Origin of the sequence: Methanoculleus sp. UBA374 (genome assembly GCA_002508705.1) — an archaeon.
Classification (GTDB): domain Archaea; phylum Halobacteriota; class Methanomicrobia; order Methanomicrobiales; family Methanoculleaceae; genus Methanoculleus; species Methanoculleus palmolei.
This window is the reverse complement of the sequence record DAYL01000029.1, coordinates 23916-78682: the sequence shown is the minus strand read 5'-3', so window position 1 is coordinate 78682 and position 54767 is coordinate 23916. Positions and strand designations below refer to the sequence as shown.

Genomic DNA, 54767 nt, shown 5'->3' with positions numbered 1-54767 from the left:
ATATGCGATAGAACTGACCGGCCCTTCGCTCCATTCCTCCGGGATAAGCCCCACCTTCGTCATCTTGTAGCCGTTTTGAATGCCGGATATGCGCGTAGTCTCTCTCCGAATCATGGATCGGGTCCCCGTATTGTTCTTACCATAACCCGATACGCACCAACATCAGGAGCCTCGATTCCGAACCCTTTTGCATATTTTCGGTTTGCTTCTTCGAATGTCCCGAACAGGCCCCCAAAAAATCTGGATTCCTGGGTCCTTTTCCGGAAGTCTGCGAGATAGTTGACGACATGGGCGGGGAGGGAGAGGAACGGTTGAGTGGAGTCGAGGCCCGCATAACGGCGGCAGAGGTACACGTTCCGGGACCGTAAGGGCCCTGGTACACTTGAATGAAGGAGTGTCCCCTCATCCAGGTCTCCTTTGATCCCTGCAAGATACGCAAGTCCGAAGATATACTCGAAGATGTCGAGTGCTTCAAAGAAGGCGTATTGGTTCGGGATCAGGATCTTCACGAACTCGTGTATGGCCAGGTACGGATAATCTCGATACCTCGTTTCTTCCCCGAACCGCTTGTGCGCGAGATCGACGGTCCACTCGTGACACAACCCGATGACATCCCAGACATTTACGTACTCATAGTAAGGTACCTTCTCCCGTAGTAGAACATTGTACCGAGATATCATCGGCTTCCGGACAATTGCCTCTAGGGTGTTGAAATGCCTCGTGTGGACGGCAGCGATACCCGAAGCGTAGATCACGAGGAGGGCCGGATAGTACCGTAACCGGAGCAACCGCTCAATATAATCGCTCACCGTCTTTTGCCCCTTGTTTTGAATCTCTGAGATCTCTGGGGTGACGGGTGACACGTTGATCAGCCGCTCGATCGTATTGGAGACAAGGTCTGCAAAACTCCCATCGTCGTATTGCGCCACCGTGGCGACCATCGCAGCCAGAGGGGCCGCGGCGCCTTCGATGCCAGTGAGCGTCGCTGTATAGAACCCTTTGCTGTCAATGACGTCGGCCTGGTATCGGCTTTCGTCGGCAAGGAATGCAAGCACTCGATCCGTCTCCTCATTGATGAGATCGGGAAGCACAAGTTCTGGTTTGGTCTGTCTGAGAGCATCTTTGACTTTCCTCACCGCCGCAGCGGCGGTGAGGGTCGTTCTCGGTTCAAACCGCGAAAACCTCTCAACCACCGTTTCAAGGACGGTGAAGAAATCATCGGCGTCGTCGATAACGATCCCGTTCGGCATGAGCGCCCTGCACACCTCACGGGGAACGGACCCCCCGTTTCTCCGACACCAGAAGACCGGGTACCGGCGGAGGATCTCTTCGGCGCAGAGGATCTGGATAAGGTGCGTGTCGAACTCCCCGGACCAGCCGCAGACAACAAGGCCGTACTCCCCGAAGATCCGCTTCAGGTAGTCCTCCATTGCCGGGGGGTAATGCTTGAGGTCCTCGGGCGTGATCCTGAGCGTCCCCCGCTCGAAATCCCCGTTGACCTTAAGAACCCGGCACCTGTCCGGGAATACCGACATCTGCCGGACGTCCGACTCCTCGGTGATGACCTCGTAAGGAACAAACTCCGCCTTCAGCGCTTCTTCCATGAGCGTGTCGAAATTCGTGGTGATGACGAGCGAGACCGTCCCGGACTTCACCAGCCTGACAACGGCGCGGTGGGCTGCGGTGGGGGCTCCGGGGATGGGATCGCCGTTCTCGTCGGTCCGAGAGATGAACTTCTTCAACCCGTCCTTTCGGTTCCCTTCTGAGATCCCAAGCTCCTTCATAAGGCGCTGGAATGTTGCAGGCTCCCCAAACGTCTCCTCAAACCACGCAAGGCAGACCTCGTTCTTCTCTCCCCTCTCCACCTTCTCGCCCCGTCCTCTGGCGACGGCAAGGATCATATTCCCGGAGACGTCGCTTGCCGTCGGGAGGCCTGCGGCGACCGAGATCCCCGCCCCGATAAGCAGGGCGTAGCGCTTCGGGGAGGCGTGCATCGCGTATGCAACCGGGACAACCCTATCAGCGTTCACCGTCGCCCGCCTCCGAGTTCGCCAGCCGCCCGGCAGCGCCGGCGATCCTCTTCTCCTGCGACCTCACCCGTCGTTCGAGTTTCTTCAGATCCTCCTCCGGAGGGAGAGACTCGGGCTTGATCCCGCGCCGCACGAGGAGGTCCCTGACGTCGGTGTTGTTCTGAACGTGTTCGTCCGTGATCGCACGCTCACCCTGGAGATCCTCTTTAGTCACGTTAAAGTTCGTGATCTCGGTGGCGAGGTTCTTCGCCGTGATCGTCACCGTCGGGAGGAAATCGGCAAGAGGGCGGTTTTGCGGCGCCCCTAAGCGCTCCTTCATCGCCTGGGTGGTATACCCGCCGAAAAGCGCCATGTCGCCTCTGCTGCGGATCCGCCCGAACCCGGGCTCATCCACGCCTCGCTCGTAAATATTCCGCGACAGTTCGGACTCGGACTCCCGCAGCCGCTCCCGTGCCCTCAGGCGTTCGGTGAGGAGGATGTGCTCCTCGATGATCTCCTGCTTGCGCGTCTGCACGGCGAAGTAACTCTGGGCAAACGCGATCTCCTCTTTCCTGGGATCCCCGTTCTGAGCGATGAGGTAACAGGCATACCTGGTCAACATGATATCAGGGATCTCCCGTTCCGACCCAGACCCAAGGGAGACCATTTTGTTGACGTCAACAAAATGGTCTGAAACCTCATGTTTTGTCGTTTGACAGGATTCTTTGGCTTTATCAATGACTTTCATGAAATTACGCCACTCCTTGTAGCCAAGCAACGTCTGAAGGTCCCGGGCATACCAGAACTCGACCCCGCCCGCATCACGGACATAGTCCTCGAAATGCCGGTGAAGCCGGTGCACGATCTCGGGCTTCATAGAATGCCTCCGCACCGAACCATCCGGAACTCCCGGATAATTGTCCGACGGTCGAGTTCCCCGGCAACGGTGCGGCCAACCGGCCCCGGCACCCCCACGCTCACTTCGACCCCCCCGTGTAGCCCAGTTCCTCCAGGTACCAGTCCATCTCTGCCTCGATAACCGCCCGGCGTTCCCGCAGGTCGTGCAGTTCCCGCGCCACCGCCGCCACATCCACGACCTCCTCCTCGGGCGTCGTGTCCACGTAGCGGGTAATATTTAAGTTGTAATCGTTCTCCTCGATCTCCTCCATCGGAACGACCCGGCAGAACTTCTCCACGTCCCGATACTCCCGGTAGGCCGTCACGATCTTCTCGATATCCATCTTTCGCAAGCAGTTCTGGTTCTTCCCCTCCTGGAACTCCGCCGAGGCCTCGATGAAGAGGACTTTCCCCTTCCGTTCGGTGGGTTTGTCCTTGTTGACGACCAGGACCGCGGCCGGGATCGATGTACCGAAGAAGAGGTTCGGTGCAAGCCCGATCACCGCCTCCACCAGATCGTCCTTGAGGACGTTCGTCCGGATCTTCCCCTCGGCACCGCCCCGGAAGAGCACGCCGTGCGGCACGATGACCGCGAGTTTCCCGGTCTCATTGAGGACGTTGATCATGTGGAGCACGAAGGCCCAGTCCCCTTTCGTCGCCGGCGGCAGTCCGTAGCCGAACCGGCCATACGGATCAGCCTTTGCCGTCTCCTGGCCCCACTTGTCGAGCGAGAAGGGTGGATTACTGATTATCCGGTCGAACTGCATGAGGTGGCTGTCAAGCAGGAACTGCGGTTCCCGGATCGTATCCCCTGCCCTGATATCGGCGTCGATGTAGCCGTGGAGGAGCATGTTCATCTTGCAGAGGCCCCAGGTCCCGATGTTCTTCTCCTGCCCGGTCAGGGTGAGATTTGCCGGATCGCCCCCTTCCTCCTTCACGAGCCTCGCACACTGAATTACCGCGCCGCCCGAGCCGCAACAGGGGTCGTGAATGCGCATCCCTTCCTTCGGATCGAGGAGCCTGGCCAGCAGAGCGGCGACCTGATGGGGTGTGAAGAATTCTCCCCCCTTCTTTCCGGCATCGTCGGCAAACCGCTCTATGAGGTACATATACACGTCCCCGAGCATATCCGGACTTTCCAGGTCGGCATTCCTCATCGGGATTGTAGAGAAGTTCCGGATAAGCGCGGAAAGGTTCGTGTCTCGTTGCTTGGTCTCCCCAAGTTTATACGAGTTAAAATCAATGTTCCCGAGGACTTTTCCCATCACCGGATTCTGGTCTTCGATCTTTTGCGTGATCGTGTTCAACCTGTCGCCGATCTCTACAGTGAGCTTCTGGATATCCTTCCACAGGCACCCCCGAGGAAGGTAATACTGATGTTCATCGGGATCGTTCCAGGCAAGATCGTGATCCCCTGTCTCCTGCTCGATCCGCTCCGCCTCCTCTTCAAACACATCCGAGAGGCGCTTCAGAAAGAGCATCCCCAGGATATAATCCTTGTAATCGGTCGAACTGATGGACCCACGGAGGATATCAGCCGCTTCCCAGGTCATCTTCTTCATTTCTTCGAATGTGATCGTCGCCACCTTCATCACCTCAGAGGGAGTTCATCATTGCATTAACAGTAGAATCCTGGAGTCTCTGCTCTTTTTTGAGAATCCTCGAATATTCAGCTGCCAGCGCGAGATACCTGCTCAGAAGTTCTTGCTGTGCCATAGGGGGGACCGGGACCTCGACCTGCAACAACTCCCGAAGAGAGAGCCCCATCAGAGTAGACCCACCGGCCCGTGCAGTAAGGGCGCGTTGACCTGCGGAGCAGTTTAACCAGGCTGCGAGGAGATCCGGTCTTAGCCGATCCGAACACCGCAGCCCTACAAGGTTTGCACTGACTGCCGCGCCGGCAATACTGCCGTCTGCGACCGCGGCACGAAAAGGCGGGCCCCGGAGGGTGAGAACGACATCGCCCTCTTGAACGATATCGGTTTCCAGCTTTCTGGTATTCTTAACCCGCATGATCCTGACCGCCTCGGTGTTGATTGTGCCGTCGGCGATATCGCCGAGGTTGATCACCCGAATCTCGACGGTAGAGTCGCCGTCCTTCGGTTTCAGATAGTAGGAGGACATACCCGTGACCTTTGCGCTCAAGAGGTCTTTGAGGGGTTTCCCGTGTCCAGAATTCGTATAGATAGAGTACATCAGGTCACCGTTTCCACTGCGAATGGAGCATTACGAGCTGCCGGACTTCGTGTTCAAAGGCCGTGCGCCTAACAAAAACCTGATGCTGGCAGGAGACCACAGACCTTTGTCGGAGATTGCATGCCGTCATTACCGGCCGGAGCCAGGACTCAACGTAGTTATACTGTCGAGAATGATTACACACTTTTGTCATTTTGATATCGACAACAAACTATTGATGCCCGTTTATTTCTATTTATTGATTTGTGTGCGCCCGGATCAGGTACTTTCAGAATACAACTTTCTTCTTCCCGTACCTGCAAGAACTCTATGACCCGCTGGTTCGCCGTCTCAAACCGTGCAAACCCGGAGGGGATCACAATACTAGAGGCACCACTCCGATGCAGCCCGCACAGTGGAGCGGATCAGCGGTTCTTCGACCAAATCTCCGACTCGATAACGCCCCGTCGGCGACATACCAGACAGCACGGGATACCGGAGACAACGATTGCCGGGTGCTCCCGCGATACCGCCCATCACATCAAGCGCCTTTTCCACCGCCAGAATCGGGTTAAGGCCGATGTAACTAGTGCGGCCGGCAGGTCGAGCGGGACCGGGGGGCACCGGATCAGGAGAAGACAGACGCATCTTCGGGACCATGCCGATACTGGCCGCTGCAACCGGCACCCTCGGCATCGCCAGGCCGGAGAGGAAGGCAGTCAGGAAGAGAAGGGGAAAGAACCCGGCCGCAATAAATCTCCCGCCGGGTAGGAGGGCAAATACCAGGAGAGCGTCGAGAAAGCAAGCCCTCTTCACATACGGGAACGCCGCCGGATGACGGAAAAGGGGTGATACCCGGATCCGAACCGGACGCTGCAGCAGGTTTTCCGGAATTGACGGGTCGCTACGGTATATGGTATCACATTACGGCGATTTCATCGCCCCGCTCACCTGACAGATTCCGCACAGTGCCTTTAAATATTCAGTGGGACAGATACAAACCATCGGAGAGTAGCAGTGCATGTTCGAACGCATTCTGTTTCCAACAGACTTTTCCAAACCTTCCCTGAAGGTGCTGGACTATATCCCCGCGCTTCAGGAGGCGGGAACCCGCGAGGTGGTCCTCGTCCACGTCCTCGACCCAAGAGAGATCACCCTGATCGCCGCGGGCGGGCAGGGGTTCCTCGGGACCGTGCCCGACCGAGAGACCGAGGTCCAGCGGCAGCAGCGGGAAGAGATCCAGCACCGGATCATCGACATTCGCCGGGTGCTCGAGAAGCAGGGGCTGGAGGTGACCGTCCGGACGCCCATCGGCACGCCGGGGGCGGAGATCGTGACCGCGGCCGATGCGGATGGGGTCTCGCTCATCGTCATCGGTTCTCACGGCCGGTCGAACCTCCGCGACCGCCTGCTCGGGACGGTCTCGGAGTACGTGATCAAGAACGCCCATCAACCGGTCCTGGTCGTCAAGCGGGAAGCGGCCGCCGGGAGGTAGTCTCTTTTTCCGGGGGAATGAGGTTATTTTTCGAGCAGCCGTTCCAGCAACGCCCGGATCGCCCGCAGTTCCTCCACCGTCGCATCCGCGGCCGGCAACTCTTCCGGCCCGGCCCCAGTCGCGACAGGGCCGGTCCCCCGCACGAAACTCATGATCTTCTCCTGGAGGTCTTTTGGGTCCTCGATCCCGTTGAGGACGATCTCCGCCCGGGCCTGGGCAGAGTAGCCGGCGGTCTGCACCCGGAGCGCTGAGAAGGAGAAGAGCCGCATCAGGGGGCCCTGGACGATATCGACGTTTGTGATCCGGTTGTAGGGCACGATCCCTGTCTGCCGGAACCAGACCCCACGCTGCCAGGTCACCTCGGTGACGGTGAGGCGGTAGGCGATGCTCTCGCAGTAGAGGGGTATCCAGTAAGCGACGAAGGCAACGAAGGCAAGGACAGGTATCGTGACGGCGAGCGTGACCGGCCACGGGCTGAAGAGGGCAACGGGGACCAGCCAGGGCAGGACGAACAGGGCGACGGCCAGGACCAGGGATGCGTAGAGGTACGACCGGAACGGCGGCACCGGTCTGAACGCCTCTCCGATGCGAAGCGGGACAAGGGGCATGATATCCACATAATCTCGGTCGGGACGGATTAAATCTTCCGGGCGGCAGGTCCGCTCCCTTCAAAAACGGTCTATTAAAAAAAGGCTGCAGCCCCGGACCTCACGCACCGGAGCATACGATAGAGAGGGGCAGGCTTACCTCTTCCCGCCCTTCTCAAGCATATCGCGAATAATCTTATACGTCTCGATCTTGTACTCCATCATCTCGATCCACTGTCTTTTCATCTTGATGCGAGACTCGATCATCCGGATCGTCAGTTGCCGCACCTGGTCCTCGTCAAGAAGATCGAACATCTTCTCAAGGAGCATCCCGTGGGGGGGTCCCCCGCCGTGTGATGTCATGCCGTTACCTCCCTCATACTCACCTGTCCAGAGGAACAGGCCGGCACCCCGGTATGCACCGGGTCATAAATACCTTATGGCCGGGTGCAGTTGCCCCGCGCTCAACGGGAGGACGCGAATGCTTCGCCGTGCTCGACCCAGTTCTCGACGGGCGGTTCGTAGAGGACGATATAGACGTCTTCGGGGCGGACACCGACATCACGGGCGAGGCGACTTACAATCGCCCGGTAGAGCGCCTCTTTCTTCTCTTTGCTGCGCCCCGGCATGAGCGAGACCTCGACGAGGACCGCGTCGTCGGACCGTCCGGGAGGCAGCGGGAAGTTCTCAGGTTTACGTTCGCAGAGCCGGATCCAGAGGGCGGCCTCCGGGGTCTGCAGTGCGTCCACAAAAGCGTCATGAAGGCTCTTGATGAGCAATTGCCGATATTCAGCGGGCTTCCCGTACCTGATCTCGATCTTCACAAGCGGCATCGAATCTCTGTTCCTCCACATGAATGCTCTCGCACCGGGAGTATTAACGCTTTTCTCAGGCGAGGTCCGTGCGTTCGCTCCCCGGACGCCGATTTCGGTTGATACAGGCGTTGAGCACCTCATCCATCAGGTGAAGCGCTCCTTCGATCCCGGCAACCGCACGGGAAGAGAGGAGGACCCTGCCCCGGAGCGGCGGCGTCAGCCCGACAAAGGCGGCGCGGGGAGCGATTGCCTGCTCGTAGGAGGAGCCGAGGATCAGGTCCGGTTCGGCATCCCGGATCATCTCCTGGATGGTTGAGAAGTCCATCGTATACGTGACGGCACCGCTCTCCGCGTCCGGATCGTTTCGGGCGGCGATGCAGGCGATATCTGCCCCGAGATACCGGTCGAGGAGGTCTCGCGCAAAGGCGGCATACGCGTGCCCGGCGGCGATCACCACCCGGGGAGGATCGAACCTCCTGAGGTACTTCTCGCAGGCTTTTCGGATCAGGGCGTCGGCCCACGCGATCTCCTCGTCGACCGGCCGGGAATCGACGCCGTCGACCGAGGCCTGCAGCCGCCCGAAGGTCTCACCGACGGCATCGAGGCCAAGAAGCGAGCCGCAAGCGGTCCCGACGCCGCTTGAAAGGTCCGGGTTCGTGCCGACCGTGAAGGGTGCCGCACGATGAGCCGCGGCGTAGCGGTCCAGGCAAAAAGTGGTAGAGACGGTGGCGCCGGCGAGATTGAGCAGACGCCGCGCCTCGATGGCGTTCCCCCGGCAGAAGGGGTCGGTGCGGCAGATGCCGTCGATGTTGACGCCGCGCCCGTCGGGGTCCACCTCCGGCGCGATCTCGGCGAGCGCCCGACGGTAGCCGGCCTCGAAGTCCCCGAGGAACCCCGGGCTGTCGACGATGAGGACCTGGCCGTCACGAGCGAGCGCACTGAGGTCCTCGCCCATGACGGCGGGCACGCAGGTGTTGACCACGGCTATCCGGGAGTACCGGCCTTCGAGTTCCCGGATCACCTCCGCGAGGCGCGATTCGGCGCCGAAGATGACCTCGTTCTCGACGAGGAACGTCCCGTGGATGGGAACCCCGACAAGCGATGCGGGGTAGAAGTAGCACCCGCTCGAACCGTGAACGATGACGGCCAGATCTTCGAACCCGGCGAGGCAGGCGACCGCCCCGGTCATCGCGCAGGGCCAGAGCGGGTTTTCACATGGCGTATGCTGGTTATTTTGCATCGGTCTAGAAGATCATGGCGGTGCGGGGATATAAAAAGACGGGAAATGGGGGCGGCCGCCTTACACCGTCCGGACAAGCGATGCAAGGTAACGCCCGACCTCGCTCGTCTTCTTCGCACCGCCCATATCCCGGGTCACGAACCCGTCGAGGATGCTTCTCTCGATAGCCCGAAGGACCGCTGCCGCCGCCTCGTGCTCGCTGATGTGGTCGAGAAGCAGTGAACCGGCCCAGACGGTGGCGAGCGGGTTTGCAACGTCCTGGCCGCGGTACTTCGGCGCGGAGCCGTGGATCGGCTCGAACATCGAGGTGCCGTCCGGGTTGATGTTCCCGCCGGGAGCGAGCCCGAGCCCGCCCTGGATCATGGCCCCGAGGTCGGTGATGATGTCGCCGAACATATTCGGCGTGACGACGACGTCGAACCACTCGGGATTCTTGACGAACCACATCGTGACGGCGTCGACGAAGTTGAACTCCGTCGCGACGTCGGGGTATCCGGCGGCGACTTCGTTGAAGACATCCCGCCAGAGGCCGTAGACGTCGGAGAGGACGTTTGCCTTGTCGACCGAGGTGACCTTCCTAGCTCTCCTTTCGGCGAGGTCGAAGGCGTAGCGGATCGCCCGCTCCGCACCCGGCCGGGTGACGACGCCGATCTGGTAGGCGAGTTCGTCGGCGTCGGTCTCTACGTCCAGCCCGAACCTGACGTTATAGAGGTCGCGGACGACCTCGAGGGTCTTCTCCTCGTGCGTACCGGCGAACCGCGAGCCGATACCGACGTAGAAGTCCTCGGTATTCTCCCGGACCACCACAAAGTCGATGTCCTCCGGCTTTTTGTTCGCGAGCGGCGTCCAGACGCCGTCGAGGAGTTTGACCGGCCGGAGGTTGATGAACTGGTCGAAGTGAAACCGGATCGCAAGCAGGATGCCCTTCTCGAGGACCCCGGGCTTCACCCGGGGATCACCGATGGCCCCGAAATAGATCGCCTTGAACTTCGAGAGGTCCCGGATGTCCTCTTCCGTGAGGAGTTCCCCGGTCGCGAGGTAGCGGTCCGCGCCGATGTCGAAGTCAGTCCACGCTATGTCGAACCCGAACCGCTCTCCCGCGGCGTCGAGGACCTCTTTACCCGCCGCCACGATCTCGGGACCGATCCCGTCTCCGCCGATTGCCGCTACTCGATGTTGCATATCTCCACCTTATCCAGATTTTTTGCGTAAGCCACGAGGCCCCCGGCCTCGACGATCTCTTTCAGGAACCCGGGCACCGGCTCGACGGGGAGCCGCCGCCCGTTCGCCTCAATGAGATTCCCGGCAAGATCCACCGATACGGTATCACCGTCCCGGATAGCGTCGGTCTCGGGGCAGACCAGGGGCAGGAGCCCCGTGTTGACGGCGTTCCGATAGAAGATCCGGGCAAAGGACTTTGCGACCACGACCCGAACCCCGGCCCCGAGGAGCGCAAGCGGCGCATGTTCCCGCGAGGAGCCGCACCCGAAGTTGGTGCCGCCGACAATGACGTCGCCCTCCCGCACATCTCTCGCAAACTCGTCTCTCGTTCCCTCAAACGCGTGCTTCGCAAGCTCCGCCGGGTCGTAGATCGTCAGGAATCTGCCAGGGATGATCGCGTCCGTATCGATATCGTCGCCGAACTTCCACACCCGCATGATTCACGCCTCCCTCGGGTCGGTGATCTCGCCGTAGAGGGCGCTTGCCGCCGCCGTCGCCGGGGAGGCAAGGTAGACCGACGCCTGCGCGCTCCCCTGCCTGCCCCGGAAGTTCCGGTTCGACGTGGAGAGCGAGACCTCGCCGGGAGCGAGGAGCCCGAACGCCCCGCCCATGCAGGGGCCGCAGCAGGGAGCCTCGACGAGGGCTCCCGCCTCAACGAACCGTTCAACGAGGCCGGCCCGGAGGGCCTTGAGGTACTCGGTGCGTGAGGCCGGGATGACGATCACCCGGACGCCGGCTGCAAAGCGGTCGGCGATCCCGAGCACCCCGGCGGCCTCCGCGAGGTCCTCGTAGCGCCCGTTGGTGCAGGAGCCGATGAAGACCTGGTCGACCTTCGTCCCCGCGACGTCGGCGACGTCCACGACGTTGTCCACGTTATGGGGGACGGCGACCTGCGGAGAAAGGTCGGTGACGTCGTAGTGCCTGCGCTCCCGGTAGTCTGCGTCTGCGTCGCCGGCAAGATCGAGCGGTTCGACCCCGCGGCGGGCGGCGACGTAGTCCCGGGTAGTCTCGTCGGGCCGGACGATTCCCGCCTTTGCCCCCATCTCGATCGCCATGTTCGCACAGGTCATCCGGCCCGCCATGTCCATATCGTGCATGGCCCCGCCGGTGAACTCAAGCGCCGTATAGGTCGCACCGTCGGCGCCGATGTCGCCGACGAGCGAGAGGATCAGGTCTTTTGGACCGACTCTCCGGCCGAAGGCCCCGTCGATCTCAAGAAGGATGCTCTCGGGCACCCGGAAGTAAAGCGCCCCGAACTTCAGCACGAACCCCATATCGGTCGAACCGATGCCGGTCGCAAATGCACCCGCCGCACCGTAGGTGCAGGTGTGGGAGTCGGTCCCGACGATGATCTCGCCGGGCGCCGCCCGCCCTTTCTCCATAACAACCTGGTGGCAGACGCCCTCGAGAAGGTCGTAGTTGCGGATCCCCTGCTCCTCTGCAAACCGCCTCATGAAGACGTGGTTCTCGGCGGCCGGTATCGAATCGGCGGGCACCTGGTGATCGAAGAGCATGATAATCCGATCCGGATCATAAACGCGCTTTCCACCCATCTCGCCAAAGACGCGGACTGCCAGCGGACCGGTGATGTCGTGGATCATCGCCGCATCCACCGGCGCCATCACGACGTCACCTGCGCGGACGGTCCGGCCGCATTTCATTGAGAATATCTTCTCTGCGATCGTCGCCGCCATAATACTTTCGCGTTATTTGTGTGCGCTCCAGACGTATGTAGTTTGGCAGGGCCCGCCCTGTCCGGGCATCGAACCGCGGCCGTATCCGACGAAATTCCGGGGGAGTTACTCTTATGTTGCTCCGTGCGGATTGTATAAAGAGAAGTGATGACCGACGGACCGACCCCGGCAATGCGGCAGTATTACTCAGTGAAGGCCCGGTACCCCGACGCCATCCTCTTCTTCCGGATGGGGGACTTTTACGAGACGTTCGGCGAGGACGCCGGCGTGGTGGCCCGGGAACTCGATATCACCCTGACCGCCCGGGGAAGGGATAAGAACGGCGACCGGATGCCGCTTGCGGGCGTACCCCACCACGCCGCCGACGGCTACATCGCCCGCCTGGTAGGCAAGGGCTACAAGGTGGTGATCTGCGATCAGATCGAGGACCCGAAGACCGCAAAAGGCGTGGTGAAGCGGGATGTCACGAGGGTGATCACCCCGGGGACCCTGATCGACTCTTCGATGCTCGGCTCTGCGGGAGCCCATTACCTGATGGCGATAGCCCCCGACCGGAAGGATACCTTCGGCCTCGCGTTTCTGGACGTCTCCACCGGCGAGTTCTTCGTCTCCTCCGGGAGCGGCGCGCATGACTGCGCCGATATCGTCTCGGAGGTGGTGAGATACCGCCCGTCGGAGGCAATCGTCCCCGAGAGTCTTGCGGGCGCGCTTCCCGCCCGGCTCGAAAACCTCGGGGTGACGGTGAGCCGCTACCGCGACGACGTTTTCGACCGGGATGCAGCATATGAGCGCCTCTGCGGGCAGTTCGGAACCGCGACGCTCGACGGCTACGGGTGCGCCGACATGGCGGGAGCAATCGCCGCGGCCGGGGCGGCTCTCCGCTACGCCCAGGAAACCCAGCAATCGCCCCTCGCCCACATCACGGGGCTCGCGACCAGGGTCCCGTCGGATAACATGGTGCTCGATGCGATCACGCTTCGAAACCTTGAGATCACGACAGGCATCCGGGGAGAAGGCGACGGGAACACGCTTCTTGCCGCGCTCGACGTCACGGAGACCTCGATGGGGAGCCGGACGATGCGGTCGTTCCTTATCGGCCCTCTGGTCAGGAAGGCCGCCATCGAAGAGCGTCTCGACGCCGTGGAGTGGTTTGTCGACCATGCCCTCGACCGGCAGGCGCTTCGCGCAGCCCTCGGCGACTTTGCCGATATCGAACGAATTGCAGGGAGGATCGCCTACGGGAATGCCGGCCCCCGGGACCTTTCGACGCTCCGCGATTCGCTTCGCGCGATTCCGGACGTTAAAGCGCTCTTTTCCGGCGACGCCCCGGCCCTCATCCGCGAAGCCCTTGACGCTATGAGCGACCATACCCGCGTGACGGACCTCGTCGACCGGGCTATCGTGGACGACCCCCCGGCGCTTGCGAAGTCCGGCGGGATGATCCGGGAGGGGTTCAATGCGAAACTCGACGAACTCCGGCACCTCGCGACGACCGGGAAAGACTGGATAGCGGAGTTCCAGCAGCAGGAGCGGGAGAGGACCGGAATTAAGTCACTCAAGGTCGGCTACAACCGGGTCTTCGGCTACTACATCGAGGTGACGAAACCGAACCTGCACCTGGTGCCGCCGGAGTACGAGCGCCGGCAGACGACCGCGAACGGCGAGCGCTACACGATACCCGACCTCCGGGAGAAGGAAGCGCTGATCGCGACCGCGGAGGAGCGCCTTACCGCCCTCGAAGCGGAGATCTACGCCGAACTCATCCGGACGCTCGCGGAGGACGTCCCGGGTCTCCAGGCGACCGCACGGGCGGTGGGACTGCTCGACGTCTACGCCGCACTCGCCGAGAACGCCGCCCGGTACGGCTACTCCCGGCCGGTGATCGAAGAGAGCGGCCGGATAATCATCCGGGACGGCCGCCACCCGGTGGTGGAGCGGCACCTCCCGGTGCCGTTCGTCCCGAACGACACGGACCTTGACGCCTCCGACGACCAGATCATGATCATCACCGGGGCGAACATGGCGGGCAAGTCCACCTACATGCGGGCGGTGGCGCTCTGCTGCATCATGGCTCAGATGGGGAGTTTCGTCCCGGCACGCCACGCCACCGTCGGGCTTGTGGACCGGGTCTTTACCCGGGTGGGGGCGTTCGACGACCTTGCTTCGGGGCAGTCCACGTTCATGGTCGAGATGCTGGAACTCGCAAACATCCTAAACAACGCGACGCCGCAGAGCCTCGTCATCCTCGACGAGATCGGGCGGGGGACGAGTACGCTCGACGGGTGCGCAATCGCCCGTGCGGTGGTGGAGTTCCTGCACGGAAAAGCGGTTGTCGGGCCGCGGACGCTCTTTGCAACCCATTTCCACGACCTGATCGACCTTGAGGACTCGCTCAAACGGGTGAAGAACTTCCATTTTGCCGTGAAGGATACGGGAAACGAGGTTGTTTTCCTCCGTAAGATCATCCCCGGCGCAACCGACAAGAGTTACGGCGTTCACGTGGCGCACCTTGCCGGCATCCCGAAGAAGGTAACCGACCGGGCGATGGCGATCCTGAAGGAAGAGGCGGCGCGGGAACCCTCGGGCGGACCGCGGGCCCCCCGCTACACCCAGATGCTCCTCGTCGACACCGGCGAAGGAGTCGTCGAAGAGAACCCCGCGGTCAGGGAACTCAAAAACATGAACCCGAACGAGATGACGCCGGTTGATGCGCTGAATACCCTCTGCAGGCTCCAGAGACTTGCAAACGGAGAGGACGGTGAGCGATGACGAAGATCCGGGTCCTCGACCCCGATACCGTGAACCAGATCGCCGCCGGGGAGGTCGTGGAGCGGCCCGCATCGGTGGTGAAGGAACTCCTGGAGAACGCGATAGATGCAGGGTCGACGAGCATCCTCGTCGATGTCTCTTCGGATATGGCCGGGATCACGAAGATCCGGGTGACCGACGACGGGGAGGGGATGACGCAGGAGGAGGCGGTACTTGCCTTCCACCCCCACGCGACGAGCAAGATCCGGGACATCGCCGACTTCTCCGCCATCCGCACCCTGGGGTTCCGGGGCGAGGCGCTTGCAAGCATTGCCGCCGTCGCGGAGGTGACCCTGGTCACCCGTCCCCGGGGAGCCGGGGCCCTCGCCGGCACCCGGGTGCGGGTCAGGGGCGGCGAGGTCGTGGAGAAGAGCGAGGTCGGGGCCCCGGAGGGGACGACGGTCGTCGTTGAGCGCCTCTTCTACAATACCCCCGCCCGCCGGAAGTTCTTAAAGAGCAAGAACACCGAACTCGCCCACCTTTACGGCGTCGTGGAGAACCTCGCCCTTGCGCACGGAGAGGTCGCCTTCAGGGTGGTGCACAACGGAAAGGAACGGATGGCGACCCAGCGCTCCGGCGGGCTCCTCGCCACCGTCACCGGCCTTTACGGTGCGGATCTCGCCCGGACGCTCATCCCGGTCGAAGGCAGGCTCCCCTTCCTCGCTGTCCGCGGCTACGTCTCCCGCCCGGTGGAGAGCCGGGGGAGCCTCGCGCAGGTTGTTGTCAGCATCAATGGAAGGAGCATCGTCTCACGGCAGATCGCAGCCGCTGTGCGGGCGGGCTACGGCAATCTCCTCCCGAAGGACCGCTACCCGGTGGCGTTCATCGAACTCGCGATCGACACCGGTCTCGTCGACGTCAACGTCCACCCGACGAAAAGGGAGGTCCGTCTCTCCCGGGAGCGGGAGATCACGGGAGCGATTGCGGCCGCCGTGGAGACGGCGCTCGCCGGACACGATCTCGCCCGCGAGACGCCGGCCGAGCCGGTGCAGCAGCATTTCGGACCGTCGGAGCCGGCTTCGGCCCCCGTGATCGACGAGCCCGCGGTCTCCTACACGGCAGGGCACCGGGGACTCACCCTCTCCGACAGGCAACTCCGCAGGACGGAAGGAGAGGGCACGGAGAACCTCCTCCCCGCGATGGAACCGGTCGGGCAGGTGGCCGCGACCTACATCGTGGCGGAGGGGAGCGACGGCACCCTTTATCTCATCGACCAGCATGCAGCCCACGAGAGGGTCCTCTACGACCAGGTCGTGGAGCAGCGCGATGCGGCGGCCGGATCGCAGGAACTGATCACGCCCGTCGTCCTCTCCCTCCCTCCGAAGGAAGCGGCCGCACTCCGGGATGCGATGCCGATCCTTTCCGGCGAGAGGTTCGCGGTGGAGGAGTTCGGTCGGGACACCTTCGCTGTCCGGGCGGTGCCCGCCGCCCTCGGCGCACTCGAAGACCCGGGGGAGATCAGGGAGACGGTCGCCGAGATCCTCGCCGGCGAGTCCCGCACCGCCCCCGACCGGCGAGAGGCGGTCACCCGCATCGTCGCCTGCAGGGGTGCGGTGAAGGCGGGAGCCCGGCTCACGCACGACCAGCAGAAGCGCCTCCTCGCACAGCTCGCCCGGACGAAGACCCCCTGGACGTGCCCGCACGGGAGGCCGACGGTGGTGGCGTTCGATAAACGGAAACTCGACGGGCTCTTCCGGCGGACGTAAGGAGACCGGGCTGACCCGGCATAAAAGAGAGAACGTAATCACCCCATTTTCTTAATAAACCGGATTTTTTCGGGATTTTTGGCAAAAGGCCGTATCAAAATGGTTTTATCTCAGGGAAATCAGAACGGCTATAGGTCACAGCGGGGATACACCCGCTGCGGACGAAAGGAGTCAAATCACGTGACATTACTCCAGCAGATCCGCCTCTGGATGAGGACCCGGAGTAGAGGGAAACAGTATCACGACCGTGAAAACGATCCGCTTCTCGAACCCTACTACGACATCTCTCCCGAAGCAACTCTCCCTCAAGACACTTCCGGAGCCCTGCAGGAAGAGAACAGGTGACGGGGACCTCCCCGACAACCGCTCAACCCGGGTTTATGCCTCTCCTCACTCATTTTTAAAGGAAACGGAACGATTCGGCCGTCGGAGCCGCGTCGATGTTGTAAATATCGTACTTTGGGGGGAATACGGTATGCATAACCGAGTAGATGACGTCGTCTTTGACGGCGTAGCGGATGATGAAGTCATACCGGTCCCCCTCGGGGACGGGGAGGGGGACGGAGTAGACCGACTTATACCCCGGGACGCCGTCAAGGGTGAGCTTCTCCGTGGAAACCCATTCGGCATCAATCCCGGAGCGAAGGTCCTCTGCATACGTCGCGTTCAGGGATTCGAGGACCTGTTCCGGATCGGCGTCCTTCTGGAGCGGGTTCGTGTTCACGCGGACCTCTTCGTGCTTGTCCGGCGAGGAGAACCATACGCTCTCTCCGGACTCGGTGTAGAACCACCCCTCCGGGCAGGTGACGGCATAACCGTAGGTGGCGTTGACGTAGGTGCCGTTCCCGGGGACGGGCGCCGGTGTCGGGGTCGGGGCGGACGTCGGCGTTTGAGTCGCGACGGGCCAGGTCGGATCGGGCCCGGGCGGCTGCGGCGGCGAGGAGAGGCCCGGCAGCACTACGACTGCGAGGACAGCGATCAGGGCGACGGCGATAATAACCCCGATGATCAGAAGTCTCTGTGATTTCATACGTACGGGTACGTCGCCCGGGAATGATAAATACTCTTCACCGCCGCGGGACAACCTGGAAGGGTATCAGAGGGCCGCGGCGGTTTCGGCCGGAGCAGGTACACGGACGTCGGCGAGCAGGTCGTCGAGGCTGGCCGCGTATGCCACCCGGATACCGTAATTCTCCTCGATGTACTCCTTTGCATCGACGAGAACCGGACGCTGCCTCATAATTCTCAGCCCGCCGAACGACCGGGCATCATCACGGCGGTCGACAACCTGGTCGTTCTCTTCAGAGAGGACAAGGAGGGTCTTCCCGCTTGCCGCAGCGGCCGCTGCTTTCTCGAGGACGCCGCCGACCGGGCCGATATGCCCGTCTGCATCGATGGTCCCCGTCACGGTCACGCTCTCGTTGAGCGAAAAGCCCTCCAGCACCGAGAGGAGGAGCATGGTCATCAGCGCCCCCGCGCTGGGGCCGTCAACCTCGGAGACCTCCTCCGGACCCTGGATGCTGAAGATGATGTCGCTCCCGGCAAGGTCCACACGGGAGCGGTTGGCGGCGACATCGACCGCAAGGTTCGCGGCATCCTGGAAAACAATCCCCATCCGGGGCGTTGTCTGAACGAGGACCCTCCCTTTCCCGGGCACGACCTCGACCGAGACGTTCACCATCGCTCCTTCTTCGGTCACCTCCTCGTAGAGGAAGGGACCCCCCCGGTCCACCTCGACTTTCTGGAGGATGACCGGCACCTGCATCGAGGCCGTGTTCATGCCGCCCGCCTCCCCTTCCCACGGGGCCGGGATCGTCGTCGGGAGAGGCGGAGCAGTCTCCCCGGGACTGGAGAGAGCGGGGGAGTGGCCGTCTCCCGGAACGAGGGCAACGGCAAGGAGGAAGACGTTCATGACAAGCGACAGGACGAGCAGAATTGCCAGGGTCTTCTCCCGTATGTACATATACTTCCCGCATATCCTTCGTCGGGATATATACCTTTCCCGGGAGATGGGGGAGACGGAACAGGTCCGGGGAACGAAGTCACACAAGGATCACGATCCGGAACCGCAGTTTGCGGTAAGAGCACGAACAATGTCGACGAACCTGAGATTCAGGTACCGTTCGGGAACGGACGCGTCCGGGCGAAGGAGAGATCGGGGCCGCCACCGAGCCGAAGAGCAGGTGGACCGAAATCTCCGCGATCACCGCCTTCCACCGCAACCGACCGAGATCGAGCTCCCGTTCGCCGCCCAAACGGCGGATCTTCCCGATCAACTCCCGCGCCCACGGCCTGCTGCACGGAAGAATGCGGCCGATAGTCCTCCGGATTCTACACGTGTACGATAGTATTCACCTCCGTGCGAGTTGTCTGACCGGAACATCGGCTCAGTTCTTCGCAGGTGAGAGGTGTCACTCCATCCATCTTCTGCAACCCGTACATGCGCGGTATGACGGGAAAACCCACCGCCGATATTCATCCAAGGTATAGGGCAAATTCAACTAAAGGAAATGGAGGACAATATCGAGGTTTTAGCGATTTTCCAAGATGTTATTTTTATTCTGGTCGCTTTAAAGCGTCCATATCTAAAAAAAATCGAAATGATTATGCATATATGGATTTAAACCAGATATGGTGTAAGATATGCGGCAATGCTTATTCCTAGTAGTCTGTATTGCGATTTGTTGCATTTGCATGGCTGGCTGCACAACGGCACAAACGAATCATCAAGCATCACCTAATCAGATAACAGGTACTTCCCAAGGATCTACAACTACGACAAACGACTTTTCCTAAGTGACTCATGCAAGCGTGAGCACAATTAGAGACAACTGGGATGCCGATGCTGAAGATGATGGGATTACTGTTCATCCGGACCTACTCGACCAATACGATGAGACAGTCAAGTACTCAGATGTCAATATTCCTGTAGATATTCAGATCTGGACAACAAAGTTTGATAGCAACTACAAAGAACAAAAAGACAAACTGATTTACCAAGGATCTGGAACCATAACAACATGGAAAGATGGAAACATGTTCATGAAAGGCGGAATAAAAGTTCCGTTTAGTAGCATGAACGTTCCATCAGGTGAGATGTTTGGGTGGACATACGTCACAATCCACACCAGATGGGAAAAGTTACGAAGCAGTAGACGAGTATACTGCTCTAACTCCCTAACCCCTATCAGTTATTTTTTTTCAAATGACATTAATAGAGTTAGATTATCCAGTACACAACTGTTAGTCTTCATTATAGATAGGATTGCGGAGATGCTATCCGAAAATAAGCCATACAGAACGTTTTACCGACTTTCACGCACTTCCACATGATAATCGAGGTATCCTAAAAATATACAGGAACGTAGATGAGGACATCCCAAAATGCCTTTGCCGGAAGGGGGGCACCCCCTCCCGGACCCTCCCCCACATGGCGATAGCCAATAGGAAGCCGTTTCACTCTCTCTGTCCTGGATATCGTTCAGAGGAGAGAAACTTCGGAGGTGCGTGCTCCGATAAGGGTATACAGAACATTCATAGATCTTTTTGGGATGAGTTCGATATTAGAACAATCTTGAGGAAGGGAAGAAATGAAAGATAGCTTTTGGTGGGTGCTCCGGCAGGGACAGGGCATGAGTTCCACATGCACCTTATGCCCCCATCCGGCAGAGGTCCCGCATCGCCCGTAGTACATAAAGAACCTCACCCTCAAGCGCCTCCTCGTCGACAATGAACGGGACGAACCCTGCCCGGACGAAGAGTTCCCGGACTTCATCGAGCCCGGTCAGCGAGGAGACGAGCAGCAGGACCCTCCCGAACGGCGAGAGCACCCTCCCGACATCGGCGACGAACCGTTCAATCGTTACCCTTCCTGTGGGCCCTCCGTCGAGTGCGTACTCCAGCCAGTCGTCAATCCGCTCCCCGGGAGCGGTCGGGAGGTACGGCGGATTGAAGAGGACAAGGTCGAACGGGCCCGAGAGCCCTGCAAAAAGATCGGTCCGGACCGTCGTGAGGCCGCGGGTGCGGGCCGAAGCCACCGCGTGAGGGTTGATATCGGTCGCGACCACCGCCGACGCCCGGCCGGAGAACCCGGCCGCAACATAGCCGCTCCCGGTCCCGACCTCCAGCACCCGGTCGGTCGGCCGGACCTCCCGGAGCGCCGCCCGAAGAAGGAGTGCGGAGTCCTCAGCGGGAGGGTAGACCTGGTCGGAGCCTCCCCGGTCACTCATTGCCCGGGCACCCGCTCATCAGGTTTGCGATCAGCGCGAACTCTTCGAGCGTAAGGTCCTCGGGCCGCCGCTGCAGAAGGTCGTCGGGAAGACCTGCGACCGTCCGCTCGATAGTTTCGGGCGGAAAAGAGTCCTTGCCGCTCCGGAGCCCCTTCCTGACGGTCTTTCGCCGGTGGGAGAAGAGCACCCGGACAACGTCGGCGTAGGTCTTCCGGTCCATGATCGGATACGGCGGTTCGTGCGGCGTTACCCGGACCACCCAGGAACGGACCTGGGGTTTCGGGCGAAAGGAGGAGGGCGAGAGGTCGAGCAGGGGTTTTACGGAAGCATAGGTCTGCACCATCACCGAGAGCCGGCCGACGTTCGGCGTCCCCGGCGGCGCGATCATCCGCTGGGCGAACTCCTTCTGGTACATCAGGACCGCGACCTCAAACCCGATCTCGAGCAGCCGAAACGTAATCTTCGAAGAGGCGGAGTAAGGGAGGTTCGCGACGACGATATCGAACGGCGGGAGGTCCGCCTTCCTTGCATCGCCCGGGACGATCACAAGATGCCCTTCGGCGATCTCATCGGCAAACGCGACCTCAAGTTCTTCCACAAGGGCCGGATCGATCTCCACCGCAACGACCGTTGCACCCCGGTCGAGGAGGGCGCGGGTGAGGACACCTTCACCGGGCCCGATCTCGAGCACCCTCCGACCGGAGACGTCAACAAAACTGGCAATCTTCTCGACGGCCCTCCGGTCGACGAGGAAGTGCTGATCCCGCGGAGCACTCATCTCAATGTAAAGATATGGTACTTCTCGTCCGGGTCTTCGATCTCGCGCAGGATCCGGCTGACAACCATCCGATCCGGGTGCGGGATCGATTTAATTCGCCCGGAGATGTCGGCGAAACTTTCGAACGGCTTCTTCCCGCGTTGTTCGATGATCTCCCAGAGCAGTTTCTTCCCGATGCCGGGGAGCAGGTGCAGCATGTGGAACTTCGGCGTGATGGAGACGGACTTATTGAAGAAGTCGACGAACCGCGGTTCGTTCTCGTGAACGATCTGCTCGACGACAAACGGCAGTTCCACTTTTGCGGTCGCCGTCAGGTCTTCGTAGCTGATCCGTCGCTTGACACGCTCGATCTTCTCCCGCTCCGCATCGCCGATATAGACGCGGTCGTAGATCTGGATATCCGCACCCGCCTTCGGGACGAGCTCGAGCAGTTTGAACTGGTCCACGCCGACCGCCTGGATCATCGGCTCACGTTTGTAGACGGGACGCTGGTCGCTCACATATCCCATCGGGAGAACATCGATAACTATAGCGTTCTCCTCTTTCCTTTCGGTCTTCATTGACGCCACCCCTTCGCTTAGAAGTGAGTCATTACCAGGTCGAGGATCTCGTCCAGTTCGTCCGTTGTGAGATTGAACCGTTCTTTGGCGTAAATTGCACGGAGTTCGTCCCGGGTCCGCGGCATCAGGTTCGCGATGCGATAGGCGATATCTTCCTTCATCTTCTCGAGCTTCATGAGCTCGTCGACGAGGTCGCGGGCCTTCTCGGCAGATGTCTTTGAGAGATGATTGGCATGCTCGATACTCTTACGAAGTTCGTAGGACATCTCGTCTCCAGACTCAAGCCGCGCAGCCTCCACGGAAAGGAGGGTATCACGCAGTTCGGGAAGCAGCATCCGCTCTTCGCTGACGATTCGTTTTACCTTCATGCCAATCACTCCTGCTGAGGGTTATGCCTTCTGCGCTCTTAGATGTTGCGGTCTCGCAATCACCTGTTTTATCGTCTCTCCATCCCTGATTTCGAGCACCCATGCGCGGCCGCGTTGTCCGACAACCGTGCCGGTCTTCCCGTGGAATCTCCGGTGGGGCATGCCCTTCTGGACACTCGGCTCGACCACAACGTGCACCCTCTGCCCGATCTCGAAATTCTGAATCACCGAGGTAACCGGCGGGATACCGCGCTTTCGGAGATCCTTCTTGAACTTATACCGTGTCTTCTTGCGTGGTCCATTGTGATGTGCCATAATTACTCACCATACTCATTCGCTGTTTTGACCAGCATCACATCGAGGCTGACAACACTTGCGGTGCGCCCCAGGATCTGGGCAAGGCTGGGCTGGGTTCTGCCGCTGTCGCCCGATACCAGTTCTTTGATGTAGAGGCCCGCTTCGCCGACGACTTCCACCCAGTACCTGCCGTCAACGCTCCCCGTACATTCGATATCGAGGACCCGCCGTTCCCGAACTTTATCTGCCCGTCGGTGTGACACCCGGATAGGGGTGCGCTGTCGTATCGTTACACCTTTTAACTGATCGAGGGCGGCCCCGAACTCATCTGGCGCTACAGGACCGTCGGTCTCGACCAGGATCCTGTATTTTTTATGCGCTTTGTCGGATTTAAGGCTTTGCACCGTCTTCCGATCCGACCATCCGACGAGATGGACCGCCACCCGGCCCCCGGCGCTCCGGTTGATCTCCTCTTCAAGCGCCGCAAGGTCCAGCGACCGCTTCCTCGGCGCCTCGACCTCCATCACAAAGGGGCGGCCCGAGCCGAGCATCCGGGCATCGATATCTTCCCGACCGGCGCCGTGCAGGACGGCGTTCTCCGCGTCGAAAGCCTCAATCACCGGCCGGCCGATCAGCTCCTCCACGGAGTCCGCGTACTGCTTGCCGGTGAAGTTGCACCGCTCACACCCGGCTCCCCGGCACGCCCGGCAGTCCCAGTGGGTCTGGGGGATGCCCCGCTCATACTTCAGGTATCGGCCGAAGAAGAAGACGGGATTGATCTGCACTTCGACGGTCCCTTCCGCAAGGTCGAGGACCGCCACGACGTCGGGATGCTTGAGGTCGGCCGTCTTTCCGGAGAGAGCCGATACGGCTTTGCCGACCTCCCGGTTCATCTCCGCCTTCAGCGGCTCCGGGTCGTGGAGGGAGAGGTCGCTCCAGACCGTCTCCTCGCTCTCCGCGACAAGCGGGGGCACTTTCGTCCCGATCAGGAACGTAGAAAACTCAATGCCGCGGAACGCTTCAACGACCTTTGCAGCCCACTCGTCGACGCGGGAGAGTTCACCGCCGCAGATCCAGCAGGACTGAGGGTCCGGCTCCCGGTGCGGCTCGTTCGCCGCGATCTCGTGCGTGATCCGGAGCGCCCTGCCCCGTTCCTCGTTCGTCAACCCGAACGACCGCTTGCCGAAGAAACGTCCGAGGCAGTGGTTGCAGGTATCGCCGTATCCAAGAATTGCTTCTACCTCATTTACGATATCCATCCGGATTCCCTCCGGTCCATCTCGTTTAAAAGAACCGTGATAGCGTGATCGGCATGCAGCGACCGCGGCCCAACCGAGTAGCGCGGGTAGCCCTCGATCATAGCCTGCTCCCCGGCGGTGAAGTTATGGTGATCGGAGAGGAGGCAGGCCTCCGGGAGCGCCTGAGCGGTCCGGACATCTTCTCCGGCCTCATCGAGGACCGCGAACGGGATCTCGGCAAGGAGCCTTGAGAGACCGCCGCGGCGGACAAAGACCCCCGGGGTCGACTCCCGGAACTCATCGCCGCAGGGGATCGAGAGCGCTTTCTTGATCAGGGCGGCGCTGCTCCGCTCGTCCGGCGAAAGGTAACGGACCTCACTTCCCCGGAAGAGGATGGTCTTCTCCGGATCGGGCTCTCCGCAGAGGACGAGGTAACACTCGACGTCACGCCGGAGGTCGTGCGAGAGGAAGAACGAGGAGTTGATGCACCGGCAGAGGACGTCCATCCTCCCGGCGCTCCCGGCGAGATCGTTGAGGCTGAAGGCGCCGCTCGTTGCGGCAAGGTGGCCCACGACGGCAAACCGCTTCATCTACGGGGTCCTGCCGAACTTCTTCATGATGCGCTGCATGTTGAACTTGCCGCCGCCCATGCCCCGCATGCCCTTTAAGGCGCGCTGCATGATCTTATAGTATTTGATGAGGTCCCGAACGTCGTCGGGCGTCACCCCGGCGCCGCGGGCGATGCGCTGGACCCGGGAACTCCCGATCACCGACGGGTCGTCAAGTTCCGCAGACGTCATCGAGTCCATGATCACCTTGTAGCGTTGCATCTTGGTGCTGGTGATGTCGTAGGCATCGTCGGGGATCTGCATGCCGCCGAGGGGGAGCATGCTCATGATCTGCTTCAGGGGCCCCATCTTGTTCACGGCCTCAAGCTGCTTGTACATGTCCCGGAGGGTGAACTTCCCCTTGAGCATGGCGTTGACGTCGATATCGTCGGCCGAGACCGCTTCCTCCGCCCGCTCGACGAGCGCCTTTAAATCGCCCATCCCGAGCAGCCGGGAGATGAACCCGTCCGGGTCGAACCGTTCAAGGTCCTCGACCGTCTCGCCGCTCCCGATGAAGACGATGCCGCTCTGGGTCTCGGCGACGGCAGAAAGCGCTCCGCCGCCTCGTGCGGTGCCGTCCATCTTCGTGACGAGGACGCCGTCGATCCCGATCGCCTCGTGGAACCGGCGGGCCTGTTCGTTTGCCTGCTGGCCGAGCGCCGCATCAATCACCAGCCACCGGTGGTCGGCGCGGGAGATCGCGTTGATGTTGACGATCTCCTCGATCAGGTTCTCCTCGAGGGCGTGCCGCCCCTGGGTGTCGATGATGATCACTTCGTAGAGCTTCCGGAACCGGGGCAGCCCCTCCCGGACAATCCGGAGAGCGTCGGGTTCATTCGGGTCGCCGAAGCAGGGAACGCTGACCCGGTCGCAGAGGGTCTTTAATTGATCGTAGGCGCCCGGCCGGAAGGTATCGGCGCAGATCACCCCGACCCGCAGCCCCTTGCGCTGGAAGTAACGGGCAAGCTTCGCCGTCGTCGTGGTCTTTCCGCTCCCCTGCAGTCCCGCCATCAGGATCGTCTGGGGCCCAAGCGTCACCTCGCCGGGCTTTCCCATCAGCCGGACGAGTTCCTGATAGACGATCCGGAGGACGTGCTCCCGGACGCCCATTCCCTTCGGGGGCTCCTCTTCAAGGGCACGCTGCTTGATCGCCTGCGAGAGGTGCATCACGAGTTTGACGTTGACGTCGGCGGAGATGAGCGCACGCTGCAGATCCCGCACCAGTTCGTCGACCGCAGCCCGGTCGATCACCGTTTTTCCGGCAAGTTTCTTGACGGCATCCTTTAACGATACACCAAGGTTGTCGAGCATCAGGCCTCATCTCCCAGAAGTTCGTCCACCACGACGCGGGGCGAGAAGGGCACGATATCGTCGTAGCCCTGGCCGGTCCCGAGGAAGAGGATCGGTTTTCCAACGGTATGCGCAACCGATATGGCCGCACCGCCCTTCGGGTCCATATCCGCCTTCGTCAGGACGACCGCATCGGTGCCGACGGCCTTGTTGAACTCGTCGGCCCGGATGACCGCATCGTTCCCCGCCACCGCTTCGTCGACGTAAACGACAAGGTCGGGTTTCATGACCCGCCGGATCTTCTCGAGCTGGTTCATGAGATTTGCCCGGTTGTGGAACCGGCCGGCCGTATCGGCAAGGACAACATCGATATCATGCGCCTTTGCATACTGGATCGCATCAAAGAGGACCGCGGAGGGGTCGGCGCCCGCCTGGTGCTGGATCACCTTGATCCCGAGACGGTCGGCGTGGGCCCGGATCTGTTCGATCGCCCCCGCCCGGAAGGTATCGCCCGCGCCGATCACGACCGTAAAGCCGTTCTTCTGAAGGTAGTGACCGACTTTTGCAACGGTCGTCGTCTTGCCGGTTCCGTTCACTCCGGTGAAGAGAACCTTCACGGGCCGCTCGTTGCTCCGGATGTATTCGCAAAAGTCGAGACCCTCACCCAGCACCCCGCAGAGCGCGGAACGCAGGGTGGACATAACCAGGTCGTCGACCGAGGTGCCGATCTTCCTGCGCCGGCCCACAAGGTCCCGGCGCATATGACCGATGATCTCGTCCGTAACCGGGAGGGCGACGTCGTTCTCAAGGAGGACCATCTCCAGTTCAAAAAGAGGACCTTCAATATCCTTCTCCTGGAGGAGGACCTCCCGCTCGCGGACAAGGACCTTTAATCGGTTGAAGAACGTGGGTTCTTCTTGCGCCGGAGAAGGAACCTCTTCCTGTTCGGGAGAGGCAGAGGAGGGCGCAGGCTCCACAGCCCGGACCTCTCCCACCTCATCGACCGTCAGAGATTCCGGTTCGGTTCCGGCGGCCTCCTCGATATTCGAGGTGAGTTTGGTCCTGATATTCTGAAGTTTTTTCTTTAGGGAATCAAACATTACTAACTTCCGCCCTGACCAGCCTGGGCCGCCTGCCGGGCTCCCCGGTAAGCCGCCTCAAGGCGCCGGGAGATCTCCGTTGCCTGCCCCTGCAACTGCTCGACCGAACCTGCGACTTTCTTCCCCAGTGCCTCAAGCTCGGTCACCCGATCCTCAAGATACGCCACCGCCGATGCGGCGGCCCGCTCGACAGAGACGTCGGCCCCAATATTCACCAGGGCATGACCGGTGTCAAGCACCTTCACCCGGAGAAAAGCCCCGCCCCCGACAGGGAGGAGGACGACACCGTCCGGGTTCTCCTGAACAGCCTTGAGAGTCTCGATTCCGGCGGCGGCCTCAAGGCGCTGCTGCTCGATCATCGAGAGTTGCTGTGTCAGGATCTCTATCTGCTGCCCGTACTCGTTCAAGTACATCTGAAGGGTCTGTATCTCGCGAGGATCTGCCTGGTCCACATCATTCACCAGCTACTACGTTAACCGTCTCGATGGTGATATACCTTCTCTTCAGGCGGTGCTTGCTCCCGATCTCGGTAAGAACCCGCTCCCTTGCCTGGTTCTCGTTCGGGGCTTTGACGACCTTACGGTAAGGTTTCCACTCGTTGTTGATCTTACACGCGCCCACAACTTCAAACATCTGGTTCTCCATGACTCATTCACTCCAAAAACCCAAAAACTTCTTCTATCCGTCCCAGTTCAAACCCGCTCGTAACGGACCCGGCGAGATATCCCTTGCTGTTTGCAAGGAGTCCGGTGCCCACAAGGCCACTCCCCATATTAACCGACCCGAGGCCAATCGGGAGATCGACGATCCGCTCAAGGGCGGCAATCTCCGTATCGTTGGCTCTCGGATGGATGAGAATGCCCTTATTCGTCGCACATCCGGCCATGCCGACGGTTTTGATACCTCCAAGCGAGAGCCGGATCACCGGCACCCCGAGGAACGACCCGATCTCTTCGGCGACATCGATCTCCATCCCGGGATGGACGGCGGCAACATAGTCGTTTGCGAGGATCACGTTCCCTGCCGCGTTCATGGAGCCTTCGAGCAGAAGCACGTCCCGGTACTCCCGGAGAGCCGCCACCTCTTCGTCCGAGGCAAGGCCGCTAACGACCAGACCCTGGCTGTTCCCCGCAACAAGCGAACCGATGATGCTGCTTCCCTGGATGAAGGTGGTCACGATCTCGACATCGAGTTCTCGCGCGAGCGCCTCAATGAACGCATCGGGAGCCCCGGGGTGCACGACCGCTATGTCATCGAAGACACGGGCGTAAACACCGATGTTCGGATCGCCGGCGAGATCGATCGTTCCCGTCATTTCACTCCTCGGCGAGCTCGGCCTGGACCTGCCCGTCCTCGAACTTCATCGCACGGACGCGAATCTTTCGCGGGGGCTTGGAACTTCCGTTCTCCCAGACCTTCTCATTGATGCTCCGGTCCAGTTTGACATCCTCGCTCTTCATGTGCCGTTCGAGGAACGCCCTGATGTCCTTGATGGCGGTATTGCCCCTCTTCCACCGGGGCGAACGCTTCACATCGCGGAGAGGGATGATGTAGATATGCTCCTTTAATGCCTCTGCCATAGTCTTACACCTTTAAGGTACTCCGTCTCCAGTTGCGCCGCTTCGGATGCGACGAAACCGCGCGGTTGGTCCTGATCATCACCCATGCCGGCACGCGGCGGTTCTGCTCGCATGCCTTTGCCAGCCGGATCTTCCGGCCCTTCATTAACTTGCTCATAACTCTCACTCCCGCACTGTTTTCAGGTATCCTTCCTGCCGACCACCAGCGACTGCAGGTGGCGGGGAGGAAAGAACGGCGCCGGATCGATGCCGCGCACGCGGGTCGCGCGACGGATCTCTTCTTCGTAGTCGCCGTTCTCGATGCTGCCCGCCTCCCCGTACCGCACCACAAGCAGCCGGTCGGCGAGGCGTTCGATCTCCGATTTCCCGTAGCCGAGGAGCGGCCGGACGTAGGAGCAGCCGGTGGTCATCTCCAGATGCTGCACCTCGGATCGCTCGAGCCGGGGGACCCGGTCTTCCCGGCGGGTGCCGTCGCCGACCACCGCATACTCGCGGGCGAGGGTCTCGACCGCCGCCCTGTGGACCATATCGATTGCGTCGTTCGGGTAGCCGCACGAAAGGAGCAGGTCGACAGCCTTCTCAAGGAGGTCTCTCCCGAGCACTCTCCTCTCGAAGGGGAGGGAGAGAGCGGCCGCTGCCGCCCGTACCGCCGGGATGTCGCGGTCGGGATCGAATACGCAGGTATTCAATACCACGCTGTAATCCCGCGCGAGCATGAGCGCCGCGAGCGCGCTGTCTTTCCCTCCCGAGAAGAGCACACCTGCTTTCATCACTTTCGTGTAATCCTGAACTCTTTCTTTGACGGCGTCAACTGGGCAAGCAGGGCCTTTAACTGATCGTCAGTGATCCGCTGCCGGATCCTGCCGTTCTGGGCCAACATTACCAGTTGCTGCTCGACCGCTTTCGCAAACTCCGGTCGGGTCAACTTGATGGTATTGAGCCGTTCCCTCGCTTCAGGTTCAAGGATCTCCATGAGCGCGACGCGGATCTGCGAATCCAATTGCTGCTGGCGCAGAGCCTCTTCTTCTATCGCCCGCTGATCCATCGCCTGCCGTTGCATCTGTTCCAACTTCCGGCGGCGGAGTTCCGCGAGTTCGTCATCTACCATCAGTCATACCTCCATCTTGATCAGTATTTCGCAAGTCCCGGCGCAACTTCGGCGGTCCGGGCCTTCAGCCCGTTTGCGATGTTGTCGAGGAAAGACCTGCCGGCAGCGGTAACCATGCGTCCCTCCGCGGCATGGGCGACGTACCCCGCCGCTTCAAGCTGCTGAAGGATCTTCCGGATGACCGATCCGCTTCCCCGCCGGAACTGCGAGGGGGCCGGGCCCCGGTTACGCTTACCGCCGTAGATAGAGCGTATTCTCTGCGTCCCGACCGGTCCGTCGATGTAGACACGCCGGAAGACCGACGCCGTGCGCACATACCACCAGTCTTCATTCTCGGGGGGCATCTCCTTGTGTACCCCCGTCTTCGCAAAACCGGCCCAGTCCGGGGGCTGAATCTGCGGGTTTTGTTTGAGTTCTTCTGCCGCCTGCCGGATGAACATATCGGCAGGGATGTCGTATACAGTCGTCATAGATGAACCTCACTATCGCTAACAGTCTTTACATATTCGTCCAGTGATGTTTTATATATTTCGAGAACGCCGTCCGGCGGAGTGACTCTGCCGTTCCGCAAGGACAAGTGTTCGCCCCCGGACTTCAAGGAGAGCCGCACCGGCCGATGCAGCAATCCCCTCGGGATCAATCTCGGTATTCCTGAGCCACCGGACCTTGACGACCTTCCGATCTTTGAGCTGGCGCCGGATCTCATCGATCATGACGTTCGTAGCGCCCCGCTTACCGATCCAGACAGTGGGCTTAAGGTCCTGAAACGACTCTCTGTTCATGATCGAGACCTCCCGACCGGATACCGTGACCGATGCCCGCAGGTAAGACAGGTGACAATCACACGGCCCCGGTGGATCCTGACCCGTGCATTTGACCCGGGGACCAGATATGCGTTGCACCGGTGGCAGAACCGACGTTTCAGCGGCCGGTCGATTCGTATCCGATGACGCATCCCGATCTTCCGGGCCAGTTCCACGCAGCGGTTGCTCCACTCGGGGTTTTCCGGGTAGAACTCCGCGGCACGCGTAAAGAGGAGAGAGACCCTCTCGCGGGCGAGCCTTCGGGAGCCCGACTTTCGTGTAGTATCTGCCATGGCGATCCGTTCCATCGAGTGGTAGGTTTCTGAGATTGGAGGCGGAAGGATATAAGAGGTTGGTCCCCGGAGTCAGCGGACCCGCACCCGCCGACCGGTGACCTCCAGGCGGTCCTCGCAGAAGAGTTTCACGGCAAGCGGAAGGGCTTTGTGCTCCTCGACGAGGATTCGGTCGGCGAGTGCCGTTTCGTCGTCGTCCGGGAGGACCGGCACGCACCGCTGGACAACGATGGGGCCGGTATCCGTCCCTTCATCCACGAGGTGGACCGTGCAGCCCGAGACCTTCACTCCGTATTCCACCGCCTGCCGCTGGGCGTGCAGCCCGGCAAACGCCGGGAGCAGGGCGGGGTGGATGTTTATCATCCGGCCTGAGAACTCGTGAACGATTGCGGCGCCGAGGATCCGCATGTAGCCGGCAAGGACGAAGAGGTCCGCCCGACAGTTCCGCATCGCGGCAAGAAGCCCCTCTTCATAGGCAGCCTTCGACGGAAACCGCGCATACTCGACGACCGTCGCCGGGATGCCGGCGTCTTTTGCCCGCTCAATCGCGTGAGCCCGGGGGTTGTCGGTGACGAGACCGACGCAGACCGCGGGGATCTCCCCGGCCGCGATGGCGTCGAGCACGGCCTGAAAGTTCGATCCTCGCCCCGAGGCGAGGAATGCTATCCGTTTTGTGTAAACAGGTCTCCCTGGATCCATAGGTTTCACTCCCCGGGTTTTACCGGGCCTCCTCCGACGGGGTCGGGGGCGCAATGATCACTTTCACCTTCACGATCCGCCGACCCCGCATCTGCATCACAACCAGCGTGATGTTGCTCTCCTCGATCTTGACCACCTCGCCGCGGCGGGGAATGTGCCCCAGCCGGTCGATAACAAGACCGCCGACACTCTCATACGAATCCGTCACCGGGAGGTTGAGGTGCAGGTCCTCGTTGAGGTGTTCCACCCACGCCCGAGCATCGACCTGATAGACGCCCTCTTCGATCTTCTGCACCTCGGGCTCCTCCTCGTCGAATTCGTCCATGATCTCGCCGACCAGTTCCTCGAGCATGTCTTCGACCGTCACGATCCCGGCAAACGACCCGTACTCGTCGAGGACGACCGCCATATGCTGCTTCTTTACCTGGAGTTCCTTTAGGAGTTCATCGATCTTCTTGCTCTCGGGGACAAAGTAGGGCTCGTACATCAGGTCCCGGAGCGTCGCGATCGTCTGCCTGCGGAAGAGCGCTGCAAAAAGGTCTTTCACGTTTAAAAGCCCGACGACGTTGTCGATCCGCTCGTGGTAGACCGGAATCCGGGAGAAGCCCGTCTCGTTGAAGACAGAGAGAGCATTCTCGATCGTGGCCGTATCCTCGATCATAACGACGTCGACACGCGGCGTCATCACCTCGCGGACCGTCGTATCGCCGAAGCGCAGCACCGAGTAGAGCATGTCCCGCTCTTCCTCCTCGATAGTTCCCTCCTCCTCACCGACATCGATCCATTCCTTGATCTCCTCTTCGGTGACGACCGGCTCGGACACGCCGGACCTGAAGGCGAACTGCCGCTGGATGCGGTCCGAAACCCAGAGCACCGGATAGAGTACCTTTGAGAGGTAAAGGATGGGCCGGGCGACACGGAGCGCGAGGCCCTCGGGGTCCCGGGAGGCATACATCTTCGGGCCGATCTCACCGAATACCAGTATCAGGAGTATTGTGACGCCGGCCGCTATTCCGACACCGGCATCACCGTAGATACCGACGGCGATCCCGGTCGCGAGCGCGGCTGCAGCCACGTTTACGACGATGCTCCCGATCAGGGTGGTGAGCTGGATGGTATCATTCGACCGCTTCAGCGCATCGAGTGCTTTCGCCCCCTTCCGATCCTGACTGAGGAGTGCGTGGACTTTTGCCCGGGTTATCGATATAAGGGCAACCTCAGAACTTGAGAAGAAGCCCGAGAGAAGCAGACAGATAAGAAATAATATGATCTCTATGGTTACAAGGTCTACGATTGCCATTTACTCCACGCCGCATCCAGCGGCTGCATATGATAGTCCGTTGAATCGTCGAACATATGAATTATGTCGCGGGCAGGGATTATAAATCCAGCGCTTCAGAAGAAGGCTTCTTTTAGAGCCTCCGTTTCCTGCATCAGGAGCACTATCTTCTCTTCAGCACAGAGAGGCTTCGAGAAGATCAGGTCTTCGAGTTCCAGGGTGAGGTGCCCGCTGTAGCCCAGATCGGCAAGTTCCGTGAGCACCCGCAACGCTCCCGGGTCGTTATGAATGGGGTAGTGGGGCCGCCCGTTCGCCCCGATGGCGCTGACGTGGACGTTTACCGTCCGATCGATGCAGAGGTCGATGAACCGGTCCACCTCTTTTGGGGACGCCATCATGGCGTGCCCCATATCCAGCGTGAACCAGAGCCACGGTTCCCGCTCCAGTATTTCGACCGCATCCTCCGCCGTATAGAGCAGGGCGTTGGCCCGGGGCTCCAGGTTCTCGATCGCCACCTTTACCTGCGCCCCCTCCGCGACCTCCCGGAGCCGGGCGATGTAAACCTCGAACCGCCGGTAGTCATAGGCACTCGGGCGCCGTTTCGCCGTCCTTCTCCCCGGGTGGACGGTGACCACGGCGGCGCCCACCCGGTCCGCCATCTGGATGGCTTCGAGGGTGTATTCGACCGTGATCTCGGCCACCTTCGGGTTGATGGAACAGGGATTCAAGTCGAGCGTCGGCGCGTGAACGGTGATCGGCGAGAGTTCCGGGTGATCGGCAATCCACCCGGCGAGTTCGGCTTCGGGACGGTCGCGAAGCCAGAAGTACGGCGTCTCTACCCAGAATTCGAGACAGTCGAGACCGGACTCGGCAATGTAGTCGAAGATGTAGTCGCACGGGTATTCGTGGAAGAACATGGTCGAGACGGAAAAACGGCCCATAACACTACTTGATATAAACCATCGGTCTAATAGATTGTGATGATGTTGAGCGGCCCTTCTGCCGACCCGGACCGGTTCGGCACCCCGATCCACCGGGTTTCGGAGGTTTCGGGACTCATCTGCGACCTCCTTGACGACGCACGCCTGCATCAGATCTGGGTGCGGGGGGAGGTGACCAACTACAAGGACCATTCCTCCGGACACCGCTACTTCTCGCTCTCGGAACGGAACGGGACGAACTCTGCGCTGATCAACTGCGTCATGTGGCGTACGTATGCATCGGGACTCGGCTTTGAGCCGAAAGACGGCATGGACGTCCTCGCATGGGGGTCCGTGGAGGTCTACGAGCCGCACGGCAGGTATCAGTTCATCGTCCGGGAGATGCTCCCGGCGGGCGCCGGCGAGCGCCACCTCATGGTCGAGCGCTGGAAGCGGGAGCTCGACGCCGAGGGGCTCTTTGCCCCGGAGCGGAAGCGGCCCCTGCCCCTCTTCCCCCGCCGGATCGGCGTGGTCACCTCCCGGACCGGTGCGGCGGTGAAGGATATCCTCTCGGTCATCGCGCGCCGGTACCCGGCCGAGGTGGTCCTCTCCCCGACGGCCGTCCAGGGCGAGGGGGCGCACGCGGAGATCGCGGAAGCGATCCGGCGGATCGATGGACGCGTGGACGTGATCATCGTCGGACGCGGCGGCGGGAGTTTCGAAGATCTCTTCCCTTTCAACCACCCCGACGTCGTGCGGGCCGTCGCGGCATGCAAGACGCCGGTGATCAGCGCCGTCGGGCATGAGGTGGACACCGCCCTCTGCGACTTCGCCGCGGACCTCCGGGCGCCGACGCCGTCGGCGGCGGCGGAACGGGCCGTACCCGACCGTGAGGAGGTGCTCCGGGAACTCCGGGGGTGCGATGAACGGATGCGGTCGCTCCTCTTCCACCGCCTCGCCGCCCTGCAGAGCGAGGTCGGGGACCTCCGGGGGCGGATGCATCCCCAAAGACTCGTCCGCCGGATTCACGAGCGGATGCAGCGCCTCGCCGAGCAGGAGGAGGCGCTCCGGCGGGCAGCGCTCGCCCGGGTGCAGCGGGAGCGGTCCGCCTTCGCGGAGGTCCGCGCGGACCTATCCGGGAAAAACCCTCTCGCCGTCCTCGAACGGGGCTATTGTATCGTCGAGGCGGACGGGAAGATTGCGAGGAGCGCCCGCGACCTCCGGCCCGGAGGCCCGGTGGTGCTCCGGATGAAGGACGGATGGGCGAGAGCCGTCGTGGAGGAGATACGGTATGACGGAGACCTTTGAAGAGATGCTGGAAGAACTCCGGAAGATTGTCCGGAGACTGGAAGACGGCGATGCGAGCCTTGAGGAGAGCATCGCCATCTACGAGCGGGGTGCGCTCCTCGTGAAGCAGTGTGAAGACCTCCTCGGCTCGGCCGAGATGAAACTTACGGAGCTCGGCCGCGACCGGTGAACCGGTAGAACCCGGGGGGGACATCGATCTCAAACCGCGCACCTTCCCCGGGCTCACCGGTCTCGCGGATGGAGAGATCCGTGATCGCGAGGATCTCCCGGGCGAGGAAGAGCCCGAATCCGGTCTGCCGCCCGAATCCTCGTTTGAATATCCGTTCCTTTTCGGCTTCTGGGATGCCGATACCGTCGTCTTCATAGACGATGCGGACCCCGCCTTCAGACTCTGCGAGATAGATGCGTATCCGGGTAACGCCTCCGCCGTGCCGGAGCGAGTTATCGATGAGGTTTGCAAACACCCGGGCGATGAGGGGGTCGACATACACTTCAATGGCGTCCGCCCGCACCTCGACGGAAACCTCCCCCATCTCGAGCCCTGCCATCGCTTCACTGACTATCCGCGATATATCCTGCCAGACGGGGGAGGCCGCGCCGATGTCCTGATAATCCCCGGTGAAGGCCATGTAGCGCCGGATACCCAGGATGGCCTCTTCTTCCTTTCGGAAATATTTCTGCAGCTCCGGGTCGTCCGTCTGTTCCCGGGAGAGGTCGAGGTAACCCGAGAGCACGTTGAGCAGGTTTAAGATGTCGTGTCGGGTCACGTCCGAGAGCAGGTTGAGTTTCCGGTTCGCGAGGAGGAGCGCCTCCCCGGCCATCCGCGCATCGGTGATGTCCCGGCCCACCGATTGATACTCGACGACGGAACCCTGCTCATCGAAGAACGCCGTATCGATCCACTGCTGCCACCGGACCCTGCCGTCCGGCATGACCACCCGGTGCTCGACCGTGACGGCAGGGTGTTCGGAGGTGAGGGAGGCATGGTTCCGCTGGACTCGGACCAGATCGTCGGCCGGGACGGTGGGGGCGTATCGTCGCCCGAGGAGATGTTCGCACGGGATGCCGACGGAGCGGCAGTAGGCATCGTTCGCGAAGGTGATGGTGCCATCGGGGAGCCGGCGGTAGATCAACTCGGTCTGACTCTCTACGACCGCACGATACTCCTCCTCGCTTCTCCGGAGAGCCTCTTCCACCCTCCGGCGGTCCGAGATGTCCCGGAGATAGACGGAGACGCCCCCGCGGGTCGGGATGGCGCGCACCTCGAAGATGTAATCGCAACCGCGCAGAGGGAGCGGGTATTCGCTCACACCGGCCCTGCCGGTCTCCATGACCGTACGAAAGAACCCGGTAACCGCCTCGTTCCGGAGCTCCGGGAAGAGATCGTAGAGACTCTTCCCGAGGGCTTCTTCCTCGGAGCGGCCCGAGAGACGGGCCGCCGACCGGTTCCAGGAGACGATACGGGCGTCGCGGTCAAGGGCAAGGAAGGCGTCGCTGATGTTTTCGGTCAGTTCACGGTAGCGTTCTTCGCTCTCCCGGAGGGTCGTTTCGACCCTCTCCTGTCCCGGCGCCGTGACGATGACCCAGAGGTACTCGGTCGCCCCGTCGCCGGGATCGCGCGAGATCGAGGCCGCCAGGGTAACCGGAACGGCGCCACCGGTTCTGCCAAGCAGGAACTCCTGCGCCGGCACCTCGCCGCCCCGGGAGAGGGCTGCAACCGCCGATTGGAAGGCCGGAATGCACCCGGGATGGAGGTAAGTGCTGAGGGGGGTCCCCTGCAGGCTGTCGGGAGAAAGACCGAGCAGAGCGCACGCCGCCCGATTCGCTTCCAGGATGACGCCGTCCGGATCGGTGCAGAAGCACCCCGCCGGGAGGTGAAGAAAGCGGCCCCGGTACCGCCGGCATTCGACGCCGACGCTCCGGATGCCGGCGATCAGAGCATCGATCAATTCGCTCAGTTCGCACGATCTTTTTTGCAGGAGCAGGGCATCCACAGGTGCCGTACCCTCTCCGGCCCCTGATGAACGGAGACGGCGGACGAGCGTCTCCAGTTGGTCAAGGAGGGCGTCGAGCGCCGGGGTGAACGGTTGCATGTTTCCCCTGTTCCCCGCGTCGTAGCGGATAAACCTATCCCCGGTCGTCATGGACGGGCAAAAAAAGACGCTCTCCGCATGCGTGAGGATGAACCGGCATCATTCCTCTCCTTTCAGAGTGTATATACCATCGAACGGCGCACCATGCGTCGTTACGGTCCTGAACGGGACCGCTTTTGTCGTCGGGCCCCTGACGGCCAATCTCCTCCTTGCAATAGGCGTGCTGGTGCTCGGAGAGATCCGGGACGGGATGCACAGCACCCGGTGAGCCGCTCACATCCTTCGGTGCTCAAACTCCCGCTCGAAACTCTTCGAGTTTCTCAAGCTCCGGTTCGTCAGAACCGTCGCATCCTACGGGCGGTCGTTCTCCGAAACCTCCGCCTCAAGTTCGACCACCAGTTCTTCCCCCCGCCGGAGCGCCTCGATGAACTCCCGGGGAAGGCTCGCCGCGACATGGTCGGCGCGGATGCCTATGGTCCGGTCGGAGATAAAGTCGCTCCGCCGCCAGACAAGGTCCGCGGGGTGGTCCAGGGTGAGCGCTGCGCTGCCCCTTGAACTGACCTCGACGGTCTTGTCTCCCGCGGTAAGGCGGGTCGTGAGGACCGCACGGTCGTCGCGGAGCAGCGCCTTGAGATCGGGGTCGAGGTCGGCGGCGCCCTTGTCGGCGGCGACGCCGATGATGCAGTCGCCGGAGAGTGTCAGTGTTTCGTCTTTTGTCACTTCAAACGTTGTCGGGTGGGTCCCCCGGACAAGCGGGTGGCCCCGCGCCCGCACGATATCCCTCGCCTTCATGCTTAATTAGGTGAGGGCTTCAATTGCTAATGAATGATGAGTGTTTTCTGCCCCGTCTGTAACGAGGAGTGCGAACACCAGGTTCTCCGGGAAGCCGCCGAACTGGTGGTGCAGTGCAGTGAGTGCGGCCGGATTCACCGGATACCGAAGCCCCCCGAACCCCGTATGCTCACCGTCAAAGCAATCGTGAGCCGTGAGACGGAGTCGCAGGTCTGCAGCGTGGAGATGCTCGAAGGCGAGGTTGTGAGCCTCGGAGACCGCATCGCCGCAGAATGCGGAGACGAGGTCTTCGGAGTCGAGGTCACCGGCATCGAGACCGGAGAGAAGAGAGTCCGCCGGGCGGAGGCCGGGGAGGTGACAACCCTCTGGACACGGGGGATCGAGCAGGTCGTGGTGCGGGCGTCCGTCCACTCCGGGCGCACAACCCTTCCGCTCTATCAGACGGCGGAAGGGGAGGAGGAGTTCGTCGTCGGAGAGTCTTACACCTTCGGCGGGCGGCGGATCAAGATATCGCATATTAAACTTCGCGACGGCCCGGTCATCCGAAAGGACGGTTGGAAGACGGTAGCCCGAAGGGTGAGGCGGATCTACGGCTACCTCGATAGGGGCTATCGGAGGGAGTAATTACAGGTGCCGCCGGATTGCCGCCTCAAGGTCCTCACGGTGAACGAGCCCCTCCATTCGCTCCCGGACCTCGTCATCCTCGATCACAAGGGTCGTAGGGGTCACCCGGAGGGTATACTCCTCGATATACTGCGGGTTTCCCACGGCATCGATCTCCTCGATCTCGATCCCGAGTTCGGTCGCCGCCTCACGAAGGATCGGGGTCTGCTCCTCGCACCCCATGCACCCCTCCTGGTAGAAACTTAGTACTCTTACCGCCATACATGGCAGAAGGCGGGGAGATTATAAAAAAATAGTGGGTGGCGTCACCCTGCTACAGCGTTGAGCGTAACCTCGGCGCTGCCGTAGCGGTGCGCGATGACCAGGGAATCGGGGTTCTTGGCGATGATCTTCCCGAAACGCAGTGCCGGAGTCGTATTGCTCTCGTTGCCGAGGGGGATCTCCGGCGATGCCGTCAATCCGAGCGGAACCAGATCGCCTTCCGAGACCTCTGTGAAGTTGAGGCCGATGCCGTTTGCATCCTCTTCGCTCAGGTTCATCTCGAAGTCATTTTCTCCATAGGAGAAACTGATGACTTTCGTCTCTCCGGGCCGCATCCCTACGAGCCCCTCGGAGATGGCGTTGGTCTCAAAGCCCAGCAGGCCGAAGCCGGAAAACCCGGAAAGCTCCGGGTACACGACCGGAATAACGGCGACGTTCTCACCGGAAACCACACCGCCGACAGGGATCTCCATGCCGTTTGCAAGCAGGACAAGGTTCCCCTTCTGATATTCGCTTGAGAGGAGGTTCTGGTCGGTCGTGATGATGGGGGTCCCGTTCTCGTCACGGATGGTGTAGCCGATCTGTGCCGTATTCCCTATCTGAGCCTTCTGGCTGCTATCAAACATCGGGGAGAGGTAGGTCCCCACCATAGCCACCGCCACGAGCAGGGCGACACCCACATAGGCCCATTTCATCCATGGCGTGCCGTCGTTCTTCGGGCTTTTCTGCTGTGTCTGTTTCATTACGGTACAATCGTCTTTCGTTAAAATAAAATAGTATTGTTGTTCTGCAGGAAGGATATTGCCCCAATATGCAATTATAAATAATATAATAGACTAACTTACAGTTAGCCTCGGCGACCCGATCGTCCCGGGGCGATCTCAGAGGATAGGAGCGATTACGATGGCAAGAATAGAACGAGGACCATACCGCACAATATGGCAGGACTTTGACGACCTTATGGCCGAGATGGAGAGCAGGTTCCAGTCCATGCTCGGGGGAATCGGCACACGAGGGGAAGAGTTCAGGGGCCGGGTCGTTCCGGCAGTTCGTGACTTCCGCGTGGATGTCCGGGACCACGAAGATGAGGTGATCGTCGTTGCCGACCTTCCGGGTGTTGAGAGGGAGAACGTCGCCGTTCGGCTCATTGATCCGCTGCACCTGGAGATCACAAGCAGGCGGACGAACGAGACCGAGGAAGAGGCCGTGGACTTCTTCATGCGGGAACGCATTTACGGCCAGATGGGCCGCACGGTCCTGCTCCCCGCCGAGGTGGTCGAAGAGAACGCCTCTGCATCGTTCAAGAACGGTGTGCTTGAGGTCCGGTTGAAGAAAGCGCCGACCGAGACGGGGACCACAATCCCCATCGAATAATCTTTTTTCAGCCCTCCCGTCTTTCAACCGAACAATTCATGTCGCGGCAGCGTAACACTATCATGATGGAGAAGAAGCGGGTCAAGGACTACATGACCTACGACGTCGTCACCGTCAACGCCCACGGGACGGTCAGGGATGTCATCGAAGCCATAAAAAAGACGCACCACGACGGCTTTCCGGTTGTGGACGACTCGAAGGAAGTGGTAGGCTACATATCGGCGCGGGACCTCCTGTTTGCCCATCCTTCGACACCGATAGAACAGGTTATGTCCCGCCACCTCATCGTCGCCGACCCCGAGATGAGCGTGAACGATGCTGCCCGCGTCATCTTCCGCTCCGGCATTCAGAAACTCCCGGTCGTCAACGAGAATAACGAACTCATCGGGATAATGTCGAACGCCGACGTCATCAGGTCCCAGATTGAGCATGTCTCGCCGGAGAAAGTCTTCAAGTTCATCGAGACCCTGAAAAAACTCTACGGAGTCGAACCAACGCTGAAGCGGGGTTCGGTCCCGATCGACGACCTCCTGCCCACGCAGTCGAAGATCTATGAAGACGAACTGGAAGGAAGGATTTACGAGATCAAGAAGGGACTCGCCGAGCCGCTGATCGTGGTCCGGCGGCCGGGCCGCTGGATCCTGGTCGACGGGCACCACCGGGCGATCGCGGCAAAAAGGCTCGGGATCAAGAATCTCGACGCCTACATCATCGAGGTCCGGGAGGATATCGAACTCGGTATGGAGCGGACGGCCCGGACTCTGAACTTGCAGACGCTCGACGACATCAAGGTGCTCGACTACGCCCGCCATCCCCTGGTTGCGCTGACGCACCGGCTCGTGCGGCACGGGTGAACAAACCATTTTCCCCACCGGGAGCAGCCCCGGGTTTTCCGGTTGCGGTCCCGTGTAGTAGACGTTACCGTGGTTTTCCTCGCCATACGTCCCCAGGGTGAACCCGAGGACCAGTTCGGTCGCTGCGCGCCCGGCGCTGTACTCGTGCGTGCCGGCATCGAGCGGTTCGCCGTCAGAGTTGAACGGGTTAAAAAAGTATAGGGATCCGGAACCGCGGCAGAAGAGCCGTCCGGGTCACTTCTTCGGGTGGCGCCACCAGAACTCTTCGGGGTAGTAGTCTGCAGCGATGACGGCGTAGATGCCGGTGTCCCGGAACGCGTAGTCACGATACATGCTCCGGTGCTGTTCGTCGAGGACATCCACCCGGATCTTCATCTCCGCGAGATCGTGGTCCCTCCCCAGTTCGGTCATCAGGATCTCGAGAGCGTCCCGCTCGTTGAAGTCATTCTCGGCCTCCGTCAGCGGGGGTTCGAGGGTGGTCGCCGACGCAACCACCCGCCAGTAGTTCTCTACGAAAAACTGCAGTTCGGCAAAGACCTGCTCCCGGAACGCGGAGCCGCCCCGGTCTTCGAGAGCGGCCAGCTGCCGGTTCAGTTGCTCGTACTCAGTCCGGGCAGAGGCCAGATCGACCCCCTGTGCTTCGTGGAACGCCAGGAGGTAGCCGAGGAGGTATTTGCAGCAGTACGGCGCCCGGGCGGTGTAGTGCCCCTTCACCGTAAGGGCGTCCAAATGGGCCTCGGTCTCATGGATCACCGCGGCATAGCGCTCCAGTGCCTGCTGGACGAGGTCGGCGGGCGTATCGGCGGTGCCGGCCCGTTCGGCCTTTCCCTTCAGCGGGATCAGCAGACCCCGGGCATCCCGTTCATCGACGTACGGGCGGTAAATTCCCGAGACCCCGGTCGCCTCGGGCCGGAAGTAGGACTGGATCTCGCCTTTTTCGTTTCCGGCCGCAAAAGTGTTGCTTAGACGGTCGTAGATTACCAGGTTCTCGAGGTCGGTCTGGTAGTAGACCTCGACCCCCTCACGCAGGGCCGCAAGGCGAGCGGCCTGCGCGAAGTACTTCTGCACACCCTCACGGTCGTTCAACTCCCCGGAAAGGCCGAAGTCGGGGCCGTGACGGGCGAAGTGGAGGGATGAGGTGTCGATGGGCCCGGGGCCGCGTTGCGCGAGGACGAGCGAGGGGTGCACCCACCAGAACGGATCGGGGGGGAGATATGTCGGCCTCCCGATATAACGGATATCCCCTGGGGCGAAGGTATCGAGTCCCCGTTCATACTTGAAACGCATGATCCGATCGAGGGTGACAACCTTGATATCGATCTCGCGGAGATCATGATCGCGGCGGAGCTCGGTCAAGAGCACCTCCATGTAAGTCCGGGAAAAGATGGCATTGTCGGTCTCATCTACGAAACATGGATCGAAAAAATAGTCCAGATCCCGCCGCGTAAGATCGTATTGCAGTTCCGCCATCAACGCATCCCGGAGCGGCTTGCCGAGATGCCTCTCAGTCTCCTCCCATGTCCTGTTCAGGATCGTATATCGTGCCCGATGCTCCGACACATCGGCGCCTGCCTCCTCAAGATAGGCGAGGAGGTACTTAACCTCACTTCTTTCCCAATAGGGAGAAGATGCACGAAACCTCCCATTGACCTCGATCCTGTCGAAGAATGTCCTGATTTCATCGACACTCTCCTCGAAATACTTTAAGCGCCACTTTACTTGTGAAGCGAACAACTCCAGGGGAGTCTCTTTGCCTCTTCTGAACTCTGGCCGGGTTCTCCAGATGTTATCAAGCATTTCCCATTGTGAATCCAAGGTTGTAAACTGTTCCCGATAGTCCGAGATCTCGATGCCTTCTTCTTCCAGGGAAGAAAGGAGATCTTTTATCTCAACACGTACTTTAAACAGTCTGGAAGGACGGTAGTCCCACGGATCGTCGACCTCGTCAAGAAAAGTATTGGTTCTGGCAATACTCTTCCTGAAATAAGAGAAATACCGTTTCAATCTCTGAACAGGTGACTCAGACACTTTGCTAACTCCATCGTCAGTTTAATTTGATCAATTCATGGTTATTTATGCGCCTGTCGATGTACGCTGTAGGAACATCTGGTTTAAAGAACGTCTGGATCTCTCCCATCTCATTCGCGACCCCAAACCAGTTGTTTGCCCGATCATAGATCGCCAGGTTACACCTATCGGTCTGGTAATAGACCTCCACGTTGCCGTCCCGTTTCTTCACGAAATCCGCTGCCAGGTTAAAGTACTCCTGCATTTCAGCCTCATTTTCCGGATCTCCGCTAAATCCAAATTGTCTACCATGGTCCTTAAAATGTTTTTTTAGGTTTTCCTCCGGCGATGCCCACGGTCCCTTCGACCAGGAATGGTACTGCTTCACCTCATAGAGCCCTTTGACCTGATAGAAATCCGCGTTCGCGGTGACGGCATTCCGAACTCCTGTGTAGGATGCCCCTTCGTCATCAACCAGACGCCGGACGTCATTCAAGTCGACCTGCCGGTCGATGATCTCGATTAGCTCGTCCGTCTGTGCCCCGTGACTCGTACGCAGGAGCGTGGCCGAGTTACTGTAGACCTCGTCGAGAACAGCAATTCTCCTGGTTTCATCGGCTTGATCGCGTACGATCTTTGCGACGTACACGCCGCAGTGCCGAAGTTTTTGGGGCTCATGAAGGGCGATATGAGTTATTTTGCCAATGACCTTGCCTGCATCGCCGCCGACCGGACAGATGCCGACGATACAGACAAGCGCCATCTGCTTGTCACCTTGTGAGATGGCAATACCGGCATCCCGGATATCGCCAAAGATAGCTATACCACTGAGCAATGAACCCAACTCATAGTAGGGGTTGTCATGATTTTCGGCCCCGTAACTACCCAGGGTGAAGCCCAGCACAAACTCCTTCGCGATATGCGCCGTGTCAAATGCGTGCGTGCTGGCATCGAGCGGTTCGCCGTCCTGACTATCAATCCAGCCGTCACCGTCGGTATCGGAGTTGAACGGATCGGTTCCGTTCGCAAGTTCATATGAATCAGTCAAACCGTCGTGATCGGAATCCCTTGACAGCGGATCGGTGCCGGTCTCCCTTATTTCGACAATGTCGTCAATCCCGTCCCCATCCCCGTCGACGCTGTTCGGGTCGCTCACGAGGATGAAGTAGATCTTCCCGTCGACCATGATCATCTGGCCGAGCTCCTCGCCGTCGGTCAGGCCGTCGCCGTCGGAATCAGCGTTGTTCGGGTCGGTGAAGTGCTGGTTCCCATACCCGTCCCACCAGCCGGCCTCTTCGAGCCAGTCGGGGATGCCGTCGCTGTCGGTGTCGATATCCCGGTAGAACCGCAGGGTGTAGGTCACGTCGCCGGCGTTGTTGCTGATGATGCCCGAATCATGGTTCCACATCCCGATCTCGCCGCCGGTATGGGTGATCTCAAGGATGTTCGGAGTGACGTGCACCTTGCTGACCGTCTCACCAACGTCTGAGCCGCTCTTATTATACCGGATGCTCATTCCGAGGCTGCCGTAGTCGTAGTCGTATCACGCAGATCCTCTTCGTTCCGCCGGGTGTCCCGACACGGATCACCCACCGGGTCACAACCGTCCTCGGCCGGGGCTGTTTGCCCGGCCTCCCCCCGGGGGATTCTCCTCGGGAATCATGGTATCCAGAGCAGATCCGAAAAGAACTTTATCTTCGCGAGGTTGAAGGTAAAAAATAATGCACGTACTGAACTTATCGAGAAGTCAGGTGTCCGTTTCCCGTGTTGCTTTATGAGTGCACCGTACCTCTGAGTATCCGGAGAACGAGAAGCCCGTATGCTCCGGGGTTACTCGTTCGCCGGCGGCAACGCCGCCTGCATCCGTGATCGAGCACGACATCGCCAGCCTGGCGACCCATCGCAGAGATTGGGCGACCGCCTGGAACCGTGAAAAGAAATGGGCAGGCGCCCCTGCTCATCGGACTGTGTTTTTCGTCGTTCGGCGCGACATCATTTTAGCGCCCATGGGGGCTGATTTTGCCGGACAAGCCGCGCACACTATTCGGGAACCACTGTCGGCGCGACGTCATTTTCACGCCCATGGGGCCGATTTGGGGTGAGGAGACGATCCGGCAGGCCCGACATGTAGCTTTTCTGCACATAAAAGGTATATAGACGAACGTTGAGCTCTCCCTTGGGGATATCGAAAATCGGAATCTCAGGAGGCGCGGGGGCCCACGCACCAGGCAACGAGCCTGAATGGACGAGAGAAGCCAGATCAGGAGTTTAAAACATGGAAGGAACAAGAGAAGCCGTCAATCACCTGACGGAGCATCTGCACGGGAAGCGGCCGCCGCACCGTGCAGTGATCGCCGGACTGTACCTGCTCTGCATATCGCTCATCTGGTTCCTCCCGGGCTCCCTCGCGCCGGAACTCTTCGGCGGTGGCAACACCCATCCGGTCTTCGTCTTCGGATACGGCGGCGTATATCTGTTTGCGGCCGTCCTCTTCGGGTGCTCCACGGCGCTCCTCTTCATGCTGGTGAGGGAGACGAGGGGCGGGGCGGGCGTCCGGGTATTCACTCTGCCCGCCCTGGCCGTCGCACTCTTCCTGCTGTACATGATCCCCGCCTATCTCGGGGGATCGATGCAGATGGGACTGCCGTTTTACGTTCCCGGGTGGGAGCACTTCGGCGTATCCCCCGCCGTCGACGTCCTGATGAGCGCCGTCATCTCTCTTTCGGGCATCAGCCTCCTGTCTCTCGCGACGATCGCACCCATCCTCCTCATCGATCGGTACGTCACGATAAAGAGGCCATATGTCGCCTGCGGCGCGCTCGGCACCCTCCTCTTCCCCTACCTGACGGCGGCGATCTTTGCGATCGATTCCGTTCCGTCCCTCATCCCCCTGCTCTCCCTCCCCCTCTCGACCATCTCCGTCTTCTGCCTCGGAGTTGCCGGGGCGGTGGCGCTCTCCATCCCTCCGGTCGTCCACCATCTCCTGAAGGGGAGCGGACGTCCGCCCCGGCAGGCCCATGTTCTCGGACTGTTTCTCCTCTGTATACTCCTCGTCTGGTTCGTCCCGGGGTACCTCGAACCCGGGCTGTTCGTTGCGGGTCACGATTACCCCGACCCCGGACAGAAGATGAACTGGTTTGTTCCCCACGGGATGTGGGGCAGTGAACGTGCAGGGTCCGACGTCCACACGGTTGAGGGCACCTATCTCATCGACGAGAATGCCTCCCCGACCGGTCCCTTATCCCTCCCTGCCCTTTCCGGAACCGAGACCTGCAGAACGTACACCCGGGAAGAAACGGGGGAGCGGTACATCGTCGATCAGCGATGGTACAGGGACGAATGGACCTTCAGAAACGAGAAGAGGACATTATTCGAAGCGCTGGCCGATCACGGCGAGACTCTGGAGGCGACGCTCGATCTCGGCGACCACCTCCTTGCCGCCGGGCTCGAACGCTCCGATGCGGAGCGGGGGTACCCCGCCTGGCTCTTTGTCAACGAGACCGCGAGGGGCTACATCCTCACCTACGAGAGGCCGTTTGACGACGGGAGGAGCAACGACTTCTTCATCGTCTACTACGGGACATACGGAGAGGCCATGGGTCCCGACCCTGACCGGTCCCTGAAAGCGCTGATCGCACAGCGGCTCTCCCCGTCGGCGATCCGGGCTCCCGGAGAGGGGCTTGACGAGGACATAAAAGTGAGCCGGATGCCGGATGCGGAGCCGCTCCTGTATATCTCCCGTACAATCGTGTATGCCGGCACCCTCCTCCTGACGCCGCTCCTTTTCGGCTGCTCTGCCGCTCTCCTTTTTGCGGGTGCGCGGACCGAACTGGAGGCCCGGAGAAGGCGATCCACGGTTGCAGTGCTCCTTTCTGCCGCCGCCCTCCTGCTCCTCTCCCTCATCCCCGTCTGCCTGACCGGTTCGACACAGGTAGTATTCCCGCCGTTTTACGTTCCCGGATGGGATTACTTCGGCGTATCGCCTCTCCCCGACGCCCTGCCAAGCCTCATGGTATTTCTGCCGGCCCTCACGCTCATCGGCCTCGGGGTGATCGCGCCGTACCTTCTTCTCGGGCGCCGTCTTCCCCTGAAGCGGCCTGTTCGCGCCGTCCTCGTCTCGGGCACTCTCATCTTCGGCATCCTCATCTTCCCGCTCCAGACGATGCACTTTCTCTGGCAGGAACCTTACCCGCCCCTCGCCCCCTGGTTCTCCCTTCTCGCCCGGATGGTCCTGGGATTCTGCTTTGTTGCCGCAGTGGCGGCGGCGGTCTACGCGGTCATGGCAGTGGCGGGGCGGAGAGACTGAACGATCGCGAATGGCTCTACCCCTCGCTCATCGCCGGTCCCGTCGGCGGCGGACTGCTGGTGTTCTCGGTCTTCATGAACGGAGTCGACGTCTCCAACGCTTCCGCATGCGCTGCGAGCGGCTTTGCCGCAACGGTCGACCCGCCCGGGGGCTTTCCGCCGTCGAAGGATCGCAGGCCGCCGGGACGGGGACCGGGGTCTCGAACAACGGCACGCCGGTGGATGTCACGGTCATGCTCCACGGAGTCGACGGTTCGGACCTCATCGTCATGAACCTCAAGTTATAAGCGGGGAATCGACCCCATACTCCCCGGCACATCGTGGGAAGGGTGACAATAACCTCAAGGAACAGCCTCCGCGGGTAAAAAAAACAGGAACCGGATCGTGCACCGGGAACACTCCCACAAGCACCCGGGCGAACCCGGAGGAGATCCGGTCGGGGATATCCGGGACCCTACGACCCCTCGGTCCTCGTATCGTAGTCCTCGTTCAAGACGTGCTCTTTCACAACCGTCCCCTCCGGGATGATCACCTCCGGCCAGAGCCGGGTCCCGGAATGGACAACCACGTCGCTCTTCAGCACCACGTGCGGCCCGATGACCGTGTCGTGCTCGATGTTGCACCCGCTGCCGATGAACGTATCGTTGTCGATGATGCTCCCGCTGATGGTGGTGTCTCTCCCGATCACCACCCGGTTGTAGATGGACGACGAGAAGACCTTCGCGCTGTTCTTGATGATGCAGCCCTCCCCGATGCTCGTGTAAGGCCCGATGACGACGTTCTCCTCGATGATCGTCCCGGCACCGATCGAGACCGGGCCGATCACCCGGGAGTTCGCCGCAACCGAGACGCAGCTCCCGATCTGCGCCGGGCCGAGGACACGGGCGCCCTTGATGTAGAGATCGCCGGAGATGTTCGTGAACCCGATGTCCTGCAGCTTCCACCGCTCCGCTTCGCGGAGCGACCGCGGGCTCCCCACGTCGGACCAGTTGCCGCGGGCAAGCCAGGCCTTCAGGACGTAGCCCTCCTCCATCAACTCCGGGAAGAGGTTGCGGGCGAAATCGAACTTCTCGCCGGTCGGGATATGGTCGAAAATATCGGGGTTGCAGACATACATCCCGGTGCTCGCGAGGTTCGAGAAGATCTCGCCGGGGCTTGGTTTTTCCTTGAACCGCTTGATCTGGTAGTTCGCGTCGATCTCGGCGATGCCGTACTCGGTGGGGTCATCGATGCTGATGAGCCCGATGGTGGTGATCGAGTCGTTGGTGAGGTGCTCGCGGTAAAATTCGAGCAGGTTCAGGTCCACCACATGGTCGCCGCCGACGACGAGAAACGGCTGTTCTTCAAGGTATTTCTGGGCGTTCTTAACGCTCCCCGCCGTCCCGAGTTTCGTTTTCTCGTGGACGTAGGTGACGTTGACCCCGAAGAGCGACCCGTCCCCGAGGGCCTCCTCGATGGCTTCACTCATGTAGCCGAGCGTGATGACCACGTCGGTGAAACCGAGGTTCGCGAGGTGTGAGACCAGGTGCTGGATCGAGGGTTTATTGACGATCGGAATACAGGGTTTGGGACGCCCGAATGTGAGGGGACGGAGCCGCGTGCCCTCCCCTCCGCACATTATGCACACCTTCATGCCACTCCATTGTATGCGTATCGATTTAACCCTATTGGGCGACCGAAAGCCTTCGTTTCCCAACCTTTATCCATCGTTGGGCAAAGAGTTACAGAGACGATGACGACATTCGAATGTACGCTCTGCGGAAAGTGCTGCATGCACGCCGGCGGCGAGCTCATCGAGGTCGAGAAGAGGCTTTCCGGACGGGACTTCCTTTGTCGGCAGCGGATCGTCGGGGGCACGTTCCGCGCCCGGGTCGAGGAGCGGTTCCTCGATGCCTTCAGGGATACCTCCGAGAGCCGCAAGCATCCGTCCTGGTGCCCGTTCCTCCGGGGCCTCCCGGGGGAGAAGGAGAAATACATCTGCACCATCCATAACAGCCGCCCGTCGGTCTGCCGCTCTTACATCTGTTGCACCATGCGGATCTTTGCCGGGGACGGACGGGAGGTCGGGAAAGTGAAGGGGAGGAGGAGCCTCGTCACGGGGGACGACATGCTCCGCCGGTGCTGGGAGGAGGGGGTGGCGCCGCTCGCGACCGACGACGACGTCGCCTGGCGGGCCGAGGTCGCGACGGTTCTCGGCCGTGCCGGCTACCGGGTCGAGGTCTATGAGTGAACCCCGGCACCTCCCGGTTGTCCGGGGCCGGGTGCAGTGTACACAACAGGAGGCGGTCTCCATCGACCGGTGCAGGCTCTGCGTCCACTCCGTTCGCGTCATGGTCGGCGGAAGAGAGGTGACGTCACCGGCACGGGCCTACTGCAGCCGGTGCCGGGACACGCCCGATGTCGATATGGCAAAGGTCGAGGAGATCGTCTGCGACGACGTCTCCGGAGAGGGGTTCCGGAACATCGCGAATATCATCAGTTAGTGATTATTTCCGCCAGAACTCCCAGGGGTGCTTGGTCTGGAACGGAACACCCTTCGCCTCTTTGTTCCAGTCGGTCTCAATCGTATGATGGACCAGCCGAACCTCGTTCCGGAGTTCGGTGAGAACCTCTTTAACGTCTTCGAGTTCGCGCTGAAGCCGGTCAAACTCTTCAAACGAACGCTGCTGCCGAACCGGCACCGTCTCTCCGTCCTGCCGGGAGGCAAGACCGGCCTCAATCAGTTCGAGGATCGCCTCGTTCCGGTCGAACGCATGATCCCTGGCAAACTGATCGATCTGCTCCATCAGGTCGGGATCGAGCGCAAACGAACATCTCATCACCATTGATCATCAACATCCCGTGATAGTTGTATCCGCCCTGCAAATTATAGTGTCTGCCGTCCCCTTTCGGCGGGGCCGCATGCGCTTTCCATGCAACCGCCTCCAATCAGGCAAAAAAAGAAGTACCCGATCATTCCGGGAAGAATAACCGGGGTCAACTGATATTTTCCATGTTGTATCCTTTCTGAGCAAGCAGATCCTTCACTCGCTCGCGATGGTTGCCCTGCAGCTCGATCGAGGAATCCTTGACCGTGCCGCCACAGGCCAATTTCGCTTTCAGGAACTTCGAGAGGTCTTCAAGGTCGATGTCGTAGGGGTCGAGACCCTCGATGACCGTAACTTCTTTTCCGTAGCGCCGCTTGTTAATCTTTACGCTGATTCTCTGCTGTTCCTTCGCGACTTCTTCACAGATACACAGTTCCTTTGGCAGTCCGCAAGTCGGACATATCCCACCGTTCATTACCAGTATCTTTCAGCTCTCGTTATATATTATTTGGCATGGTCATCCGTCAACATCGCAAGAGATCGCATCCCAGTGAGAATACCGTGCCGCCGGCTCCGATACAGGGGGACGGTGATATCCAAGCCACCCGGGTTGCGGGCCTAGGGAAGAGGACCACTCCACGACACGTCATGAAACCCCGCCCTTAATAACCCGACGTGCCCAACTCTCCTGCCGACAATGTCTCTTATTGTGCTCGGAACCGCATCTCACGTAGGCAAGAGCGTAACCGTGGCGGCACTCTGCCGTGCGCTCTACCGACGCGGAATTCCGGTTGCGCCGTTCAAGTCCCAGAACATGAGTCTCAACTCATATGTTACGGCCGACGGAAGCGAGATCGGGATCGCCCAGGCCGTCCAGGCCTTCGCGGCAGGAGTCGAACCCTCGGCCGATATGAACCCGATCCTCTTGAAACCGAAAGGAGATCAGACCTCACAGGTGGTGCTGCTCGGTCGGCCCTATAAGGATGTGCAGATCCGGGACTACTACGCCGAGACGGATATGCTCCTTTCGGAGGCCGTCGCCGCGTTCGAACGGGTGCGGCAACGCTACGGCCACGTGGTGGTGGAGGGGGCCGGCGGGGCGGCGGAGGTGAACCTCTACGACCGCGACATCGCAAACATCAGGCTTGCCCGGTCTCTCCGTCTCCCCATCGTCCTTGTCGCCGATATCGAGCGGGGCGGGGTCTTTGCCCAGGTCTACGGGACGCTCGCCCTCCTCCCGGAGGATATCCGGCCTCTTGTCGTCGGGGTCATCGTCAACAAATTCCGGGGGGATGTCGGGCTCTTCGCATCGGGCGTTGAAAAACTCGAAGAACTCACGGGGGTCCGGGTGTTCGGGGTGGTGCCTTACATAGAGATCTCCCTCCCGAGCGAGGACTCGCTCTCGATCGCCGACAAGGGGCATCGGACGACCGAACGGCCGATCAGGATCGCCATCGTCCGTCTCCCCAGGATCTCGAACTTCACCGACTTTGAGGTCCTCGAAGAGTACGCCTCGACGGACTACGTCCGGCCCGGTGCATCGCTTGCGGGCTACGACTGCATCATCCTCCCCGGGACGAAGAACACTGTGGAGGACCTCGCCGTGCTCAACCGGGCCGGAACGGGAGACGAACTCCGGCTCGCCAGGGAGCGGGGGGTCCCGATCATCGGCATCTGCGGCGGCTATCAGATGCTCGGGAGACGGATCGTCGACGCCGGTATCGAGTCGGGGACCGCCGCCGAGTACCCGGGGTTCGGGCTCCTCGACGTCGCCACCGCATTTACCGGCTACCGCAAGACGACGGTGCAGGTCCGGCGTCGGGCGGCCGGTCCCGGCCCCATCCTTTCCCGGATGGGAGAGGTGGACGGCTACGAGATCCACATGGGCGAGACGGAGCGCGGAGGTCTCCCTGAGGCATTCGCCGGGGAGGGGGCCGCGACTCCCGACGGCCTGGTCTTCGGGACCTACATGCACGGCCTCTTCCAGAACTCCTGCGCGGTAAACGCTCTCCTCGTCTATCTCTCGGAGAAACGGGGCGTGCCGTTCGAGCCGATTCCGAACGCCGACGCCGGCGCCCTCGGGGCCGCCGCGGCCTACGACGACCTCGCGCGGCACTTTGAGGAGCACGTGGATATGGATGCGATTCTCCCCTATTTTCAGGAATCGGGCCCGGCGCCTGAAGAATGGGTCGGAGGGCGTGGGGCGCCGAGGAGACACCAAGTGTAAAAAATCATGAGGCGCGGTCCCGGATTCCGCCGACGGGCATGTATCCCGGCCGGTTCACGAAAGAAGACGGTTCATCTTCAAAAGGAAGACCGTGCCTCCCGCGGCCGTCCCGGCTGATGTCTTCGAGCCGAATCGTTGCGGTCGAGATGAGACAAACGGGGTGACGCGGTGTCGACACACACTCGCGGCATGCGGCGGCCCCTCTCTTGCGCGCACTTTTCACCATCTGGAGGGGCCGCACCGGGGGCGTGCCGACGATACTCCTGGATTTCGATATCCAGGGAAGGTATGCAGGGATCTTAGCGGAGTACTCATCCATACCCGCGATCCAGGGATCGAGATATATTTCCACTGGAGATCGGCCGCACCGCCGGGAGATGGAACAACGAGGGCGTATCGGGAGAATGCGACGGCCCGGGTACCGCCGTGACAGTTCAATGTTTGACACAGAAAAGGTATATGGGAGAACGTTGACGTCTCGATCGGCGATACCGCATGCGGTATCCCGCGGGGACCGGGAAGTTCGATTGGCGTCGTATCCCGGCTCCCATACTGTGCCCGGAGGGCACTAAGGCCGTTGGTTCCCATCAGGAATAACCGTTGTGGTCTGGAGTTCCCCCGGGTACTTTTCCGAAAAACCGGAGGAACAAAAAATGACACAGAAAAAAGATCCGCCATGTCAGGGCGATACTCAAATCTCTGCCGTTCACCGGCACGTCCCCCGGGATGGGGACTGCCACTCGTCGGCAGGCGCGTATCTGCCCTTCATGATCGGGCGTTACCGCCACGGGCTTCCCGACTGCGGGGGCGGCTCGGGCTCCTGGTACAGCGCTGAATGCCTGGAAAACGTGACGATGCGGTATGCCCGGACCCGGAAATGCCTCGAACATATCCAGATACTGGCGGGCTGCTACTGGATGGAGAGGGAAGGTTGCCCCGAGCACTGTTACATCGAGGGGACCTTCGACCGGGATTTCTACATGGCGCGCGTCAAGAATAGCGAACAAGGACTTAGCCATGCGGTCTGCGCCGAGTTCTTGGGAGGCAATGCGGATGAGTTCTCCAGCTGGAAGTTCTACCAGTTTACCGAACTGAACATCAAACCCGGGGACTGGAAGCACATGCCCTTGGGACGGAAACGGAGGCGACGAAGGTGACGATCTACGAAGTAATCGGAGTATTTCATTGTGGTCTCCTTAACCACAAGACAAAGCCCGAGGTGACGTTTTTGATCGACGCAAAAGGAAATGTAACCAAGGGTTGAGGGGGGAGTAAATGACAAAAGCGACCCCACGGATCATCATTGTACTTGCAATCGTCTGTTGCGCAGGAGCGCTGATCGTGGCAGTGCACCTTCCTGACGGGGACAACCGTCTGGAGACCGGAAACGTGACGCCGGCGGGGTCGCCGACAGAGTCGAACCCGCCCGGGGGTATAAACCGGAATACAACGCTGAACAAGGAATCTGAAGAAGTACCGGAAGTTAAGAATATGACATCGAAAGGGATCTGGGAGCGTGCCCAGGAGATCCATGCGTCCTGGTATAGGTCTAGGACCGTGGAGCGAGTGCTGAAAGAGGCAAATATGACGCCGGATGAATTACCCGACGACGTAACAGAAGAACTGAAAAACATCGTGTCATTCGAGGACATTATCGAAAAGTGGGAGTTTGATTCTCAAACCAAACAGGTCGTCATCCATGCGTCCCTCTCACAGAATGAACAGCACGAAAAGGAGTTGAGTGCCGTTTCGGGCAGACAGGTCGGCGGCTGGACCTTTAACGTCGTCTGGGAACCCTATGTTCCCGAACTCATTAAACGAGCACTGAAAGAGGCGAATATGACGCTGGAGGAGTTGCCCGAGGAAGTAAAAGAGGAAATGGATAGAGTGCAACTTGCGGATATACGAACGTGGGAACTTGACCCGCAAAACAACCAGGTCATCGTCCATACGTACTTTTCCCGGGATGAAAAGCATGAAAAAGAAGTGAAGGCCGTTCAGGGCAGAGAGGTCGCCGGTTGGACCTTTAACGTCGTTCAGGAATATTATGTGCCTGAAGACGTAAGGCAAGCGCTGAAAGAGGCGAATATGACGGCGGAAGAGTTGCCGGAGGAGGTGAGAGAGGAGATAGAACATCTCCGACCCTATAAAAACAGAGAATTTATCATAATGCGCTGGGAATTTGACTCAGAAGACAAACTGGTCATCATCCGCGCGTTCTCTATACAGGATGAAAAGAAGGTAAAGGCCATTCAAGGGAAACAGGTCGGCGGCTGGACCTTTACGGTCATCCATGATCCCGAGTATGAGAAAGAGTA

At 60.6% G+C, this 54767-nt stretch carries 65 protein-coding genes (1 of these 65 only partly in view); 20 read left to right on the top strand and 45 right to left on the bottom strand.

Going from position 1 to position 54767, the window contains the following annotated elements; translation table 11 throughout:
- From BRA42_RS09135 to BRA42_RS09115, 5 genes are all read right to left on the bottom strand, one after another.
- A protein-coding gene (locus BRA42_RS09135) for a restriction endonuclease subunit S (protein ID WP_342771335.1) crosses the window boundary here: on the bottom strand, window positions 1-114 show its start. Its footprint begins 1224 nt before the window's first position; the window shows 114 of its 1338 coding nt (coding positions 1-114); it begins with the start codon at window positions 112-114; its stop codon lies off the left edge, out of view.
- Window positions 111-2030, bottom strand: coding sequence for an SIR2 family protein (locus BRA42_RS09130; protein ID WP_342771334.1), 1920 nt, complete (start codon window positions 2028-2030; stop codon window positions 111-113). The genes BRA42_RS09135 and BRA42_RS09130 overlap by 4 nt, the downstream gene beginning before the upstream one ends.
- Entirely contained in the window at window positions 2020-2886 is an 867-nt protein-coding gene (dinD, locus tag BRA42_RS09125) for a DNA damage-inducible protein D (protein WP_292405420.1), read from the bottom strand. The genes BRA42_RS09130 and dinD overlap by 11 nt, the downstream gene beginning before the upstream one ends.
- Window positions 2887-2986: 100 nt before the next feature.
- Window positions 2987-4492, bottom strand: a complete 1506-nt coding sequence (locus tag BRA42_RS09120; protein ID WP_342770570.1) for a type I restriction-modification system subunit M — start codon at window positions 4490-4492, stop codon at window positions 2987-2989.
- A 10-nt stretch (window positions 4493-4502) separates the two neighbouring features.
- Complete coding sequence (locus BRA42_RS09115; protein WP_292405426.1) at window positions 4503-5030, bottom strand: hypothetical protein; 528 nt, start codon at window positions 5028-5030, stop codon at window positions 4503-4505.
- Between the two features lie 709 nt (window positions 5031-5739).
- Here BRA42_RS09115 and BRA42_RS09110 point away from each other — a divergent pair.
- The gene (locus BRA42_RS09110; RefSeq protein ID WP_292405429.1) at window positions 5740-5919 is read left to right on the top strand and encodes a hypothetical protein; all 180 of its coding nucleotides are present in this window, start codon (window positions 5740-5742) and stop codon (window positions 5917-5919) included.
- A 183-nt stretch (window positions 5920-6102) separates the two neighbouring features.
- Window positions 6103-6576 carry a universal stress protein gene (locus BRA42_RS09105; protein WP_342770572.1) on the top strand — a complete coding sequence of 158 codons (474 nt, stop codon included), beginning with the start codon at window positions 6103-6105 and terminating at the stop codon, window positions 6574-6576.
- 23 nt (window positions 6577-6599) lie between these two features.
- Here the strand turns inward: BRA42_RS09105 and BRA42_RS09100 are convergent, their stop codons facing one another.
- The 7 genes from BRA42_RS09100 to BRA42_RS09070 all read right to left on the bottom strand — a co-directional run bounded on the left by BRA42_RS09100 (window position 6600) and on the right by BRA42_RS09070 (window position 12133).
- Window positions 6600-7184 (bottom strand): PH domain-containing protein, encoded by a 585-nt coding sequence (locus BRA42_RS09100; RefSeq protein WP_292405435.1) that lies wholly within the window; start codon window positions 7182-7184, stop codon window positions 6600-6602.
- A 135-nt stretch (window positions 7185-7319) separates the two neighbouring features.
- Window positions 7320-7526 (bottom strand): hypothetical protein, encoded by a 207-nt coding sequence (locus tag BRA42_RS09095; RefSeq protein ID WP_292405439.1) that lies wholly within the window; start codon window positions 7524-7526, stop codon window positions 7320-7322.
- Between the two features lie 101 nt (window positions 7527-7627).
- A complete protein-coding gene (locus BRA42_RS09090) occupies window positions 7628-8017 on the bottom strand; it encodes a tautomerase family protein (RefSeq protein ID WP_292405442.1) in 390 nt (129 codons plus the stop codon).
- Window positions 8018-8051: 34 nt separating this feature from the next.
- Window positions 8052-9218, bottom strand: coding sequence for a nitrogenase component 1 (locus BRA42_RS09085; RefSeq protein ID WP_342770573.1), 1167 nt, complete (start codon window positions 9216-9218; stop codon window positions 8052-8054).
- Between the two features lie 60 nt (window positions 9219-9278).
- A complete protein-coding gene (locus BRA42_RS09080; RefSeq protein ID WP_342771333.1) occupies window positions 9279-10400 on the bottom strand; it encodes an isocitrate/isopropylmalate dehydrogenase family protein in 1122 nt (373 codons plus the stop codon).
- Window positions 10385-10876: a 3-isopropylmalate dehydratase small subunit gene (locus BRA42_RS09075; RefSeq protein ID WP_342770319.1), complete on the bottom strand. Its 492-nt coding sequence runs from the start codon at window positions 10874-10876 to the stop codon at window positions 10385-10387. The genes BRA42_RS09080 and BRA42_RS09075 overlap by 16 nt, the downstream gene beginning before the upstream one ends.
- 3 nt (window positions 10877-10879) lie before the next feature.
- Window positions 10880-12133 carry a 3-isopropylmalate dehydratase large subunit gene (locus tag BRA42_RS09070; RefSeq protein WP_342771332.1) on the bottom strand — a complete coding sequence of 418 codons (1254 nt, stop codon included), beginning with the start codon at window positions 12131-12133 and terminating at the stop codon, window positions 10880-10882.
- 147 nt (window positions 12134-12280) lie between these two features.
- Between BRA42_RS09070 and mutS the strand changes: the two genes are divergently transcribed.
- The 3 genes from mutS to BRA42_RS09055 all read left to right on the top strand — a co-directional run bounded on the left by mutS (window position 12281) and on the right by BRA42_RS09055 (window position 16992).
- On the top strand, window positions 12281-14902 hold the full coding sequence (gene mutS, locus BRA42_RS09065; RefSeq protein ID WP_342771331.1) for a DNA mismatch repair protein MutS: 2622 nt from the start codon (window positions 12281-12283) through the stop codon (window positions 14900-14902).
- A complete protein-coding gene (gene mutL / locus BRA42_RS09060; protein WP_342770322.1) occupies window positions 14899-16647 on the top strand; it encodes a DNA mismatch repair endonuclease MutL in 1749 nt (582 codons plus the stop codon). The genes mutS and mutL overlap by 4 nt, the downstream gene beginning before the upstream one ends.
- A gap of 180 nt (window positions 16648-16827) precedes the next feature.
- The gene (locus BRA42_RS09055) at window positions 16828-16992 is read left to right on the top strand and encodes a hypothetical protein (protein WP_292406496.1); all 165 of its coding nucleotides are present in this window, start codon (window positions 16828-16830) and stop codon (window positions 16990-16992) included.
- 55 nt (window positions 16993-17047) lie between these two features.
- Here BRA42_RS09055 and BRA42_RS09050 read toward each other — a convergent pair whose 3' ends face one another.
- Together BRA42_RS09050 and BRA42_RS09045 are read right to left on the bottom strand one after the other, a co-directional pair.
- Entirely contained in the window at window positions 17048-17677 is a 630-nt protein-coding gene (locus BRA42_RS09050; RefSeq protein ID WP_342770323.1) for a PsbP-related protein, read from the bottom strand.
- Window positions 17678-17743: 66 nt separating this feature from the next.
- Window positions 17744-18610, bottom strand: coding sequence for a S16 family serine protease (locus BRA42_RS09045; RefSeq protein ID WP_292406491.1), 867 nt, complete (start codon window positions 18608-18610; stop codon window positions 17744-17746).
- A gap of 833 nt (window positions 18611-19443) precedes the next feature.
- Between BRA42_RS09045 and BRA42_RS09040 the strand changes: the two genes are divergently transcribed.
- Complete coding sequence (locus BRA42_RS09040; RefSeq protein ID WP_342770324.1) at window positions 19444-19980, top strand: hypothetical protein; 537 nt, start codon at window positions 19444-19446, stop codon at window positions 19978-19980.
- Between the two features lie 317 nt (window positions 19981-20297).
- Here BRA42_RS09040 and BRA42_RS09035 read toward each other — a convergent pair whose 3' ends face one another.
- The 22 genes from BRA42_RS09035 to BRA42_RS08930 all read right to left on the bottom strand — a co-directional run bounded on the left by BRA42_RS09035 (window position 20298) and on the right by BRA42_RS08930 (window position 33818).
- Window positions 20298-20876 carry a HemK2/MTQ2 family protein methyltransferase gene (locus BRA42_RS09035; RefSeq protein ID WP_342770325.1) on the bottom strand — a complete coding sequence of 193 codons (579 nt, stop codon included), beginning with the start codon at window positions 20874-20876 and terminating at the stop codon, window positions 20298-20300.
- Entirely contained in the window at window positions 20869-21654 is a 786-nt protein-coding gene (rsmA, locus tag BRA42_RS09030) for a 16S rRNA (adenine(1518)-N(6)/adenine(1519)-N(6))-dimethyltransferase RsmA (RefSeq protein ID WP_342770326.1), read from the bottom strand. The genes BRA42_RS09035 and rsmA overlap by 8 nt, the downstream gene beginning before the upstream one ends.
- Window positions 21651-22214, bottom strand: coding sequence for a DUF655 domain-containing protein (locus BRA42_RS09025; RefSeq protein WP_292406478.1), 564 nt, complete (start codon window positions 22212-22214; stop codon window positions 21651-21653). The genes rsmA and BRA42_RS09025 overlap by 4 nt, the downstream gene beginning before the upstream one ends.
- A 17-nt stretch (window positions 22215-22231) precedes the next feature.
- Window positions 22232-22582 (bottom strand): RNA polymerase Rpb4 family protein, encoded by a 351-nt coding sequence (locus BRA42_RS09020; protein ID WP_292406476.1) that lies wholly within the window; start codon window positions 22580-22582, stop codon window positions 22232-22234.
- Between the two features lie 21 nt (window positions 22583-22603).
- Window positions 22604-22897 carry a 50S ribosomal protein L21e gene (locus tag BRA42_RS09015; RefSeq protein ID WP_292406473.1) on the bottom strand — a complete coding sequence of 98 codons (294 nt, stop codon included), beginning with the start codon at window positions 22895-22897 and terminating at the stop codon, window positions 22604-22606.
- A 2-nt stretch (window positions 22898-22899) separates the two neighbouring features.
- On the bottom strand, window positions 22900-24138 hold the full coding sequence (locus BRA42_RS09010) for a tRNA pseudouridine(54/55) synthase Pus10 (protein ID WP_292406471.1): 1239 nt from the start codon (window positions 24136-24138) through the stop codon (window positions 22900-22902).
- On the bottom strand, window positions 24126-24707 hold the full coding sequence (trmY, locus tag BRA42_RS09005; protein ID WP_292406468.1) for a tRNA (pseudouridine(54)-N(1))-methyltransferase TrmY: 582 nt from the start codon (window positions 24705-24707) through the stop codon (window positions 24126-24128). The genes BRA42_RS09010 and trmY overlap by 13 nt, the downstream gene beginning before the upstream one ends.
- A complete protein-coding gene (locus BRA42_RS09000) occupies window positions 24708-26036 on the bottom strand; it encodes a signal recognition particle protein Srp54 (protein WP_292406466.1) in 1329 nt (442 codons plus the stop codon).
- A complete protein-coding gene (ftsY, locus tag BRA42_RS08995) occupies window positions 26036-27115 on the bottom strand; it encodes a signal recognition particle-docking protein FtsY (protein WP_292406463.1) in 1080 nt (359 codons plus the stop codon). Before ftsY ends, BRA42_RS09000 begins: the two co-directional genes overlap by 1 nt.
- A gap of 2 nt (window positions 27116-27117) precedes the next feature.
- Complete coding sequence (pfdA, locus tag BRA42_RS08990) at window positions 27118-27576, bottom strand: prefoldin subunit alpha (protein ID WP_342685930.1); 459 nt, start codon at window positions 27574-27576, stop codon at window positions 27118-27120.
- Window positions 27569-27760, bottom strand: a complete 192-nt coding sequence (gene rpl18a, locus BRA42_RS08985) for a 50S ribosomal protein L18Ae (protein ID WP_292406458.1) — start codon at window positions 27758-27760, stop codon at window positions 27569-27571. Before rpl18a ends, pfdA begins: the two co-directional genes overlap by 8 nt.
- Before the next feature lie 7 nt (window positions 27761-27767).
- On the bottom strand, window positions 27768-28430 hold the full coding sequence (locus BRA42_RS08980) for a translation initiation factor IF-6 (RefSeq protein WP_292406455.1): 663 nt from the start codon (window positions 28428-28430) through the stop codon (window positions 27768-27770).
- Window position 28431: 1 nt separating this feature from the next.
- On the bottom strand, window positions 28432-28695 hold the full coding sequence (locus tag BRA42_RS08975; protein ID WP_292406452.1) for a 50S ribosomal protein L31e: 264 nt from the start codon (window positions 28693-28695) through the stop codon (window positions 28432-28434).
- Window positions 28696-28699: 4 nt separating this feature from the next.
- On the bottom strand, window positions 28700-28852 hold the full coding sequence (locus tag BRA42_RS08970; RefSeq protein ID WP_292392704.1) for a 50S ribosomal protein L39e: 153 nt from the start codon (window positions 28850-28852) through the stop codon (window positions 28700-28702).
- A gap of 22 nt (window positions 28853-28874) precedes the next feature.
- Entirely contained in the window at window positions 28875-29465 is a 591-nt protein-coding gene (locus BRA42_RS08965) for a DUF7411 family protein (protein ID WP_342770327.1), read from the bottom strand.
- Window positions 29465-29803 (bottom strand): DNA-binding protein, encoded by a 339-nt coding sequence (locus BRA42_RS08960; RefSeq protein WP_292406446.1) that lies wholly within the window; start codon window positions 29801-29803, stop codon window positions 29465-29467. Before BRA42_RS08960 ends, BRA42_RS08965 begins: the two co-directional genes overlap by 1 nt.
- A gap of 20 nt (window positions 29804-29823) precedes the next feature.
- Window positions 29824-30273, bottom strand: a complete 450-nt coding sequence (locus BRA42_RS08955; RefSeq protein WP_292406444.1) for a 30S ribosomal protein S19e — start codon at window positions 30271-30273, stop codon at window positions 29824-29826.
- Between the two features lie 51 nt (window positions 30274-30324).
- Window positions 30325-30585, bottom strand: coding sequence for a YhbY family RNA-binding protein (locus BRA42_RS08950; protein ID WP_292406440.1), 261 nt, complete (start codon window positions 30583-30585; stop codon window positions 30325-30327).
- Entirely contained in the window at window positions 30582-30899 is a 318-nt protein-coding gene (locus BRA42_RS08945; protein WP_292406437.1) for a ribonuclease P protein component 4, read from the bottom strand. Before BRA42_RS08945 ends, BRA42_RS08950 begins: the two co-directional genes overlap by 4 nt.
- 72 nt (window positions 30900-30971) lie before the next feature.
- Window positions 30972-31598 (bottom strand): phosphoribosylglycinamide formyltransferase, encoded by a 627-nt coding sequence (gene purN, locus BRA42_RS08940; RefSeq protein ID WP_292406434.1) that lies wholly within the window; start codon window positions 31596-31598, stop codon window positions 30972-30974.
- Window positions 31599-31617: 19 nt separating this feature from the next.
- Complete coding sequence (locus tag BRA42_RS08935; RefSeq protein ID WP_292406430.1) at window positions 31618-32898, bottom strand: hemolysin family protein; 1281 nt, start codon at window positions 32896-32898, stop codon at window positions 31618-31620.
- Window positions 32899-32993: 95 nt separating this feature from the next.
- Complete coding sequence (locus BRA42_RS08930) at window positions 32994-33818, bottom strand: sugar phosphate isomerase/epimerase family protein (protein WP_292406427.1); 825 nt, start codon at window positions 33816-33818, stop codon at window positions 32994-32996.
- Window positions 33819-33857: 39 nt separating this feature from the next.
- Between BRA42_RS08930 and xseA the strand changes: the two genes are divergently transcribed.
- Both xseA and xseB read left to right on the top strand, forming a co-directional pair.
- Window positions 33858-35105 (top strand): exodeoxyribonuclease VII large subunit, encoded by a 1248-nt coding sequence (gene xseA, locus BRA42_RS08925; RefSeq protein WP_342685928.1) that lies wholly within the window; start codon window positions 33858-33860, stop codon window positions 35103-35105.
- Window positions 35089-35274 (top strand): exodeoxyribonuclease VII small subunit, encoded by a 186-nt coding sequence (gene xseB / locus BRA42_RS08920; protein WP_292406424.1) that lies wholly within the window; start codon window positions 35089-35091, stop codon window positions 35272-35274. The genes xseA and xseB overlap by 17 nt, the downstream gene beginning before the upstream one ends.
- Here xseB and BRA42_RS08915 read toward each other — a convergent pair.
- Window positions 35249-37198, bottom strand: a complete 1950-nt coding sequence (locus tag BRA42_RS08915; RefSeq protein WP_342770328.1) for a PAS domain S-box protein — start codon at window positions 37196-37198, stop codon at window positions 35249-35251. The two genes, xseB and BRA42_RS08915, sit on opposite strands and share 26 nt — an antisense overlap.
- 118 nt (window positions 37199-37316) lie before the next feature.
- Here BRA42_RS08915 and BRA42_RS08910 point away from each other — a divergent pair, with 118 nt between their 5' ends.
- Window positions 37317-37466, top strand: a complete 150-nt coding sequence (locus BRA42_RS08910) for a hypothetical protein (protein WP_292406419.1) — start codon at window positions 37317-37319, stop codon at window positions 37464-37466.
- Window positions 37467-37549: 83 nt separating this feature from the next.
- Here BRA42_RS08910 and BRA42_RS08905 read toward each other — a convergent pair whose 3' ends face one another.
- Window positions 37550-37990 (bottom strand): DUF371 domain-containing protein, encoded by a 441-nt coding sequence (locus BRA42_RS08905; RefSeq protein ID WP_292406416.1) that lies wholly within the window; start codon window positions 37988-37990, stop codon window positions 37550-37552.
- Window positions 37991-38023: 33 nt separating this feature from the next.
- Between BRA42_RS08905 and BRA42_RS08900 the strand changes: the two genes are divergently transcribed.
- Window positions 38024-38614, top strand: coding sequence for an HVO_0476 family zinc finger protein (locus BRA42_RS08900; protein ID WP_292406413.1), 591 nt, complete (start codon window positions 38024-38026; stop codon window positions 38612-38614).
- Here the strand turns inward: BRA42_RS08900 and BRA42_RS08895 are convergent, their stop codons facing one another.
- Window positions 38615-38875, bottom strand: a complete 261-nt coding sequence (locus BRA42_RS08895) for a thioredoxin family protein (protein WP_292406409.1) — start codon at window positions 38873-38875, stop codon at window positions 38615-38617.
- A gap of 44 nt (window positions 38876-38919) precedes the next feature.
- Window positions 38920-39618 carry a hypothetical protein gene (locus BRA42_RS08890; protein ID WP_342770329.1) on the bottom strand — a complete coding sequence of 233 codons (699 nt, stop codon included), beginning with the start codon at window positions 39616-39618 and terminating at the stop codon, window positions 38920-38922.
- A gap of 160 nt (window positions 39619-39778) precedes the next feature.
- Here BRA42_RS08890 and BRA42_RS08885 point away from each other — a divergent pair, with 160 nt between their 5' ends.
- Complete coding sequence (locus BRA42_RS08885; protein ID WP_292406403.1) at window positions 39779-40249, top strand: Hsp20/alpha crystallin family protein; 471 nt, start codon at window positions 39779-39781, stop codon at window positions 40247-40249.
- Between the two features lie 65 nt (window positions 40250-40314).
- Window positions 40315-41103 carry a CBS domain-containing ParB/RepB/Spo0J family partition protein gene (locus BRA42_RS08880; RefSeq protein WP_292406505.1) on the top strand — a complete coding sequence of 263 codons (789 nt, stop codon included), beginning with the start codon at window positions 40315-40317 and terminating at the stop codon, window positions 41101-41103.
- 234 nt (window positions 41104-41337) lie between these two features.
- On the opposite strand, the gene BRA42_RS08875 is transcribed toward BRA42_RS08880, so the two are convergent.
- Window positions 41338-42459, bottom strand: coding sequence for a hypothetical protein (locus BRA42_RS08875; RefSeq protein WP_292406400.1), 1122 nt, complete (start codon window positions 42457-42459; stop codon window positions 41338-41340).
- On the opposite strand from BRA42_RS08875, the gene BRA42_RS08870 reads away from it, so the two are divergent.
- Entirely contained in the window at window positions 42436-42810 is a 375-nt protein-coding gene (locus BRA42_RS08870) for a hypothetical protein (RefSeq protein ID WP_292406397.1), read from the top strand. The genes BRA42_RS08875 and BRA42_RS08870 overlap by 24 nt on opposite strands.
- 337 nt (window positions 42811-43147) lie before the next feature.
- Here BRA42_RS08870 and BRA42_RS08865 read toward each other — a convergent pair whose 3' ends face one another.
- Complete coding sequence (locus tag BRA42_RS08865) at window positions 43148-44626, bottom strand: hypothetical protein (protein ID WP_292406394.1); 1479 nt, start codon at window positions 44624-44626, stop codon at window positions 43148-43150.
- A 759-nt stretch (window positions 44627-45385) separates the two neighbouring features.
- Here BRA42_RS08865 and BRA42_RS08860 point away from each other — a divergent pair.
- Entirely contained in the window at window positions 45386-47416 is a 2031-nt protein-coding gene (locus BRA42_RS08860; protein WP_342770331.1) for a hypothetical protein, read from the top strand.
- A gap of 106 nt (window positions 47417-47522) precedes the next feature.
- A complete protein-coding gene (locus tag BRA42_RS08855; protein WP_342770332.1) occupies window positions 47523-47702 on the top strand; it encodes a hypothetical protein in 180 nt (59 codons plus the stop codon).
- Between the two features lie 167 nt (window positions 47703-47869).
- Here the strand turns inward: BRA42_RS08855 and BRA42_RS08850 are convergent, their stop codons facing one another.
- A complete protein-coding gene (locus BRA42_RS08850; protein ID WP_292406384.1) occupies window positions 47870-49048 on the bottom strand; it encodes a nucleotidyltransferase family protein in 1179 nt (392 codons plus the stop codon).
- Between the two features lie 99 nt (window positions 49049-49147).
- On the opposite strand from BRA42_RS08850, the gene BRA42_RS08845 reads away from it, so the two are divergent.
- Together BRA42_RS08845 and BRA42_RS08840 are read left to right on the top strand one after the other, a co-directional pair.
- Complete coding sequence (locus BRA42_RS08845; RefSeq protein WP_292406381.1) at window positions 49148-49645, top strand: YkgJ family cysteine cluster protein; 498 nt, start codon at window positions 49148-49150, stop codon at window positions 49643-49645.
- Entirely contained in the window at window positions 49638-49898 is a 261-nt protein-coding gene (locus BRA42_RS08840; protein ID WP_292406376.1) for a hypothetical protein, read from the top strand. The genes BRA42_RS08845 and BRA42_RS08840 overlap by 8 nt, the downstream gene beginning before the upstream one ends.
- A 3-nt stretch (window positions 49899-49901) precedes the next feature.
- Here BRA42_RS08840 and BRA42_RS08835 read toward each other — a convergent pair whose 3' ends face one another.
- A complete protein-coding gene (locus BRA42_RS08835; protein WP_292406374.1) occupies window positions 49902-50234 on the bottom strand; it encodes a type II secretion system protein E in 333 nt (110 codons plus the stop codon).
- Between the two features lie 157 nt (window positions 50235-50391).
- Complete coding sequence (gene yciH / locus BRA42_RS08830; protein ID WP_209730510.1) at window positions 50392-50697, bottom strand: stress response translation initiation inhibitor YciH; 306 nt, start codon at window positions 50695-50697, stop codon at window positions 50392-50394.
- A 222-nt stretch (window positions 50698-50919) separates the two neighbouring features.
- Between yciH and BRA42_RS08825 the strand changes: the two genes are divergently transcribed.
- The 3 genes from BRA42_RS08825 to BRA42_RS08815 all read left to right on the top strand — a co-directional run.
- Complete coding sequence (locus BRA42_RS08825) at window positions 50920-52449, top strand: cobyric acid synthase (protein ID WP_292406366.1); 1530 nt, start codon at window positions 50920-50922, stop codon at window positions 52447-52449.
- A gap of 653 nt (window positions 52450-53102) precedes the next feature.
- Window positions 53103-53606, top strand: coding sequence for a hypothetical protein (locus BRA42_RS08820; RefSeq protein ID WP_342770333.1), 504 nt, complete (start codon window positions 53103-53105; stop codon window positions 53604-53606).
- Between the two features lie 118 nt (window positions 53607-53724).
- A partial coding sequence (locus BRA42_RS08815) for a hypothetical protein (RefSeq protein WP_342772130.1) occupies window positions 53725-54767 on the top strand: 1043 nt, incomplete at its 3' end.

Bases quoted from the DNA above. Each gene is read 5' to 3' on its own strand.
- dinD (WP_292405420.1), bottom strand. From the start codon at position 2,886: ATGAAGCCCGAGATCGTGCACCGGCTTCACCGGCATTTCGAGGACTAT.
- BRA42_RS09115 (WP_292405426.1), bottom strand. From the start codon at position 5,030: ATGTCCTCCTACTATCTGAAACCGAAGGACGGCGACTCTACCGTCGAG.
- BRA42_RS09110 (WP_292405429.1), top strand. From the start codon at position 5,740: ATGCCGATACTGGCCGCTGCAACCGGCACCCTCGGCATCGCCAGGCCG.
- BRA42_RS09105 (WP_342770572.1), top strand. From the start codon at position 6,103: ATGTTCGAACGCATTCTGTTTCCAACAGACTTTTCCAAACCTTCCCTG.
- BRA42_RS09100 (WP_292405435.1), bottom strand. From the start codon at position 7,184: ATGCCCCTTGTCCCGCTTCGCATCGGAGAGGCGTTCAGACCGGTGCCG.
- BRA42_RS09095 (WP_292405439.1), bottom strand. From the start codon at position 7,526: ATGACATCACACGGCGGGGGACCCCCCCACGGGATGCTCCTTGAGAAG.
- BRA42_RS09090 (WP_292405442.1), bottom strand. From the start codon at position 8,017: ATGTGGAGGAACAGAGATTCGATGCCGCTTGTGAAGATCGAGATCAGG.
- BRA42_RS09085 (WP_342770573.1), bottom strand. From the start codon at position 9,218: ATGCAAAATAACCAGCATACGCCATGTGAAAACCCGCTCTGGCCCTGC.
- BRA42_RS09080 (WP_342771333.1), bottom strand. From the start codon at position 10,400: ATGCAACATCGAGTAGCGGCAATCGGCGGAGACGGGATCGGTCCCGAG.
- BRA42_RS09075 (WP_342770319.1), bottom strand. From the start codon at position 10,876: ATGCGGGTGTGGAAGTTCGGCGACGATATCGATACGGACGCGATCATC.
- BRA42_RS09070 (WP_342771332.1), bottom strand. From the start codon at position 12,133: ATGGCGGCGACGATCGCAGAGAAGATATTCTCAATGAAATGCGGCCGG.
- mutS (WP_342771331.1), top strand. From the start codon at position 12,281: ATGACCGACGGACCGACCCCGGCAATGCGGCAGTATTACTCAGTGAAG.
- mutL (WP_342770322.1), top strand. From the start codon at position 14,899: ATGACGAAGATCCGGGTCCTCGACCCCGATACCGTGAACCAGATCGCC.
- BRA42_RS09050 (WP_342770323.1), bottom strand. From the start codon at position 17,677: ATGAAATCACAGAGACTTCTGATCATCGGGGTTATTATCGCCGTCGCC.
- BRA42_RS09045 (WP_292406491.1), bottom strand. From the start codon at position 18,610: ATGTACATACGGGAGAAGACCCTGGCAATTCTGCTCGTCCTGTCGCTT.
- BRA42_RS09035 (WP_342770325.1), bottom strand. From the start codon at position 20,876: ATGAGTGACCGGGGAGGCTCCGACCAGGTCTACCCTCCCGCTGAGGAC.
- rsmA (WP_342770326.1), bottom strand. From the start codon at position 21,654: ATGAGTGCTCCGCGGGATCAGCACTTCCTCGTCGACCGGAGGGCCGTC.
- BRA42_RS09025 (WP_292406478.1), bottom strand. From the start codon at position 22,214: ATGAAGACCGAAAGGAAAGAGGAGAACGCTATAGTTATCGATGTTCTC.
- BRA42_RS09020 (WP_292406476.1), bottom strand. From the start codon at position 22,582: ATGAAGGTAAAACGAATCGTCAGCGAAGAGCGGATGCTGCTTCCCGAA.
- BRA42_RS09015 (WP_292406473.1), bottom strand. From the start codon at position 22,897: ATGGCACATCACAATGGACCACGCAAGAAGACACGGTATAAGTTCAAG.
- BRA42_RS09010 (WP_292406471.1), bottom strand. From the start codon at position 24,138: ATGGATATCGTAAATGAGGTAGAAGCAATTCTTGGATACGGCGATACC.
- trmY (WP_292406468.1), bottom strand. From the start codon at position 24,707: ATGAAGCGGTTTGCCGTCGTGGGCCACCTTGCCGCAACGAGCGGCGCC.
- BRA42_RS09000 (WP_292406466.1), bottom strand. From the start codon at position 26,036: ATGCTCGACAACCTTGGTGTATCGTTAAAGGATGCCGTCAAGAAACTT.
- ftsY (WP_292406463.1), bottom strand. From the start codon at position 27,115: ATGTTTGATTCCCTAAAGAAAAAACTTCAGAATATCAGGACCAAACTC.
- rpl18a (WP_292406458.1), bottom strand. From the start codon at position 27,760: ATGGAGAACCAGATGTTTGAAGTTGTGGGCGCGTGTAAGATCAACAAC.
- BRA42_RS08980 (WP_292406455.1), bottom strand. From the start codon at position 28,430: ATGACGGGAACGATCGATCTCGCCGGCGATCCGAACATCGGTGTTTAC.
- BRA42_RS08975 (WP_292406452.1), bottom strand. From the start codon at position 28,695: ATGGCAGAGGCATTAAAGGAGCATATCTACATCATCCCTCTCCGCGAT.
- BRA42_RS08970 (WP_292392704.1), bottom strand. From the start codon at position 28,852: ATGAGCAAGTTAATGAAGGGCCGGAAGATCCGGCTGGCAAAGGCATGC.
- BRA42_RS08965 (WP_342770327.1), bottom strand. From the start codon at position 29,465: ATGAAAGCAGGTGTGCTCTTCTCGGGAGGGAAAGACAGCGCGCTCGCG.
- BRA42_RS08960 (WP_292406446.1), bottom strand. From the start codon at position 29,803: ATGGTAGATGACGAACTCGCGGAACTCCGCCGCCGGAAGTTGGAACAG.
- BRA42_RS08955 (WP_292406444.1), bottom strand. From the start codon at position 30,273: ATGACGACTGTATACGACATCCCTGCCGATATGTTCATCCGGCAGGCG.
- BRA42_RS08950 (WP_292406440.1), bottom strand. From the start codon at position 30,585: ATGAACAGAGAGTCGTTTCAGGACCTTAAGCCCACTGTCTGGATCGGT.
- BRA42_RS08945 (WP_292406437.1), bottom strand. From the start codon at position 30,899: ATGGCAGATACTACACGAAAGTCGGGCTCCCGAAGGCTCGCCCGCGAG.
- purN (WP_292406434.1), bottom strand. From the start codon at position 31,598: ATGGATCCAGGGAGACCTGTTTACACAAAACGGATAGCATTCCTCGCC.
- BRA42_RS08935 (WP_292406430.1), bottom strand. From the start codon at position 32,898: ATGGCAATCGTAGACCTTGTAACCATAGAGATCATATTATTTCTTATC.
- BRA42_RS08930 (WP_292406427.1), bottom strand. From the start codon at position 33,818: ATGGGCCGTTTTTCCGTCTCGACCATGTTCTTCCACGAATACCCGTGC.
- xseA (WP_342685928.1), top strand. From the start codon at position 33,858: ATGATGTTGAGCGGCCCTTCTGCCGACCCGGACCGGTTCGGCACCCCG.
- xseB (WP_292406424.1), top strand. From the start codon at position 35,089: ATGACGGAGACCTTTGAAGAGATGCTGGAAGAACTCCGGAAGATTGTC.
- BRA42_RS08915 (WP_342770328.1), bottom strand. From the start codon at position 37,198: ATGCAACCGTTCACCCCGGCGCTCGACGCCCTCCTTGACCAACTGGAG.
- BRA42_RS08905 (WP_292406416.1), bottom strand. From the start codon at position 37,990: ATGAAGGCGAGGGATATCGTGCGGGCGCGGGGCCACCCGCTTGTCCGG.
- BRA42_RS08900 (WP_292406413.1), top strand. From the start codon at position 38,024: ATGATGAGTGTTTTCTGCCCCGTCTGTAACGAGGAGTGCGAACACCAG.
- BRA42_RS08895 (WP_292406409.1), bottom strand. From the start codon at position 38,875: ATGGCGGTAAGAGTACTAAGTTTCTACCAGGAGGGGTGCATGGGGTGC.
- BRA42_RS08890 (WP_342770329.1), bottom strand. From the start codon at position 39,618: ATGAAACAGACACAGCAGAAAAGCCCGAAGAACGACGGCACGCCATGG.
- BRA42_RS08885 (WP_292406403.1), top strand. From the start codon at position 39,779: ATGGCAAGAATAGAACGAGGACCATACCGCACAATATGGCAGGACTTT.
- BRA42_RS08880 (WP_292406505.1), top strand. From the start codon at position 40,315: ATGGAGAAGAAGCGGGTCAAGGACTACATGACCTACGACGTCGTCACC.
- BRA42_RS08870 (WP_292406397.1), top strand. From the start codon at position 42,436: ATGATCGCGGCGGAGCTCGGTCAAGAGCACCTCCATGTAAGTCCGGGA.
- BRA42_RS08865 (WP_292406394.1), bottom strand. From the start codon at position 44,626: ATGAGCATCCGGTATAATAAGAGCGGCTCAGACGTTGGTGAGACGGTC.
- BRA42_RS08860 (WP_342770331.1), top strand. From the start codon at position 45,386: ATGGAAGGAACAAGAGAAGCCGTCAATCACCTGACGGAGCATCTGCAC.
- BRA42_RS08855 (WP_342770332.1), top strand. From the start codon at position 47,523: ATGCGCTGCGAGCGGCTTTGCCGCAACGGTCGACCCGCCCGGGGGCTT.
- BRA42_RS08850 (WP_292406384.1), bottom strand. From the start codon at position 49,048: ATGAAGGTGTGCATAATGTGCGGAGGGGAGGGCACGCGGCTCCGTCCC.
- BRA42_RS08845 (WP_292406381.1), top strand. From the start codon at position 49,148: ATGACGACATTCGAATGTACGCTCTGCGGAAAGTGCTGCATGCACGCC.
- BRA42_RS08840 (WP_292406376.1), top strand. From the start codon at position 49,638: ATGAGTGAACCCCGGCACCTCCCGGTTGTCCGGGGCCGGGTGCAGTGT.
- BRA42_RS08835 (WP_292406374.1), bottom strand. From the start codon at position 50,234: ATGAGATGTTCGTTTGCGCTCGATCCCGACCTGATGGAGCAGATCGAT.
- yciH (WP_209730510.1), bottom strand. From the start codon at position 50,697: ATGAACGGTGGGATATGTCCGACTTGCGGACTGCCAAAGGAACTGTGT.
- BRA42_RS08825 (WP_292406366.1), top strand. From the start codon at position 50,920: ATGTCTCTTATTGTGCTCGGAACCGCATCTCACGTAGGCAAGAGCGTA.
- BRA42_RS08820 (WP_342770333.1), top strand. From the start codon at position 53,103: ATGACACAGAAAAAAGATCCGCCATGTCAGGGCGATACTCAAATCTCT.